This is a genomic window from Xanthomonas hortorum, assembly GCF_011305375.1.
Lineage (GTDB): Bacteria > Pseudomonadota > Gammaproteobacteria > Xanthomonadales > Xanthomonadaceae > Xanthomonas > Xanthomonas hortorum_E.
Genome location: NZ_VCME01000020.1, coordinates 58,001 through 115,493, shown reverse-complemented (window position 1 = coordinate 115,493; position 57,493 = coordinate 58,001). Strand labels below are relative to the sequence as shown.

The 57,493-nt window shown below is 63.8% G+C and carries 49 protein-coding genes and 2 pseudogenes (2 of these 51 cut by a window edge); 19 read left to right on the top strand and 32 right to left on the bottom strand.

Translation table 11 applies throughout. The features are described from left to right. The 3 genes from FFY45_RS17305 to FFY45_RS17295 form a co-directional block, all read left to right on the top strand. Positions 1-715, top strand: partial view of an indolepyruvate ferredoxin oxidoreductase family protein gene (locus FFY45_RS17305; RefSeq protein WP_176341359.1) — the 3' end only. It extends 2,993 nt beyond the left edge of the window; the window shows 715 of its 3,708 coding nt (coding positions 2,994-3,708); the start codon falls outside the window, past its left edge; it ends in the stop codon at positions 713-715. A 124-nt stretch (positions 716-839) separates the two neighbouring features. Beyond that, on the top strand, positions 840-1,394 hold the full coding sequence (locus tag FFY45_RS17300; RefSeq protein WP_255172031.1) for a type II toxin-antitoxin system Y4mF family antitoxin: 555 nt from the start codon (positions 840-842) through the stop codon (positions 1,392-1,394). Further along, positions 1,391-2,668: a HipA domain-containing protein gene (locus tag FFY45_RS17295; RefSeq protein ID WP_176341358.1), complete on the top strand. Its 1,278-nt coding sequence runs from the start codon at positions 1,391-1,393 to the stop codon at positions 2,666-2,668. The genes FFY45_RS17300 and FFY45_RS17295 overlap by 4 nt, the downstream gene beginning before the upstream one ends. 57 nt (positions 2,669-2,725) lie before the next feature. Here the strand turns inward: FFY45_RS17295 and egtD are convergent, their stop codons facing one another. Beyond that, entirely contained in the window at positions 2,726-3,712 is a 987-nt protein-coding gene (egtD, locus tag FFY45_RS17290; protein WP_176341357.1) for an L-histidine N(alpha)-methyltransferase, read from the bottom strand. Beyond that, on the bottom strand, positions 3,709-4,998 hold the full coding sequence (egtB, locus tag FFY45_RS17285) for an ergothioneine biosynthesis protein EgtB (RefSeq protein ID WP_176341356.1): 1,290 nt from the start codon (positions 4,996-4,998) through the stop codon (positions 3,709-3,711). The genes egtD and egtB overlap by 4 nt, the downstream gene beginning before the upstream one ends. A 65-nt stretch (positions 4,999-5,063) precedes the next feature. Between egtB and FFY45_RS17280 the strand changes: the two genes are divergently transcribed. Beyond that, positions 5,064-6,245 carry an aminotransferase class V-fold PLP-dependent enzyme gene (locus FFY45_RS17280; RefSeq protein ID WP_176341355.1) on the top strand — a complete coding sequence of 394 codons (1,182 nt, stop codon included), beginning with the start codon at positions 5,064-5,066 and terminating at the stop codon, positions 6,243-6,245. Positions 6,246-6,337: 92 nt separating this feature from the next. Here the strand turns inward: FFY45_RS17280 and FFY45_RS17275 are convergent, their stop codons facing one another. The 4 genes from FFY45_RS17275 to FFY45_RS17260 form a co-directional block, all read right to left on the bottom strand. Then, on the bottom strand, positions 6,338-7,810 hold the full coding sequence (locus FFY45_RS17275) for an ABC transporter permease/substrate-binding protein (RefSeq protein WP_176341354.1): 1,473 nt from the start codon (positions 7,808-7,810) through the stop codon (positions 6,338-6,340). Next, positions 7,807-8,544 (bottom strand): ATP-binding cassette domain-containing protein, encoded by a 738-nt coding sequence (locus FFY45_RS17270; protein ID WP_176341353.1) that lies wholly within the window; start codon positions 8,542-8,544, stop codon positions 7,807-7,809. The genes FFY45_RS17275 and FFY45_RS17270 overlap by 4 nt, the downstream gene beginning before the upstream one ends. 60 nt (positions 8,545-8,604) lie before the next feature. After that, complete coding sequence (locus FFY45_RS17265; protein WP_217902630.1) at positions 8,605-8,928, bottom strand: EF-hand domain-containing protein; 324 nt, start codon at positions 8,926-8,928, stop codon at positions 8,605-8,607. Between the two features lie 61 nt (positions 8,929-8,989). Beyond that, the gene (locus tag FFY45_RS17260; protein WP_176341351.1) at positions 8,990-10,195 is read right to left on the bottom strand and encodes a DesA family fatty acid desaturase; all 1,206 of its coding nucleotides are present in this window, start codon (positions 10,193-10,195) and stop codon (positions 8,990-8,992) included. Between the two features lie 151 nt (positions 10,196-10,346). Between FFY45_RS17260 and FFY45_RS17255 the strand changes: the two genes are divergently transcribed. Further along, on the top strand, positions 10,347-11,180 hold the full coding sequence (locus tag FFY45_RS17255) for an ABC transporter ATP-binding protein (RefSeq protein ID WP_176341350.1): 834 nt from the start codon (positions 10,347-10,349) through the stop codon (positions 11,178-11,180). 202 nt (positions 11,181-11,382) lie between these two features. After that, a complete protein-coding gene (locus FFY45_RS17250) occupies positions 11,383-12,420 on the top strand; it encodes a patatin-like phospholipase family protein (RefSeq protein WP_176341349.1) in 1,038 nt (345 codons plus the stop codon). 79 nt (positions 12,421-12,499) lie between these two features. Here FFY45_RS17250 and FFY45_RS17245 read toward each other — a convergent pair whose 3' ends face one another. Both FFY45_RS17245 and FFY45_RS17240 read right to left on the bottom strand, forming a co-directional pair. After that, on the bottom strand, positions 12,500-14,704 hold the full coding sequence (locus tag FFY45_RS17245; RefSeq protein ID WP_176341348.1) for a TonB-dependent siderophore receptor: 2,205 nt from the start codon (positions 14,702-14,704) through the stop codon (positions 12,500-12,502). A 221-nt stretch (positions 14,705-14,925) separates the two neighbouring features. Beyond that, a complete protein-coding gene (locus tag FFY45_RS17240) occupies positions 14,926-15,408 on the bottom strand; it encodes an Lrp/AsnC family transcriptional regulator (protein WP_176341347.1) in 483 nt (160 codons plus the stop codon). A gap of 127 nt (positions 15,409-15,535) precedes the next feature. On the opposite strand from FFY45_RS17240, the gene phhA reads away from it, so the two are divergent. Next, positions 15,536-16,426 (top strand): phenylalanine 4-monooxygenase, encoded by an 891-nt coding sequence (gene phhA / locus FFY45_RS17235; RefSeq protein ID WP_176341346.1) that lies wholly within the window; start codon positions 15,536-15,538, stop codon positions 16,424-16,426. A 91-nt stretch (positions 16,427-16,517) separates the two neighbouring features. Next, on the top strand, positions 16,518-17,162 hold the full coding sequence (locus FFY45_RS17230; RefSeq protein ID WP_176341345.1) for a DMP19 family protein: 645 nt from the start codon (positions 16,518-16,520) through the stop codon (positions 17,160-17,162). A gap of 51 nt (positions 17,163-17,213) precedes the next feature. Here FFY45_RS17230 and FFY45_RS17225 read toward each other — a convergent pair whose 3' ends face one another. Next, positions 17,214-18,950: a M61 metallopeptidase family protein gene (locus FFY45_RS17225; protein WP_176341344.1), complete on the bottom strand. Its 1,737-nt coding sequence runs from the start codon at positions 18,948-18,950 to the stop codon at positions 17,214-17,216. Positions 18,951-19,209: 259 nt separating this feature from the next. On the opposite strand from FFY45_RS17225, the gene FFY45_RS17220 reads away from it, so the two are divergent. After that, complete coding sequence (locus tag FFY45_RS17220; protein WP_176341343.1) at positions 19,210-19,362, top strand: hypothetical protein; 153 nt, start codon at positions 19,210-19,212, stop codon at positions 19,360-19,362. 8 nt (positions 19,363-19,370) lie between these two features. Here the strand turns inward: FFY45_RS17220 and FFY45_RS17215 are convergent, their stop codons facing one another. The 10 genes from FFY45_RS17215 to FFY45_RS17170 all read right to left on the bottom strand — a co-directional run bounded on the left by FFY45_RS17215 (position 19,371) and on the right by FFY45_RS17170 (position 30,489). Next, positions 19,371-20,492: a GDSL-type esterase/lipase family protein gene (locus tag FFY45_RS17215; protein WP_176341342.1), complete on the bottom strand. Its 1,122-nt coding sequence runs from the start codon at positions 20,490-20,492 to the stop codon at positions 19,371-19,373. A gap of 225 nt (positions 20,493-20,717) precedes the next feature. Beyond that, the gene (locus tag FFY45_RS17210; protein ID WP_176341341.1) at positions 20,718-21,383 is read right to left on the bottom strand and encodes an RpiB/LacA/LacB family sugar-phosphate isomerase; all 666 of its coding nucleotides are present in this window, start codon (positions 21,381-21,383) and stop codon (positions 20,718-20,720) included. Between the two features lie 250 nt (positions 21,384-21,633). After that, positions 21,634-22,389, bottom strand: a complete 756-nt coding sequence (gene kduD / locus FFY45_RS17205; protein WP_023902094.1) for a 2-dehydro-3-deoxy-D-gluconate 5-dehydrogenase KduD — start codon at positions 22,387-22,389, stop codon at positions 21,634-21,636. Positions 22,390-22,548: 159 nt separating this feature from the next. Continuing rightward, a complete protein-coding gene (gene kduI / locus FFY45_RS17200; protein WP_176341340.1) occupies positions 22,549-23,403 on the bottom strand; it encodes a 5-dehydro-4-deoxy-D-glucuronate isomerase in 855 nt (284 codons plus the stop codon). 394 nt (positions 23,404-23,797) lie between these two features. Then, positions 23,798-24,856: a LacI family DNA-binding transcriptional regulator gene (locus FFY45_RS17195; protein ID WP_006452150.1), complete on the bottom strand. Its 1,059-nt coding sequence runs from the start codon at positions 24,854-24,856 to the stop codon at positions 23,798-23,800. A gap of 140 nt (positions 24,857-24,996) precedes the next feature. Next, entirely contained in the window at positions 24,997-26,580 is a 1,584-nt protein-coding gene (locus FFY45_RS17190; RefSeq protein WP_176341339.1) for a family 43 glycosylhydrolase, read from the bottom strand. Positions 26,581-26,817: 237 nt separating this feature from the next. After that, positions 26,818-28,101: a TRAP transporter large permease gene (locus tag FFY45_RS17185; RefSeq protein WP_006452152.1), complete on the bottom strand. Its 1,284-nt coding sequence runs from the start codon at positions 28,099-28,101 to the stop codon at positions 26,818-26,820. Further along, positions 28,101-28,622: a TRAP transporter small permease gene (locus tag FFY45_RS17180; protein ID WP_176341338.1), complete on the bottom strand. Its 522-nt coding sequence runs from the start codon at positions 28,620-28,622 to the stop codon at positions 28,101-28,103. Before FFY45_RS17180 ends, FFY45_RS17185 begins: the two co-directional genes overlap by 1 nt. Positions 28,623-28,632: 10 nt before the next feature. Next, positions 28,633-29,631 (bottom strand): TRAP transporter substrate-binding protein, encoded by a 999-nt coding sequence (locus tag FFY45_RS17175; protein ID WP_023902090.1) that lies wholly within the window; start codon positions 29,629-29,631, stop codon positions 28,633-28,635. Between the two features lie 36 nt (positions 29,632-29,667). Then, a complete protein-coding gene (locus FFY45_RS17170) occupies positions 29,668-30,489 on the bottom strand; it encodes a 2-keto-4-pentenoate hydratase (RefSeq protein ID WP_023902089.1) in 822 nt (273 codons plus the stop codon). 139 nt (positions 30,490-30,628) lie between these two features. Between FFY45_RS17170 and FFY45_RS17165 the strand changes: the two genes are divergently transcribed. From FFY45_RS17165 to FFY45_RS17155, 3 genes are all read left to right on the top strand, one after another. Beyond that, positions 30,629-31,738 (top strand): alpha/beta hydrolase, encoded by a 1,110-nt coding sequence (locus FFY45_RS17165; protein ID WP_176341337.1) that lies wholly within the window; start codon positions 30,629-30,631, stop codon positions 31,736-31,738. Beyond that, positions 31,735-33,357: a carboxylesterase/lipase family protein gene (locus tag FFY45_RS17160; protein WP_176341336.1), complete on the top strand. Its 1,623-nt coding sequence runs from the start codon at positions 31,735-31,737 to the stop codon at positions 33,355-33,357. The genes FFY45_RS17165 and FFY45_RS17160 overlap by 4 nt, the downstream gene beginning before the upstream one ends. Before the next feature lie 192 nt (positions 33,358-33,549). Then, on the top strand, positions 33,550-34,497 hold the full coding sequence (locus FFY45_RS17155) for a rhamnogalacturonan acetylesterase (protein WP_176341335.1): 948 nt from the start codon (positions 33,550-33,552) through the stop codon (positions 34,495-34,497). Positions 34,498-35,040: 543 nt separating this feature from the next. Here the strand turns inward: FFY45_RS17155 and FFY45_RS17150 are convergent. From FFY45_RS17150 to FFY45_RS17115, 8 genes are all read right to left on the bottom strand, one after another. Next, on the bottom strand, positions 35,041-36,189 hold the full coding sequence (locus FFY45_RS17150) for an aldo/keto reductase (protein ID WP_176341334.1): 1,149 nt from the start codon (positions 36,187-36,189) through the stop codon (positions 35,041-35,043). Positions 36,190-36,461: 272 nt separating this feature from the next. Next, positions 36,462-36,926 (bottom strand): metallophosphoesterase family protein, encoded by a 465-nt coding sequence (locus tag FFY45_RS17145; protein WP_115036992.1) that lies wholly within the window; start codon positions 36,924-36,926, stop codon positions 36,462-36,464. A 169-nt stretch (positions 36,927-37,095) separates the two neighbouring features. Continuing rightward, entirely contained in the window at positions 37,096-38,649 is a 1,554-nt protein-coding gene (locus tag FFY45_RS17140) for a PepSY-associated TM helix domain-containing protein (RefSeq protein WP_176341333.1), read from the bottom strand. Further along, the gene (locus FFY45_RS17135; RefSeq protein ID WP_176341332.1) at positions 38,646-38,918 is read right to left on the bottom strand and encodes a hypothetical protein; all 273 of its coding nucleotides are present in this window, start codon (positions 38,916-38,918) and stop codon (positions 38,646-38,648) included. The genes FFY45_RS17140 and FFY45_RS17135 overlap by 4 nt, the downstream gene beginning before the upstream one ends. Continuing rightward, positions 38,908-39,207, bottom strand: a complete 300-nt coding sequence (locus tag FFY45_RS17130) for a hypothetical protein (protein WP_176341331.1) — start codon at positions 39,205-39,207, stop codon at positions 38,908-38,910. Before FFY45_RS17130 ends, FFY45_RS17135 begins: the two co-directional genes overlap by 11 nt. A 391-nt stretch (positions 39,208-39,598) precedes the next feature. Then, positions 39,599-41,782: a 1,4-alpha-glucan branching protein GlgB gene (glgB, locus tag FFY45_RS17125; protein WP_217902628.1), complete on the bottom strand. Its 2,184-nt coding sequence runs from the start codon at positions 41,780-41,782 to the stop codon at positions 39,599-39,601. An 11-nt stretch (positions 41,783-41,793) separates the two neighbouring features. Then, positions 41,794-45,144, bottom strand: a complete 3,351-nt coding sequence (treS, locus tag FFY45_RS17120; protein ID WP_176341329.1) for a maltose alpha-D-glucosyltransferase — start codon at positions 45,142-45,144, stop codon at positions 41,794-41,796. Then, complete coding sequence (locus tag FFY45_RS17115) at positions 45,141-48,257, bottom strand: maltotransferase domain-containing protein (RefSeq protein ID WP_176341328.1); 3,117 nt, start codon at positions 48,255-48,257, stop codon at positions 45,141-45,143. Before FFY45_RS17115 ends, treS begins: the two co-directional genes overlap by 4 nt. A 551-nt stretch (positions 48,258-48,808) precedes the next feature. Here FFY45_RS17115 and FFY45_RS17110 point away from each other — a divergent pair. Both FFY45_RS17110 and FFY45_RS17105 read left to right on the top strand, forming a co-directional pair. After that, positions 48,809-49,696, top strand: coding sequence for a hypothetical protein (locus FFY45_RS17110; protein ID WP_176341327.1), 888 nt, complete (start codon positions 48,809-48,811; stop codon positions 49,694-49,696). 80 nt (positions 49,697-49,776) lie between these two features. Next, on the top strand, positions 49,777-50,460 hold the full coding sequence (locus FFY45_RS17105; protein ID WP_176341326.1) for a hypothetical protein: 684 nt from the start codon (positions 49,777-49,779) through the stop codon (positions 50,458-50,460). Between the two features lie 19 nt (positions 50,461-50,479). Here the strand turns inward: FFY45_RS17105 and FFY45_RS17100 are convergent, their stop codons facing one another. Both FFY45_RS17100 and FFY45_RS22465 read right to left on the bottom strand, forming a co-directional pair. Continuing rightward, complete coding sequence (locus tag FFY45_RS17100; protein ID WP_176341325.1) at positions 50,480-50,887, bottom strand: MAPEG family protein; 408 nt, start codon at positions 50,885-50,887, stop codon at positions 50,480-50,482. A gap of 946 nt (positions 50,888-51,833) precedes the next feature. Continuing rightward, the gene (locus tag FFY45_RS22465; RefSeq protein ID WP_500692578.1) at positions 51,834-52,046 is read right to left on the bottom strand and encodes a DUF6959 family protein; all 213 of its coding nucleotides are present in this window, start codon (positions 52,044-52,046) and stop codon (positions 51,834-51,836) included. 120 nt (positions 52,047-52,166) lie between these two features. Between FFY45_RS22465 and FFY45_RS17095 the strand changes: the two genes are divergently transcribed. Further along, positions 52,167-52,466: a hypothetical protein gene (locus tag FFY45_RS17095; RefSeq protein WP_176341324.1), complete on the top strand. Its 300-nt coding sequence runs from the start codon at positions 52,167-52,169 to the stop codon at positions 52,464-52,466. 78 nt (positions 52,467-52,544) lie between these two features. Here FFY45_RS17095 and FFY45_RS17090 read toward each other — a convergent pair whose 3' ends face one another. Beyond that, complete coding sequence (locus FFY45_RS17090; protein WP_255172019.1) at positions 52,545-53,198, bottom strand: DUF4142 domain-containing protein; 654 nt, start codon at positions 53,196-53,198, stop codon at positions 52,545-52,547. A 126-nt stretch (positions 53,199-53,324) separates the two neighbouring features. Here FFY45_RS17090 and FFY45_RS17085 point away from each other — a divergent pair. The 3 genes and pseudogenes from FFY45_RS17085 to FFY45_RS17075 form a co-directional block, all read left to right on the top strand. After that, positions 53,325-53,633, top strand: a pseudogene (locus FFY45_RS17085) (hypothetical protein); the annotation flags it as partial. Between the two features lie 84 nt (positions 53,634-53,717). Further along, positions 53,718-55,091: a hypothetical protein gene (locus FFY45_RS17080; protein ID WP_255172018.1), complete on the top strand. Its 1,374-nt coding sequence runs from the start codon at positions 53,718-53,720 to the stop codon at positions 55,089-55,091. Between the two features lie 103 nt (positions 55,092-55,194). Further along, positions 55,195-55,974 carry a carbon-nitrogen hydrolase family protein gene (locus tag FFY45_RS17075; RefSeq protein ID WP_343204112.1) on the top strand — a complete coding sequence of 260 codons (780 nt, stop codon included), beginning with the start codon at positions 55,195-55,197 and terminating at the stop codon, positions 55,972-55,974. Positions 55,975-56,098: 124 nt separating this feature from the next. On the opposite strand, the gene FFY45_RS17070 is transcribed toward FFY45_RS17075, so the two are convergent. After that, a complete protein-coding gene (locus FFY45_RS17070) occupies positions 56,099-56,566 on the bottom strand; it encodes a hypothetical protein (RefSeq protein WP_255172017.1) in 468 nt (155 codons plus the stop codon). 125 nt (positions 56,567-56,691) lie between these two features. Continuing rightward, entirely contained in the window at positions 56,692-57,150 is a 459-nt protein-coding gene (locus FFY45_RS17065) for a hypothetical protein (protein ID WP_176341323.1), read from the bottom strand. Between the two features lie 180 nt (positions 57,151-57,330). On the opposite strand from FFY45_RS17065, the pseudogene FFY45_RS17060 reads away from it, so the two are divergent. Then, positions 57,331-57,493: pseudogene (locus FFY45_RS17060) on the top strand (XVIPCD domain-containing protein); its annotated part runs 137 nt beyond the window's last position; the annotation flags it as partial.

The window sequence follows — 57,493 nt, the reverse complement described above, 5'->3', positions numbered from 1 at the left end:
GCATGGCGATGTCGATGCGCCGACGCATCCGCTTGACGACGAGCAGCTGGCGCAGTCGCTGGATGAAGCAATCGCGCGCCGCGTCGGCTTTCTGACCGATTATCAGGATGCCGCCTACGCGCAGCGCTATCGCGCCCTGGTCGAACGCGTACGCACGCACGAGGCGCAACATGCGCCCGGCAGCAGCGCATTGAGCGAAGCGGTCGCGCGTTATGCCTTCAAGCTGATGGCCTACAAGGACGAATACGAAGTGGCGCGGCTATACACGCGCGGCGACTTCCAGCGCCGGCTGCAACAACAATTCGAAGGCGACTACACGCTGCGCTTCCATCTGGCGCCGCCGTTGCTGGCAAAGAAGGATGCGCACGGCAACCTGATCAAGCGCGAGTACGGGCCGTGGATGTTCAACGCCTTCAAGCTGCTGGCGCGGTTGAAGTTCCTGCGTGGCGGCACGCTCGATGTGTTCGGCTATAGCGCCGAGCGGCGTGGCGAACGCCAACTGATCACTGATTACGTTGCAACGGTGGAAACGCTGCTGGAGCGCCTGGATGCCGACAACGTCGGCCTGGCCGCGCAGATCGCCAGCATTCCCGAACACATCCGCGGCTATGGTCATATCAAGCACGCGCATCTGCACGAAGCCAAGGCACGCGAGGCCGCGCTGCTGGTGCAGTGGCGCAATCCCAAGGCGTTGCATGTAGTGCAGGCGGCTTGATGTCGCCGAACGGTTACATCGGGGATATGTAACCGAACGAACTCATTCGCCAGCACAGCGCGGTCCAGGGCTTAAGGTGTAGCAAATCCCAAGCGGAATGTAAGCGAACGGCGACATTGAATCCATGTCGCCGATCGCTTACATTCAGACCATGGACACTGTGCGTACCCCTGCCGACATCGGCAATGTTATCCGCGCCACTCGCAAGAGCCGGGGCTGGGATCAGGCACGTCTGGCCAATGAAATCGGCGCGAGCCGGCAGTGGATCGTCGATATCGAGAAAGGCAAGCCACGCGCCGAGCTGCAACTGATCCTGCGCGCGCTGCAGGTGCTGGGCCTTGAGCTGCTGCTTGCCCCGGGTGGCGCCGATGCTCGACATCGTCTTCCACCCGACCGCGCAGCCATGCCATCGATCAACCTGGATGACATCGTCGAACGCAATCGCACCCAGCGTCCGCTCAGTTCGCTTTACGCGTTGAAGAACGTGGGCAAGCCGAGTGCATTCCATGTCCTGGAACCTTCGCAACGCACCGGCCCGCGCAAATCGCAGCAGCCGTCTGCAGAGGCAGCAGAGACTGATGCGGCGAATTCACAAAACGCTCGTGCACCAGACATCGGTAGCAAGACCACACCTGCCACACCAAAAGCGCGATCAATCAGCAAGAAGAAGGCCAAGTGAAGCTGATTGCACTGATGGGCAGCCAAGTGGTCGGCCAGTTGGATGCCGACGCTACTGGCCGTGCGCGATTTGCTTACGACCCTGCCTGGCGAGCGTCGGCGAATGCGATACCGCTTTCGTTGAACATTCCGCTCAGCCGGGAGCATCACCCAACCGATGCGGTCAACGCGGTGGTCTGGGGCTTGCTACCCGACAATGAAACCACCTTGCAACGCTGGGCATCCAGATTTCAGGTCTCGCCACGCAATCCGTTGGCGCTGTTGTCGCATGTCGGCGAGGACTGTGCCGGTGCGGTGCAATTCGTCACTCCAGCCCGGCTTGAGGACGTCATGTCCGGCGCCAACGACAGCATCGAGCCTCTCACCGAGAGCGCGTTGGAAATGCGCCTGCGCAGACTGCGCCAGGACGTCGGTGCAGCACGCCAGATCGACGACGTCGGTCAATTCAGTCTGGCCGGCGCGCAGGCCAAGATTGCCTTGCTGCACGACGGACAGCAGTGGGCCATCCCGGCCGGACGCATTCCAACCACGCATATTCTCAAACCACCCAGCGGCGAATACGACGGCTTCGTCGAGAACGAACTGTTTTGCCTGCGCCTTGCGCGCAAGATCGGCCTGTCGACTGCAGCGGGCCAGGCGCTGAGGTTTGGCGATGAGACGGCCATCTGTGTCGAGCGCTATGACCGCATCGCAACCCAGGGCACGCTGCTGCGCATCCATCAGGAAGACTTCTGCCAGGCATTGGGAGTGATGCCGCAGATCAAGTATCAACACCAGGGTGGCCCGGGACCAACCGAGATCGCGCAGCTGCTGTGGATGCACTCCTCGCACGCGCGGCAAGACGTTGAAAGCCTGTTTCAGGCCTTGGTCTTCAATTACCTGATCGGCGGCACCGATGCGCATGCGAAGAACTATTCGTTGTTGCTTGGCCAGGCGGGACAAGTGCGACTGGCGCCGCTGTACGACATCTCCAGCGCCCTGCCTTATCCGCATCTGCAACAGCGCAAGATCAAGCTGGCGATGAAGATCGGCAGCCACTATCGCTGGTGGGATGTCCGTTCAAGCGATTGGCAACAGCTTGCGCTGCAGATGCGCCTGGAGGCATCGGCTTGTCTCGCGTGGATGCGCCTGGCTGCCAATCAGCTGCCGGACCAAGCGCAGGATCTTGCTATCGAACTTCGAAGCGAAGGCATCGAGCATCCAATCCTGGACGCGCTGGTGGACGCAATCCACGCCGCATGTCAGCGGGCGCTCAAACTACTGCAATCAGTTTGAGGCACCGACACGACCACCACGTCGCCAAGCACCGATAACATTCGAAAAAGCAGCTGGTTACAGCGGGCGCAGCAAGCGCAGCCCAAACCAGTCCTTGGCATCGTTCCAGCCGTGCGTGACTTTTAGCCCGGCGGCGGCGGCAAGCTCCGCGAAGCGGGCGTCGGTGTATTTGTAGCTGTATTCGACTTGCATCGCCTCGCCTTCGGCAAAGTTGAAGTCCTTGCCGCCTACGTGCACGTGCTGGGCGCGTTGACTGATCAGAAACGTCTCGATGCGGCCGCGTTCGCGTGCATACACCGCATGGTGACGGAAGCCCTCCAGATCGAAATCGCTGCCAATCTCGCGGTTGAGCCGCGCCAGCAGATTCAAGGTGAATTCGGCAGTGACGCCAGCGGCATCGTTATAGGCGGCCTCGATCAGCGCGGCATCTTTGTCGAGATCGATCCCGATCAATGCGCAACCATCGCTGCCCATGGTCTGGCGCATCGCATCCATCAACTCGATGGCGGCGGCGTCGGTGAAATTGCCCAGCGTGGAACCGGGGAAGAACACCAGATGCCGACGCGCCGGGCGCTGCGCATCGGGCAACCGCAATGGCTTGGTGAAGTCGGTGCACACTGGCAGCATCTGGATCTGCGGAAATTGCTGGGCCAGCCGCGCTGTGCTGTCGAGCAAGGCGCTGCGCGAGATTTCCAGCGGGGTATAGGCCACCACATCGCGCAGGCCCTGCAGCAGCAACTCGGTCTTGCGGCCACTGCCGCTGCCGTACTCAACCACATGCACCTCGGGGCCGATCGCCTGCGCGATCGCCGGCATGCTGGCTTCCAGCAGACGCAATTCGGTGCCGGTGAGGTAATACTCCGGCTGCTGGGTGATGGCTTCGAACAACTGCGAACCGCGCGCGTCATAAAAATACTTGGACGGCAGCGTCTTGGGCGTCTGCGCCAAACCCGCCAGCGCATCGGCGGTGATGTCGTCCGGTTGCGGTTGCAGATCGGTCAGCGCGGCGTGAGCGCGTTGGGTGGCATGGGCGGCGGCGTTCAAGGCAGATCCTTGGCAAGGCGCACGCCGGCAAACTGCCAACGCGCATCGGATGGGAAAAAGTTGCGGTAACTGGCGCGGATATGGCTGGCCGGTGTGGCACAACTGCCACCGCGCAGCACCCATTGCGCATTCATGAATTTGCCGTTGTATTCGCCCAGCGATCCGTGCCACGGCGCGAAACCCGGATACGGCAGATACGCACTGCCGGTCCACTCCCAGACATCGCCGAACAACTGCTGCAGGCCGGTATCCACCGCTTCGGCGCCGCGTGGATGCAGCGCGTCGGCATCGACGAAGTTGCCTTGCACCGGCACACCGGTCGCGGCTTGCTCCCACTCGGTTTCGGTGGGCAAACGCGCGCCGGCCCAACGTGCGAAGGCATCGGCTTCGAAGAGACTCAGATGGCACACCGGTGCATGCGCATCGCGCGCACGCCAGCCATCAAGCGTGAACTCGCGTCCATCTGCATCCCAATACAACGGACGCTGCCAGCCCTGCGCCTGCACCATCGCCCAGCCATCGCTGAGCCAGGCGCCGGCGCTGCGGTAACCACCAGCGTCGATGAATTCCTGGAATTCGGCATTGCTGACCACGCGATGCGCCAGCGCATGCGCGCCGACCAGAACACGGTGACGCGGCGATTCGTTGTCGTAGGCAAACGCTTCGGATTGCGGCCACGCGGCTGCACCGATCTCCACGATCTGCTCGTCGCGCGCATGCCAGCGCAGCGTGCTGGCAATGGCGGCGGGCGGTGCGGGCGCATCGCGATAGGCCGGCTGCAACGGATTGCTCCACAGCGCATGCTTGATGTCGGTGAGCAGCAACTCCTGGTGCTGCTGCTCATGCTGGATCCCGAGTTGCACGATGGTGCAGGCCTGGGCGTCTAATTGCCCATCGCGCAAGCGCTGCTGCATCTGTGCATCGACCGCAGCGCGGTAATCGCGCACCTGCTGCAACGAGGGCCGCGATAGCACACCGCGGCGTGCGCGCGCATGCATCGGGCCGACGCTTTGGTAGTAGCTGTTGAACAAGAAATCCCAGGCCGGATCGAACACGCGGTACGCAGGATCTGTCTGCAACACGAAGCGTTCGAAGAACCAGGTGGTATGCGCCAGATGCCATTTGCTGGGGCTGGCGTCGGGCATGCTCTGCACCATCGCGTCTTCGGCGCTCAGCGGTGCGGCGAGGCGATCGCTCAACGCGCGGGTCTGCGCGAAGCGTTCCAGCAGGGTCAGCTGCTGTTGCTGGTGGTCGACCAGCACGGGGGAGATTGCAGACATGGGCATATGCTTGAGGAGCGGCCGTGAACGCGCCGTGTCGGCAGCGTGGCAGCCAGCGGTAAGCTGTGGTCATGTCCACGTCTTCCCTGTCCAGCCTGCTCTCCGCCCCCATCGACTGGGCACATCGGCAGCAGGCATTCGCGTTACCTATCGACATCACGTATCTGGATGCCGCCTCGCGCGGGCCGCTGTTGCGCGCCGTGCAAACGGTGGCGCGTCAGGCTATCGACGCGATGGCCACGCCCTGGCAGCTGCCATTCGATGCATGGCTGCACGACATCGAATGTTTGCGTGCGCTTGCCGCTGGCTTGTTCGACCACGACACCGATGGCGTGGCGATGCTGCCCTCGGCCGCGCATGGGTTGGCCACTGCCGCACGCAACCTGCCGCTGCAACGCGGCGAGGCGGTGTTGCTGCTGGAGGGACAATTCCCGTCCAACTTGCTGATCTGGCAACGGCGCTGTGTGGAAGTCGGTGCGCATATCGTGGCGGTGCCGACGGCCGGCGGCGACGCACTCACCGATGCGGTATTGCAGGCGATTGCCGACACTCCTGCGTTACGCATCGTGACGCTGCCGCACGCGTACTGGCTGGATGGGCGGCAACTGGACCTGGACCGGATCAGCACAGCGGTGCACGCGCGCGGCGCGGCATTGGTGCTGGATCTGAGCCAGAGTCTGGGCGTGCTGCCGACCGATCTGCCGCGCTGGCAACCGGATTTTGTGGTCAGTGTCGGCCACAAATGGCTGCTCGGGCCGATGGGACTGGCTTGGCTGTGGGTGGCACCGCAGTGGCGTGCGCACGGCGTGCCGATCGAAGAACACTGGATCGGCCGCGATGCCGGCAGCAGTTGGGACTTTCCGGTCGCCAAAGCGCCGCCGTACCGCAGCGGTGCACGACGGTTCGATGCCGGCGGCGTTGCCGATCCCTTGCGGATCGCGATGGCGACGGTGGCATTGCAGCAAGTCACCGCATGGCAACCGGCACGCATTGGACAGGCGCTTGGTGCGCTCACCGCGCAGTGGGACGCGGCCTTGCACGCACGTGGTCTGGGCGGCTGGTCCACGCCTGGGCATGCACCGCATCTCACGGCCTTGCAGCCGCCAGCAGATCAGCTGGATGCAGTGGCGGCAACGTTCGGCAAATTTGGTGCGATCTGCACACGGCGGCACGGGCGTTTGCGTATCGCACCGCACATGAGCGTTACCGAGCAGGCACTCTTACGTTTGATTGCGGCGCTGCCAGACGGATGAGGCGGTAAGCCAGCGCTTGTAGGAGCGGACCTGGCCGCGAAGGGGCGTTACCGGGGTAATGCCTCATCGCGGCCAGGTCCGCTCCTACGCGCTCAACCACGCTGGCTGAGCCGCAACCCACGCGGCGTCACCCAGCGCTCCAGTCCTTCGAACGCCGCCTGCACCAGCAGTGCAAGCACCGCCGCGGGAATCGCGCCTTCCAGAATCAAGCCGATGTCGTCCAGACGAATGCCGGTGAGGATCGGTTGACCATAGCCCCCTGCGCCGATCAACGCGCCCAGCGTGGCGGTGCCTACATTGATCACCGCTGCGGTCTGGATGCCGGCCACGATCGTGCGACGCGCCAACGGCAACTCCACGCGCCACAAGCGCGTCCACGCCGGCAGCCCGATCGCCTGAGCGGTCTGGCGCAGCTCGCGCGGGATCGAGGTGAGCCCGGCATGTGTGTTGCGCACGATCGGCAGTAGGCTATAGAGAAACAATGCGGCAATCGCAGGTTTGGCGCCGATGCCGAACAGCGGAATCATGAAGACGAACACCGCCAGCGAAGGCAAGGTCTGCAGCACGCCGGTCAACGACAGCACCACTTGCCCGAGCCGTGGCCGCCGCGCCGCAAGCACGCCCAGCGGTAACGCGATCACCAACGCAAACCCCAACGAGATGCCGACCAGGGCCAGATGTTCGCGCGTGTGCCGCAGCAGGCGCGTGATACGCGAATCAGCTTCGGATGCGGGCGTGACGCCCAGCCATTGCGCCGCCACCGCCGCCTCGGACTGACGCTCCAGCTTCACCTGCGCGTTGAGCCGCTGCATGGTCGCCTCGTCGATGCGGCCTTGCAGCCCCTGCAATGTCTTCAGCATCGCTGGTGCACGTTGTGCCAGGTCCTTGCGATACAAAAACACGGCCTGGTACTCGGGGAAATACCGGCGGTCGTCGCGCAGCACCTGCAAGTGGTAATACGGAATTTCCGCATCGGTGCTGTAGAGATCGGTGACTTCGATCGCCCCGGTCTGCAGCGCGCGATAGGCCAGATCGTGATCGAGCCCGGTCGCAGTCTGCGGCAATGCATACGCCGCGCGTACGCCAGGCCAGCCATCGGCGCGTTGCATGAATTCGTTGCTAAGGCCGATGGTGAGCGTTGGATGCCGTGCAAGATCCGACATCGTCGCGATACCGAGCGCCTGTGCGCGTTCGGCACGCATGCCGAAGGCATAGGTGTTCTGGAAGCCGAGCGAGTCGGTCATCGCCAGTCCGCGCGCGTCCAGTGCGGCGCGCAGTTCGGCCTGGCTGGCCTTGGGCAGCTGCAGCAGTTCCTGCGCCAGCGTGCCGGTGTATTCGGCATAGGCATCGATCTGCCCGGTCTCCAGCGCGCGCCACAGGATGCGCGTGCCACCGAGCTGCGCGCGATGCTGCACCTCCACACCATCGCGCTGGCCGGCGGCGGTGGCGATCTCGCCCAGCAAAACCGCTTCGGTGAAGTTCTTCGAGCCGATCGTCACCTGCGCGGCCTGCGCGCCGGCACTGCAGATCAGCACACACAGTGCGAGCAGCACGCGCGCGATCATGCGGCGTCGCCGATGCTGCGCTGCGCAGTGAGAAAGCGCTGCACGAACGGATCGGCCGGATGTTCGAGCAAGCTGCGTGCACTGCCCTGCTGCACCACGCGGCCGGCGCGCATCAGCACCAAGGTGTCGGCCAGATACGCGGCTTCGGCCACGTCATGCGTCACCAGCACCACGGTCTTGCCGAGCTGGGCGAACAGTGCGCGCATCTGCGCTTGCAGGTCGTAGCGCACGATGGGGTCCAGCGCTCCCAGCGGTTCGTCCAGCAGCAAGGCCGGTGGATCCAGCATCAAGGCGCGGATCAAGCCCACACGCTGGCGCTGCCCGCCCGATAGCTCGGCCGGGTAGCGCCTCAACAATTCCGGCGGCAACTGACACAGCGTGCACAAAGTCTCCAGACGCTCATCGATGCGTTGCCGCGTCCAGCCCAGCGTCTGCGCCAGCAAGACGACATTGCTGCGCGCATCCAGATGCGGAAACAGCCCACCTTCCTGGATCACGTAACCGATGCGTTGCCGCTGCGCCTGCAGGCTGGCGCGTTGCAGCGACGTGCCGTCGAAGGCGACCGTGCCGCTGTCAGGCCATTCCAGCCCCACCAGCATGCGCAGCACGGTGGACTTGCCGGCGCCACTGGGGCCGATCAAGGCGGTAGTGATCCCGCTGGCGAATGTCAGCGTGACTGCATCGAGGGCAATGGCCTGGCCGTAGCGACGGCTGACCTGGTCGAGAGTGAACATACGCACGAGCTTGCCGAACGTGGTGTCAGATGAGCGCGAAGGCAGCCGTGCCGGCGCCCATCACCGCGGCGGCGCCAGCAACTCGCGCGCGCTCAGAGAGCCATCGCCGTTGGCATCCTGCCGCGCGAAACGCTCGCTCAGCGTGGCGCGATGGGCCGCGCGGGTGATCGGCTTGCCGCGACGACCCGGCAGCTCATCGCCCTGCAGCACGCCGTCGTGGTCCAGGTCGCGTTGGTCGAAGGCGTAGCTCATCCAGGCCAGATATTCGTCACGGCTGACACGTCCATCGCCGTCGGTATCCATCCGTTGCAGATACTGCTGGCTGTCCTGTACCTGGGCCTGCGCGACAAGCGCAGGACCGCACACACCACACACCATCAGCATGCTACGCACGATCGAGCCATGCGATCCACGCGCGCGCACATCGGCACGCGTGCCACCGCGCTTAAGAGCCACTCAGCGCATAACCCTTGAGCCGCGCCGCATACGCCTGCAAGGCGGCATTGCCGCTGGCTTCGGCCTCATGACACCACTGCTGCAGGTGCTTGAGCCGTTCGGAGGCATCATGGCTACGCGCTTCCAGCACGGCGGTCAAGCGCGCCCGGTACTCGACCAGCGTGCGCATGCGTGGGCGCTCGGCCACCCAGCGCTGCAACTGTTCGCGCGCGTCGGGCTTGAGCCAGCGTCCGTCGTCGACCAGGCCCTTACGCAAGCGGCGCGGCAGCAACTGCCGCAACTTGGCGCCGGTGGCGGCAGCTTCTTCGCGCAGTGCCGGCTTGAGCACATTGCGTTGGTAGTCGGTCATGGCCTGGAAGCGATGCGACAGCAAGGCCTTGAGTGTGTCGGCATCGGGCACGGCGATGTTCGGGCGGATATCCAGCGATGGCGCAACGCGCAGCACCTTGGCCAGACCCAGGGCCTGCAAACCGCGAATCGCGACCCAGCCGATATCCAGCTCCCAGCGCCGCATCGAAAACCGCGCCGAGCTCGGGAACGCGTGATGGTTGTTGTGCAGTTCTTCGCCACCGATCCACAGCGCCCACGGCGTGAGGTTGGTGGAAGTGTCGGCGGATTCGAAATTGCGATAGCCCCACCAGTGGCCCAGGCCGTTGACCACGCCGGCGGCCCAGAACGGAATCCACGCCATCTGGATCGCCCACAACGCAATGCCCGGCAGGCCGAACAGCACCGCGTTGATGACCAGCAACGCGATCGGGCCGGCGTTGGCATGCGGGGTATATAGGTGACGCTCGATCCAGTCGGTCGGTGCGCCCTTGCCGTACTGCTCGATATCGGCACGCTGCGCGCGCGCTTCGCGGTACAGCTCCACGCCGCGCCAGAACACCTGGCCGATGCCCTTGGTCTGCGGGCTGTGCGGGTCTTCCTCGGTCTCGACCTTGGCGTGATGCTTGCGATGGATCGCCACCCATTCACGGGTGATCATCGAGGTGGTGAGCCAGGTCCAGAAGCGGAAGACGTGCGCAACGACCGGATGAAAATCCACACCCCGGTGCGCCTGGCTGCGATGCAGGTACAAGGTCACCGCGAAGATGGTGAGCTGGGTGAACACCAGCAGCACCGCCAGCATGCTCCAGACGCCCAGCCCGGCCACGCCGGAGGTCAGCAAGTCGATGATCGGATCGGACAACATCGGCAGTTCCACAGCGGCGCCATCTCTTTGGTCGATGCAGACATGATGGGGGCGATGACGGCAAACTTCACCCTTCGGATGCGTAGGGTGAGCCCTGCATTCCTAAAGCGGTTCACACGTCTCCTTTCCTCACTTGGTTGATGTCATCCGTATGACTGTTGCTGCCGATTCTGCTGTCGAAAATGCCGTCCCGTTGATCGAACTCGACCAGGCCAGCGTGATGCGTGGGCAGGTGCGCGTGCTGCACGCCTTGAGCCTGCGCATTGCACTGGGGCAACACACCGCCATCCTGGGGCCCAATGGCTGCGGCAAATCCTCCTTCATCAAACTGATCACGCGCGAGCTGTATCCGCTGGTGCGTGCCGACGGCCAGCCGGCGGTGAAAGTGCTGGGCCAGACGCGCTGGCAAGTGGATCGTTTGCGCTCGCAGCTGGGCATCGTCACCGGCGATCTAAGCGTCAACCTGGCCGACATGCCGGGGCTGGATGTGGAGAGCGCGGTGCTGTCCGGGTTCTTCGCCAGCTACGTAGTGCCGCCGCATCGCGACGTCAGCGACGACATGCGCGCGCGGGCACGTGAGGCGCTTGCATTGGCGCGCGCACTGCCGCTGCTGGATCGGCAATTTGCCGAGTTGTCGGCCGGCGAAACCCGCCGCGTGCTGATTGCGCGGGCGTTGGTGAACCGGCCGCAGGCACTGCTGCTGGACGAGCCGTCCACCGGTCTGGATCTGCTCGCGCGGCAACACCTGCTCGACAGCATGCGTCACCTCGCCCAGCAAGGCATCACGCTGGTACTGGTGACCCACCACATCGAAGAGATCGTGCCGGAGATCGCGCGGGTGATCCTGCTACGCGCCGGCAGCGTGGTGGCCGATGGCACGCGCGATGCGCTGCTCACCGACGCCAGCCTCTCGGCAGTGTTCGACGGCCCGGTGCGGGTGCAGCGCGATGGCGAGCGTTATTGGGCGACGGTTGGGGAAGGCTGAGTTGCTTGCGGGCGACGGGGCGCGGAGCGGGGGGCTGGGGTAAGGGTACGGGGTGAAGCCACACGTGGAATCAGATGACACCAGGCTTCGCTCGTACCCTCACCCGCCCCTGTGGGGCACCTTCTCCCGTGGGGAGAAGGAACAGCGGTTGATCGCGCGACGCGTGTATTCTCCCTCGCCATCCATCCAACATCCCGTCGCCATGACCGCGCTCCGCCGCCCACGCTTTCTCGCCCTGATGTCGTTGCTCGGCCTGCTCTCGGCCTGCGGCGGTGAACCGCGTCCTGCCATGCCGGCACCTGTCGTGCAGGCGCCCTCCGCCAGCACGCCCAAGCCGGTGAAGATCGGCGTGGCGCTCGGGGGCGGCGCGGCCAAGGGCTTTGCGCATATCGGCGTGATCAAGATGCTCGAAGCCAACGGCTTTGCGCCGGTGGTGGTGTCGGGCACCAGCGCCGGCAGCGTGGTCGGCGCGTTGTATGCCAGCGGCATGGACGCGTTCCAGATGCAGGAAAAAGCCGTTGCACTCGACCAGACCAGCATCCGCGATGTGCGGATCTTCTCCGGCGGGCTGGTGCAGGGCCAGAAGTTGCAGGACTACGTCAACGAGCAGCTCGGCGGCAAACCGATCGACAAATTGCGCAAGCCGTTCGCTGCAGTGGCCACGCGGCTGGAAGACGGCGAGCGCACCGTGTTCGTACGCGGTAATGCCGGTCAGGCGGTACGCGCATCCAGCAGTATTCCCGGCGTGTTCGAGCCGGTGACCATCGGCCAGTACCACTACGTCGACGGCGGCGTGGTCAGCCCGGTGCCGGTGGATGCCGCGCGTCAGCTCGGCGCCGAGTTCGTGGTGGCGGTGGATATTTCCAGCAAGGCCAGCGGCAAGAATCCTGGCGACCTGCTCGGCACGGTCAACCAATCGATCTCGATCATGGGCCAGCGCCTGGGCGAGGCCGAACTCAAGCGTGCCGATGTGGTGATCCGCCCCAAGGTCAGCGACATCGGTTCGGCCGATTTCAACCAGCGTGGCGCGGCCATCCTGGAAGGCGAGCGCGCCGCGATGGCGGCGATGCCGCAAATCCGCGCCAAGATCGCGCAGTTGCAGGCGCAGCGCAGCAGCGCTACCCGCACGGCCGCCGATCAGGCTGCCGCCGCAAAAGCGGAAGCGTATCGGCGCTGTCTGGAAGAGCGCTCGCGCTGGGAGAAATTGCGCGGCAAGGAAGAGGCCTGCGTGGCGCCGTGATGCGGCCAAGACCGCTCTTGTAGGAGCGGCCTTGGCCGCGATGCGTTACCTGTAACGCATCAGCATCATCGGCAACGCCTCAATACCGCCAACGCAACGACACGCTGACAAACCGCGGCTCGCCGTAATTCTGATAATCCAGATTGGCCCAATAGGTCTTGTCGAAGGCGTTGCGCACCGCCAGCGTGGCCGTCCACTGATCGCTGATGCGATAGTTGGCGTTGAAGTGCACCAAGGCGTACGCGTTCTGCACCACGGTCACCGGTGTGGTGGCGCCGGTGCCGTCACCGGTGGGGCGCTCGATATTGAAACCGCGTACCGCGCTCTGCCAGCTGACGCCGCCGCCGATGCTCAGGCGCTCCCAGACGCCAGGCAGGCGCAACTGCGTGGACAGCTGCAGATAATCCTCGGGCAGGTTGGCGTAGATCGCATCGGTGGGCGGGCGCGTCACCTTGACGTGGGTAAAGCCGGCATTGACGGTCCAGCCGGGCAGGATCTCGCCGTTGATATCCATTTCCCAGCCACGGCTCTTGGTGCCGTTGATGCCGATGTAGGCCGAATTGCCGTCCGGCAGCGAGGATTCCGGCTGGGTCATGTCGCGCACGGCGAAGTTGTCCTGCTTGGCCTCGAACACGGCGGCGGTGGCCATCGCATGGCCGTCGAGCAATTGCGCCTTGATGCCGGCTTCCAGGTTGGAGCCTTCCACCGGCGCGAGCAGGTTGTTGTCCTTGTCGCGGTAGTTCTGCGGATTGAAGATTTCGGTGTAGCTGGCGTAGAGCGAGACGTCCGGCACGATGTCGTAGACCAGGCCGACGTACGGGGTGACTTCGTCGCTCACTTCATAGCGGCCGCTGGTGCCGGTGTAGGTGCCGCTGGTGTCGAAGGCCTGGGTGCGGGTTTCCCAGGAACTCAGGCGTGCGCCAGCGATCAACGACAGCGGGTCGGCCAGACGAAACCGTGTGGAGGCATACACGCCGCGCTGGGTGGTGCGCGCTTCGCTGCGTCGGCCGGTGCGCGCATAGGTCACTTCGGACGCATTGCCATCCCAGTTGCGGATATTGGGTATGAAATAGCAGCGCTCGGGCGGACCGAAGTCGTTGGGGCAGGTGGCCCAGTCGTCGGGATAGGTCTGCGCCACGCCGTAGGAGGTCGATTGCAGATCCTGCCAGCTGCCGCCGACCACCACATCGTGCTGGCGCCCGAACAACGAGAACCCACCGGACAGATACACATCCACGCTATCGCGGGTGTCTTCGGTCTCGCCGGCAGCGGTGCGTAGAAACATGCCGCTGCCATCGGCGGCCGGATAGCCGGTGCCGTACACGCGCAGGCTCTGCACATTGCCCTTGGTGTGCGCGGTGTTGACGCGCAACAGCCAGTCCTCGCCGAAGCGTTGTTCCAGGTTGGCGAACGCGGTGCTGGTTTCGCGCTGCCAGCGAGTCCACTCCGGCGCCAGGTTGGTGGAGCGCGACAGGTTGGCCAGCGAGCCATCGGCGGCGAAGAACGGCACCGTGCCCCAGGTCGAGCCGACCGGGCTGTTGTCCTGGCGCTGGTAACCGACGGTGAGCGTGGTGCTGTCGGTCAGATCGCCTTCCAGCACCGCCATGCCCGACATCTTGTTGTCGTGGTAACGGTCGTAGTAGTAATCGCGGTCCTGCCAGGCCGCCACCACGCGGCTGCGCCAGCGCCCGTCTTCGGTCAGCGGTGCGTTGACGTCGGCCTGCATGCGGCGGAAATCCCAGGTGCCCGCGCTCACCGCGAACGAGGCATCGAACTCCTTGCCGGGCCGCTTGCGCAGCAGGTTGACCGTGGCCGAGGGAATGCCCGCGCCGGTGAGCAGGCCATTGGCGCCGCGGATCACTTCGATGCGGTCGTAAAAGACCGTGTCGTATTCCTGGTTGGTGGAACCGCTGTAGGTGGGCAAGCCGTCGACCTGGAAGTCGGTGATCTGGAAGCCGCGCGCGAAATACAACGGACGCTGGGTGTCGTAGAACGACACGTTAACGCCTGTGACGTTGCGCATCACATCGTCGATGCTGAAAAGCGACTCGTCTTCCAGCCGTTGCAGCCCGATCACGCTCACCGACTGCGGCGTTTCCTGCAAGGTCAGCGGCAGCCGCGTGGTGGTGGCCGGCTGCGCGCGGCTGACCGTGCCGTTGACGCTGACCTTGTCGAGCGTCTTGGCGTTACTTGCATCGGCGGCGTGGGCAGCGCAAGGCGTCATCGCCAGCGCGCATAGCAAGGCGGCGGACAGCGTGGCCAGAGGAGCGGAAATCGCGGGCATTGGAGGGGTTCTCATCGATCGGTGCGGACGCTGGGCGTCAGGAAGCTGCAGGCAGGCGTGCGCGTCCCACTCGGGCGACGAGCTGGCTGGCCCTGCGGGGCTGGCGGATCGACGGGGAACGACATGACCGGACGCGGCCAGAAGTTATGCAAATGTAAATCGTTAGCGTTTGAGAGGCAAGTCACACTGTGCCGCCCCGCCCCCATGCAGCGCTGCGGGGGTCAGGCCAGATGCGCCAACGGCAAGCCTTCCGGTGCCTTGACGGTGCGCAGCACGAAGCTGGAATTGACGTCGGACACGCCGGTGGCGTTGAGCAGGCGGTCGAGCAAAAAGCGCGAGAAATGCTCCAGATCGCGCACCTGGACCTGCAGCAGGTAATCCATGTCGCCGGTGAGCGCCCAGCAAGCCACCACCTCGTCCCAGCCGCGCACGCCATCGGCGAAATGCTCGATATCGGCCTGGCCGTGCTGTTCCAACTGCACGCGCACAAACGCCTGCAATCCCAGTCCCAGCGCCCTGGCATCCAGGCGCGCGCCGTAGCCGGCGATGATGCCGGCCGCCTCCAGCCGTTGGGTGCGGCGCAGGCAGGCCGAGGCCGACAGATTGACCTGCACCGCCAACTCCGCATTGCTGCTGCGCCCCTGCGTCTGCAGCAGGGCGAGCAGGCGCAGATCGGTGCGGTCCAGGGCGATGGGCTGATCCATATATTGCGCAGCAGCAGAATATGACGCACGAATCTTGCGCCTTCTGGCGTTTACCGCGCAAGATTCGCAATCCCGTTGCGCGACCATCGGGCTAAGGTGAGCGCTGATCATCGGGAACTGCCGCCGCATGAACATCGCACCGCAACGCGTCGAGAATCAGCTCACCGACAAGGGCTATGTGCCGGTCTACACCACCGCCATGGTCGAGCAGCCGTGGGATGGCTACAGCGCCGACGACCATGCCACCTGGGGCACCTTGTATCGCCGCCAGCGCGCGCTGCTGGTCGGGCGCGCCTGCGACGAATTCCTGCAGGCGCAGGATGCGATGGGCATGGGCGACACCCACATCCCGCGGTTCGATGCGCTCAACGCCGTGCTGCAGGCGGCTACCGGCTGGACCCTGGTCGGCGTGCAGGGCTTGCTGCCGGAGCTGGATTTCTTCGAGCATCTGGCCAACAAGCGCTTCCCGGTGACGTGGTGGATCCGCCGCCCCGAGCAGATCGATTACATCGCCGAGCCGGACCTGTTCCATGACCTGTTCGGGCACGTGCCGCTGCTGATGAACCCGCTGTTTGCCGACTTCATGCAGGCCTACGGCCGTGGCGGAGTCAAGGCGCATGGCATCGGCGCGGACGCGTTGCAGAACCTCACGCGGTTGTATTGGTACACGGTGGAATTCGGCCTGATCGCGACGCCGCAAGGGTTGCGTATCTTTGGGGCCGGCATCGTGTCGTCGAAGGGCGAATCGCTGCATTCGCTTGAATCGCCGGCGCCCAACCGGATCGGCTTCGACCTGCAACGCATCATGCGCACGCGCTACCGCATCGACAGCTTTCAAAAGACCTATTTCGTCATCGACAGCTTCGCGCAGTTGATGGACGCTACCGCGCCGGACTTCACCCCGATCTATGCCGATCTTGCGCAGCAAGCGCAGGTGCCGGCCGGCGATGTGCTGGTCACAGATCGGGTGCTCCAGCGCGGTACCGGCGAAGGCTGGAGTCACGACGGCGATGTGTGAGCGGTGCCAGGGTGTCGCGAGATCGCTGCACCGACTCGACAGCACTGCCCACGCGGACTAAGGTCAAACCTCCCCACACCGCCTTCGCTCAATGGACCTGACGCAGCTACGCATCCGGCGCTTGGAGCTGGACGACACCCGCCTGCTGTTCACCCTGGCCAATGGCATCCGTATTGATGAGCCCATCAAGGCGCATCGGCTGTTGTTCAAGGCGGCGGCGCCGCAGCGCGCGCAGTGGCAGATTACCGAAGACGGTTTTGGGGTGAACTGGCCCGCCGTCGCGCCGCCTACCCCGGAGGGCCTGCTCAACATGCCCGAGCTGTTGTGGCGCCGCCGCAGTGCGCGCGCGCAGACCAAACTGACCACGCTGCGTGGACACCTGGATGCGCTGACACCCGGCGAGCGCGAGCTGGTTGCACTGGCACGGCTGGACGCGGACATGGTCGAAAGCGGCTACGCGCGCTATTTCGACCGCTGGGACGCCAGCACGCGCACTTACGCGCTGCAGGCGCTGGCGGCGATGGGTTCGGCGCAGACACGCCAGGCGATCGAAGGCCTGGGCGCCGTGTTCGAACGCCTGGAAGAAGACCCGAATCTGCTCAGCATCGAAGACATCCTCGACGCCATGAACGAGACCGACCGCCAGCGCGTGGATGGCTGGGAAGAAGTCTATTACCGCCGCTCCGGCGAACTGGCGCGATTGGGGCTGACCCACTATGGGGTGGATAAGGCCTGAGCCGCCGCCACCGCATTGCGGGTGCCGGATGCGTCTTGCCTCAGCCCGGACTCACAGCCGGCACTGCGCATCGTCCACACCGGGCACGCGCTCCCATTGCCAGGTGTCTACCTGCTCGCCGCGCGGCAGATAGTCCACGTCGAACTCCTTGCCATCGCGACGCAGGCGCAGGTGCAGGCGCTCGGTCTGGTTGCCCTGGATGCCGTCCTGCGGCACCGGCCGCACGATTTCATCGCCATTGCGCACGCCAGCGCGCGCGGCCGCCGAATTTGCCATCAGGCCACGCACGATGCGTTTGGGTTCGGCCAGCACCGCCGGCTCGAACCCCAGCACATAGCGCCGCAGCGGTTTGCTGGTTCTGCGAAAGCACGGCCCGAACGCGTCCGATGCGGGCAACGGCGGGGTGCCCGCAAGAAACGCGTGAAACTCCTGCACCGCCGTATCGCCCAGCTCTGCCTTCAGCAAGGACTCCCAGTCTGCCTGGGTCGCATTGCGCTCTTGGGTGATCAGCAACAGTGCACGCAGCAAGTCATCCAGAGAGCGTTGACCGTGCGAGCGCTTGCGCAGCGCATCGTCCACCGTGGCCAGATACAACATGCCGCGGTCATAGGCGAGCGTCCGGATACGGGTGTCTTTCCAGAACCCTTCTTCTATGCGTGCATTGGGTAGAGCGCCCAGCGCATTGGTGTAGTAACGCGCTGCGATAAGGTTGAGAACAGTCAGATACTGCTGCGGCGTGAACAAACCGAAACGCAGCGGCAGGCGGGCCTCGTAAAAGACCGCCGAGCCCTCGCTGAACCAGGTCGTGGACTCGCCACCGTTGCGCGACAGGCGCGGCTGATAGGTGTGGAACATTTCATGCGACAAGGTGACCTTGATCTCGTCCAGATCGGTCTCTGCTGGCGTGCCGTAGGTTGTGATGAAGGACCGGTACAAGGCCGTTCCGCCGCCGGCGTTGACCGGGTTGTAGCGCAGGAAAATCGTATAGGGCCTGGATTCCGGCTGCGGGAACAGTGTTTCGAACTGTTCGTGCAGCTCACCCACCCAGGCGGACAACGCGCTTGCATCGAAGGGCGGTTGCCCCTGCCAGGCAACCGAAAACCCGTCCGCCCGCGGCACGTTCGGCCAACGCCCGACGTCTCCTGCCATGAAGAACAAGCCGGGCAGGCTGCCGGTATCGATGTCCCCGACCTGCACGTTGCCCTCCCCGAACGAGCTCACGCCCCTGGCGCCGGCCGGCAGGTGGCTCAGATCCCAGCCGATGTTCAACGCGTAGATCTGCTCCTCGGGCGGCAGCACCAGAAACATCGCCGAGGTTGCAGAAAACGCATGCGCGTCGTTGCGGAACGAAATCGGCGGGGCCGGGCCGCGCGGCGGCCGCGTTGCGTTGGCCGGTACGCGATAGCGCAGGGTCAGTGGGCCACTGAGCGCACGCGGTGCGGTCCAGACACGCAACTGGCTCTGATCGCCGTTTTCCTGCGCGGTGGCAGCACGTCCAGACAACTGCACCTGGCCGTGCGCATCGGTCGCCTCGATCGAGGCGATGTGCTCGGCGAAGGTGTCCACGTTGTTCACCTGCATCGGCAGCTGCGCCACGATGCCGCCACGCGGGACGGCAAGGTCACCAACACGCAGGCGCACCTCCAACGCGTTCACCTCCCCCTTGTCTGCGTAGGGCGCAAGTTGCAGCTCCAGGGCAACCGGCGCGGGTACCGCCGGCGCCGGGCTGGCCACAGCGCCAGGTGCCACAGTGGTGAGTACGAACAGGAGCAACCAGGAAGTTTTCATACGCGCCGGACGCTGGGGATGGCCGATCATGCCGCCGCTCGAGGCCGCCCACCAGTGTGCCGAAGGTCACGGCGTGCAAGGCAGTGCAATGGCTGCCGTGTCTTGGAATGGGTGATGCGGATGTCTGACGTTTGCGGCGACCGCTCCGTCGCAGTGCCGGGCGGTTGCACTGCGCTTGTGTGGGCGGGCCAAACGGTGACCCCGCAACAAAGACTTGAACTCACAGCCTGCGCACCGCACGACTGCGTCGCGGTCCGAGTTGACCAGTACCTTTCTGGAGTATTTGCCCGATCGCTGGGGCAAACCGCTGATGAAACGCGGAAAAGTGATCATGACGCGCGAACAAGGCCTAAAAGTTCGTGCACTGCGACCTTGGGATTATCTGATCGGCGGCATCGACGCGTATGGGTGACGTGTTGCTTATATCTTCGGTGCCACCGTGTATGCCAACAAGACAACCAACGGTTCTTCCCCGGTTTGCTGCAACGCGTGGGTGCTTCCCGGTCGCGTCAGTAGCGCATCGCCTGCATTGACTTCGTATTGCTTGCCGTCCAGCGCATACAGCCCGCGGCCGCTGACGATGTAATAGATCTCGTCCTTGTCGTGCAGGTGCAGGCCGATGCCGGCGCCTTTGTGCAACACGCGTTTGCGCAGCACGAATTTGAGATCCGGTGCGTCGGCGAAGAATGGGTACGCCGTGGTGGGGCCGGCGCCGCCGTGCGGGCCGGGTTGCGCGCGGGCGAGGTCGCGTTCGTGCACCACCAGCGAGGGATGCGCCTGCGCGGCGCGTTGTGCGGCCGTGTCGGGGGCTGCGCCGCAATCGGCGTCGCGGCGGAGTTGCGGTTTCAGCGCTGGCTGCAGTTGCACCCAGCCATGCACAACCAGGCAGGCGATTGCGGTGGCACCGGCGCGGCTGAAGTGGGTGCCATCGACCTTGCCTTGTTCGGGCACGAACAGGAAGTACGGTTTGGCTGCCTGTTCGCCGAGTGCGCGGATCCAGTCGCTGGAGCTGGCGTTGAGATCGATGAGGGCAACGTGCTCTTGCGCTGCGAGTTGCTGCATGGCCAGCGTATAGCGGCCGTGGGTGTCGAGCAGCGCGCCGAAGTCGTAGAGCAAACGAGCGGCGGGCGTGATCAGGATCGGCGTGGCGCCCTTGTCGCGTGCGGTGGCGATGTAGCGGCGCAGGAACTGCTGATAGTCGCTGTGCGCGTCGGTATAGCGGGTCGGGTCTTCGTGTTTGGCGTCGTTGTGGCCGAACTGGATCAGCAGGATGTCGCCGCGTTGCAGTTGGTTGGCGATGGCGTCCAGGCGTCCTTCTGCGATGAAACTGCGGGTGCTGCGGCCGCCCTTGGCGTGGTTGCGGACCTGCCATTGGGCCGGGTCGAACCAGTCTTGCAGGAGTTGGCCCCAGCCGGCTTGTGGAGCGCGCTCCGGGCCGTACTCGGCGGCGGTGGAATCACCGGCGATGAAGATGCGGTGTGGTTCGGCGCGGGCGAGGTTTGCGGAGAGCAGCAGCAACGATGCGAACAGAAGCAGACGCATGGTGGCTCCGGGGAAGAGTGTTTAGGACAGCGCGGTGTCCCTTCTCCCATCGGGAGAAGGTGCCCGAAGGGCGGATGAGGGTGCGGCGGCATCGGAAATGTTGGACGGCCGTACTGTCGTCTCAAGCCTTTCAAGCCTTTTCCGTTTAGGCCAGCTGTCTTCCGCCGTACCCTCACCCCAACCCCTCTCCCGGCGGGAGAGGGGCTTTAGTGCTTCGGGGGCCGGTTAAGCTGCCGCTGCTGCAGCGGCTTCCGGCTTGCCCAGTACGCCGGCGACGAAGGCGCGGATCTCGGCGTCCTGTGCGTTGTCGAAGAAGCACTGCTGGAAGCGCTCGCCGCCGACGGCCTGCTTGACCAGTTCCGGGTCGATGGCGCGCAGGCCGTCGATGTACGACTTGGCGGTGGCCTGCTTGAGCTGGGTGAGGATGCCGGCGTTGGCGGCCTGCGATTCGCGACGCTCGGCCGGGTAGCCCAGGCCACGCTCGCCGCTGAAGGCCTTTTCGAAGATGTAGCGCACGTTGATTTCCGCGCCCCAGCCGTAGCCCTTGGCGAATGCCAGCGACAGCGCGTTGCCGTTGTTGACCTGGGCAAACAGGTAGGCGTCGGTCGGCTCGATGCAGTAGCCGCAGAACACGCCCGGGTGTGCGTTGAGCGACATCATCGCGCCCTGGCCGGTGCCGCAGCCGGCGACGACGAAGTCCACGGCCTTGGAGTTCAGCAGCAGGCTGGCGACGATGCCCAGGTGGATGTAGGTCAGGCGGTGGTCGTTGTCGCCATCCATGCCGACGTTGAACACGCTGTGGCCCTGCTCGCTGGCGACGTCGTTGAGCTGCTGCAGGATCACCGGGTTCTTGCCGGCCTGACTGAACTCATTCATGAGTGCGATTTTCATGGGATGCTCCGATTGGGTTGGGGAAGTGGTTTGGATGTGGAATGTGTGCGCTTTGGTGCTGTGTCTTGATCCGCTTTTCCGGTGCCTTGTCCGTGCGGGATTAAGGCTCTGAACGAGAACGGAAGAGGTATGCCGGCATGCAGCGCGCGTCTGGTTGATGTACGTGCATGCCGACCCTCATCCGCCCTTCGGGCACCTTCTCCCGACGGGAGAAGGAATGACGCAATGCCCGCGAGAAAGCGCGTTTTTCTCAGCGTGCCAGCCAGCCGCCGTCGACCGGGATGATGGCGCCGTTGACGTAATCCGAGGCGCTGCTGGCCAGGAACACGGCGGTGCCGCCGAGGTCGGCCGGTACGCCCCAGCGCGCGGCCGGGATGCGGTCAAGGATGGACTTGTTGCGCGCTTCGTCAGCACGCAGCTGGGCGGTGTTGTCGGTGGCCATGTAGCCGGGCGCAATGGCGTTGGTGGTCACGCCCTTGCTGCCCCACTCATTGGCCAGCAAGCGGGTGATGCCGGCAATGCCGGACTTGCTGGCGGTGTACGACGGCACGCGGATGCCGCCCTGGAACGACAGCATCGAGGCGATGTTGATGATCTTGCCGCTGCCCTGGGCGATGAAATGGCGGCCGGCGGCCTGGGCCATGAAGAAGGCCGATTTCAGATTGACGTTCATCACGTCGTCCCAATCCTGCTCGCTGAAATCCACCGCGTCGGTGCGGCGGATCAGGCCGGCGTTGTTGACCAGGATGTCCAGGCGGCCCAGGCCGTCCAGGGTTTCCTTGAGGATGCGCTCGACTGGCTCGAGGCTGATCAGGTTGGCCTGGATGGCGATGAAGCGGCGGCCCAGGCCCTTGACCAGTTCTTCGGTCTCGGTCGGCGCCTGGATACCGGCGGCGGCGATGTCGGCGCCCGCCTGTGCCAGTGCCAGCGCGATGCCCTGGCCCAGGCCAGTGTTGGCACCGGTGACCAGTGCGACCTTGCCTTCGAGACTGAACGGATTGCTCATTACCTTATCGCTCCTGCTGGGTGATGCCACGTTGGATGAGTGCGTTGCGTCCGCGCGCTGCGCGGCCACGCATTGATGGAGCTATCGCATTAACTTGGCTGGTGAATCGCATTAACCGAGTTATTGCGCTGATTAAGTATTGCCTTGCAAGCGCCAGCGTCATTTGAGCTGGCAGATGTCCAGCACGTGCATGTCGGTGTAATCCAGGTTTTCGCCGCCCATCGCCCAGATGAAGGCGTAATTGCTGGTGCCGGCACCCATGTGGATCGACCACGGCGGCGACACCACCGCTTCGTTGTTCTGGATCACGATGTGGCGCTGCGCGTCCGGCTCGCCCATGAAGTGATAGACGCGGTCGTTGGCGCCAAGATCGAAGTAGAAATACACCTCGCTGCGGCGGTCGTGCAGATGCGGCGGCATGGTGTTCCAGACGCTGCCCGGCTTGAGCACGGTCAGGCCCAGCAGCAACTGCGAGGACTGGCAGGTGGCCGGCACGATGTACTGGTAGATGGTGCGCTCGTTGCTGGTTTCCAGCGCGCCACGCTCCAGTGCCACCGCATCCTTGATCGAGAGTTGTTTGGTCTCGAAGCGCGCGTGCGCCGGCGTGGAGGCCAGGTAGAACTTGGCCGGGTTGGCAGCGTCTGCGGAGGCGAAGGTGACCTCGTTGCTGCCCATCGCCACGTACAGGCCGTCCTTTGGCCCGAGCGTATAGGCGGTGCCGTCCACGGTCACGGTGCCAGGACCGGCGCCGACGTTGAGGATGCCCAGCTCACGGCGCTCCAGGAACGGATGGCCGGCAGCGGACGCGGGTTCGGTCTGCTTGGGCAGCTCCAGCGTTTTACCGAGCGGTGCCGCGCCACCGAGCACGAAGCGCTCGTAGTGGGTGTATTTGAGGGTCACCGCATTGTCGATAAACAAGCCATCGAGCAGGTAAAGCTCGCGCAGGTCGTCGTTGCTGGCGCCCTTGATGGCATCGGGATGGGTGGCGTAGTGGGTCTTGCAGTACAGGGACATGCGCGATCTCCGGTGGCAAGCAAGGGGGATATTGGCTTGCACGGGCATAGTCTACCGGCTCTGGTTAACCGGTGTCATTGCGCAGTGCACGATAGCGTGGGAATCCCTTCTCCCTGCGGGAGAAGGTGGCGCGCAGCACCGGATGAGGGTACGAGGCTGCGCGCGGTGTTGGAGGGCGCGATCGGGTTGGTCGAGTAGAGGCCTGTGCGCCCATCTCACTTCAGCGCATGTCCGAGCTTTCTTAGATGGCTGTCTGCCGCCGTACCCTCACCCCAACCCCTCTCCCGCAGGGAGAGGGGCTCACTCCCTTCTCCCCTCGGGAGAAGGTGGCGCGTAGCGCCGGATGAGGGTACGAGGCCGCGCGCGCTCCCAAGGGGCGAGGGGCTTTACGTGCTCAATCTTCCGGCGGTTGGCAGGAATCGCGCACGATCAGGTGCGGGCGCACGCTGGCGGTGGGGAGTTGCGGGGCGTTGTCGGGCTGGATCAGCATCGCGGCGGCGGTGCGGCCGGTGTCGCGGGTGTGGCGGCGCACCGAGGTCAGCGGCGGCCATAGCCGCGAGGCCAGCGAGCTGTCGTCGTAGCCGATCACCGAGAGCTGGCGCGGGATGTTGATGCCGGCGCGCAGGGCGACCTTGTAGATACCGGCGGCCATTTCGTCGTTACCGGTGAAGATGGCGGTGGGGCGCTTCTTGCCCAGCAGCAGCTTTTCGGCCGCGGCCACGCCGGATTCGAAGGTATAGCCGGCTTCGACGATGCGCTCGGGCGGCAGTTCGATGCCGCGCCGGGTCAGCGCGTCGGCAAAGCCCGAGGTGCGCTCCACCGAGGAGCGGTAGGCGCTGGGGCCGGTGACCAGGGCGATGTCGCGGTGGCCGAGCGAGAGCAGGTAGTCGGCGGCCTCGGCGGCGCCGTCGCGGTCGTGGGTGATCACCGTCTGCGAAGTGGCGTCCAGCGCGACCGAGGCGATGCGGGTGTAGCGGCAGCCGATCTCGGCCAGCATGTCGGCCAGCGCCTGGTCCTCGGAGGCGCGTGGCACCAGGATCACCCCGTGCAGCTTCTGCGCCTGGGCAAAGCGGCGCACGCCTTCGATATAGCCGGGGCTGCGGCTGTCGCAGGGGTGCACCACCAGTTCGAAACTGGAGCCGCGCAGCGCGTCCAGCGCGCCGTACTGCATGTCCACGATGTACTGCGCGGTGGGGTTGTCGTAGACCATGCCGATCAGGAACGAACGCCGGAACGCCAGCCCGCGCGCGAGCGGGTCGGGCGAGTAGCCGACCTCGCGCATCAGCGCTTCGACCTTCTCGCGGGTGTCCTGGCGGACCAGCGGCGAATTGTTGATGATCCGCGAGACAGTCTTCTTGGACACCCCGGACATCCGGGCGATGTCGTTGATCGTGGCTACCTTGCCCTTCGGCAGGCCGGGCATTCCCTCTTCAGGCATCTTGCGGGCGGGCATAGCGGTCAACCATTGAAGTTGATTGGATTCTACCGGCCAGCGGGCCGGCAAGCCTTCGCAGGCGTGCCGATGTCCCGAATCCGCCATGACCAGGGCGCCGTGGCGTGATGCGCCACAGCATGCCTAGCAGTGCAGAACGGTCAGTCCAGGGCGCGGTAGCGGAAGTTGCGGAACTCCACCTGGCCTTGGCCGGACGCGTACAGCGCCGGTTTCAGTGCCAGGAACTTGCCGGCCACGTTGTGGTGGTAGCCGGACACTTCCATCTGCACCGGGTACTTGGTCCAGGTAGTGCCGTCGGTGCTGCTGTGGATGGTGACGATGTGGCGGTTGTTGGTGACGCGCAGCCACAGCGCGCCGCCCTTGCCGCTGGGCGCCAGCTTGGCCGGGCGTTCTTCGCCATAGCGGTGCATGACGAAGTTCTCGCCGTTGCTCCCTACCCCGGCGTAGAGCTTGTCGCTGTAGAACAGCAGCGCCCCGCCCTGCCCGCCCGGTGCCACGGTCATCTGCACCTCGAACTGATAGGCCTGGTCGGGCGCGATCAGGGTCAGCGGCGAGGCGTCGCGCGGGGCGCTGCCCTTGCCCTGCAGGCGCAACACGCCATCGCCTACTTGCAGACGCTTGGCTTCGTCGGCGGCCGGGTTGAAGAACGACCACTGCGGGCCGAGCGTGTTGGCGCGGAAGTCGTCCGACAACCTCAGGCCATGCGGCAAGGCCTGCCCGCTGGGCTTTTTCAACGGCGTGCCCAGGTCGCCGCCCTTGGCGACGAACCAGCCATCCGCGGTCCACTCGATCGGGTCGAGCAGCGCCTGCCGGCCCAGCGTCCAGTAACCGTGTTCGTAGCCGTGGTAGAGCATCCACCAACGCTGGTCGGTGCCTTCCACCAGGGTGGCATGGCCGCGCGACCACCACGGCTCGTCGGCGCTCTTGGTGCGGGTGATCGGGTTGTTGGGCGCGTTCTGCCAGGGGCCGTGGATCGAGCGCGAGCGCGCGGTGATCACCATATGCCCGGTCGGCGGGCCGGCGGTGCCGCCGACGGCGGTGGTCATGTAGTACCAGCCGTTGTGGCGGGTGATCTTGGGGCCCTCCTGAGCGTAGCCTTCCACATCCCAGCTTTCCGGGTACTTCCAGCCGTCGTAGACGTGCTTGGGCGTGCCGACCACCTTGAAGCCGTCGTCGGAGAGTTGCACGTAATCGCCGCCGCTCAGGAACAGATAGCGCTTGCCGTCTTCGCCTACTGCATGGCCGGGGTCGATGTACTTGCCCAGGCCGATGTCGATCGGCTTGCTCCACGGGCCCTTGATGTCGTCGGCCCAGACCACGAAGTTGCTGCGCTCGCCCTGGTCGCCGTGGCGCGCGGGGAAATAGATGTAATAGCGCTTGCCGTGCTTGATCAGATCCGGCGCCCAGATCGCGCCGACGTTCTGCGTGATCGCATGGCCCAGCGGTTGCCAGTTGACCAGATCGCGCGAATGCCAGATCGGCAGGCCCGGATACGCGTCGAACGAGGACAGCGTGAGGTAGTAGTCGTCGCCGTCCTTGAGCACCGACGGGTCGGGGTGATCACCGGCCAGCACCGGGTTGAGGAAGGTGCCGTTGCCCTGATCGGCAATGCGCTGCTGTTCGATGCCGCGCTTCCAGTCGGCTGCCGCGCTTAGCCCGGCACACAGCAGCAATCCGCCGGCCAGCAGCCAACGCAAACGGGGTGAAGTGATACGCACACGCATGCTCTCTCCTTGACCCCCAACCTGCGGGGCGATGCGGCGGCCGACGCCTTAGATCGTCGGCCGCGGGGATGACGGCGGAAACGCCCGCCAGCAGCGGCGCTGAGCACAGCTCATGCAGCGTCGCCAAGCGACTGTCGGATGGGGTGGCCGGGGCGGTGGAATCGCACGTGGTAGATGCCGATTCGTTCGCCCCGACCGCGCCCTGCCGACGGATACGCAGTGGATGGAGTAGCGCCGTTACGCGCGCAGTGCCCTCGGCAACCACAACGACAGTTCGGGGAAAAACGCCACGATCAGCAACACGCATAACGCCGCCAACCAGAATGGCCAGATGGTGCGCATGCTCTGGGCGATGGTGATCTGGCCGATCGAGGTGCCGATAAACAATACCGAGCCGATCGGCGGGGTGATCAAGCCGATGCCGCCAGCCAGCACCATCACCAGACCGAAGTGGATCGGGTCGATGCCGTAGGCCTTGACCACCGGCAGGAAGATCGGCGTGCAGATCAAAATCTTCGGCGCCAGGTCCATGAACATGCCCAGCAACAACAGCATCACCACGATCATCAACAGCACGGTGTTCTTGCTGTCGGCGATGGCCTGCAAGAACTTCACCGCCGCAGCCGGCACCTGCAAGTAAGCAAGCAACCAACCGAACACTGCAGCCGTGGCAATCACGAACAGGATCACGCCAGTGGTGCGCGCGGCATGCGTGACCGCGGCGAAGAACTCGGCCCAACGCAGCTGGCGATACAGCAGCGCGGTGACGATCAACGCGTACACCACTGCAATCGCGGCGCTCTCCACTGCGGTGAAGATGCCGGCGCGAATACCGATGAAGATCAGCGCCACCAACCCCAGGCCCGGCAGTGCGCCGAACAGGCGCAGCGCCACTGCGCGCCAGCCGGGGAACGGCTCGGTGCCGTAGCCGCGATGGCGCGCCACCGCATAGCCGGTGACCATCATTGCCGCAGTCATCAACAGCGCGGGGAAGATGCCGGCGGCGAACAGATCGGCGATCGAGATACCGCCGCCCGCCGCTGCGGAGAACAGGATCAGGTTATGCGAGGGCGGCACCAGCAGCGCCACCAGCGCCGCGGTCATGCTCACGTTGACCGCGTAATCGCGGTCGTAACCGCGCTTGATCATCTGCGGAATCATGGTGCCGCCGACCGCCGAGACGTCGGCAATCGCCGAGCCGGACACGCCACCGAAGAACAGCGACGACAACACGCTGACCTGGCCCAGACCGCCACGCACACGCCCCACCAGCGACGAGGCCAACGCGATCAAGCGTTCGGAAATACCACCGCGCAGCATCAACTCGCCAGCGAAGATAAACAGCGGAATGGCGATCAACGAGGCCGAGCCGCTACCGGCAGAAATCTGCTGCACCAGCACCACCGTGGGCAGGTCCAGATACAGCAGCGTGGCCAGTGCGGCCGCGCCCAGCGCATAGGCCACCGGCACGCCGATCAGCAGCAGCACCACGAAGGTTCCCAACAACATGGCGATGCCCATCAGCGCACTCCTCCGGTGTGGATCGGGCGCAGCACACGCCACAGCTTGTACAAGGCGAACACCACCATCAGCGCACCGCCGATCGACAGCGGCAGGTAGTTGATGCTCTGCGGCATCTGCGCGCCGGCCATCTTGATGTCCAGCCCATCCAGCAGCAGCGCCGCACTCCAGCGCGCCAGCACCGCGCCAATGGCGATGATCATCAGCGGGCGGATCAGATCGAACACCTTGCGCACCAGCGGCGGCACGTGTTCGCCCAGCAGGTAGAAGCCGAAATGGCGGTTGGTGTGCACGCCGGCGGCAGCGCCCAGGCTCAGCGCGGTGCTCAGCAGCAGCAGCGTCACCGGCTCGGTCCAGCTGGGCGAGTCGTTGAGCACGTAGCGGGTGAATACCTGCCAGCCCTGCACGACCACCAGGCCCAGCAAGGCCAGCGATGCCACGCCAATGGCAGTGTCGGAAACGCGGTCCAGCGCGCGCTGCAACGGCGCGACCGGGACGGCGAGAGTCTCGGGTTCGGTCATTGGATTACCTCTATGCGAAATCGCGGATGCGGCGGTACAACGCTTCGATCTCCGGCTGCTTGCGGTATTCGGCCAGCAGCGGGGCGGAGGCGGCGCGGAACGCCGGCATGTCGACCTGGTTGAGCTTGACGCCGTAGTCGATCACCTGTTTGCGCGCGATCACCTCCGAGGCATCCCACAGGTTGCGCATCACCGGCACCGAGGCGCGCGCCAGCTCCACCACTAGGCCGCGGTCGGCCGGGCTCAGCGATTCGAAACTCTTGCGCGACATCACCAGGATATCCGGCGCGTAGGAATGCTCGCTCTGCGACCAGTAATGCGCGGCTTCGAAATGGCGGCTGGACTGGAAGCTGCGCATGTTGTTTTCCGCACCGTCGATCATGTGCGTTTCCATCGCCGAGAACGTCTCGCCCAGCGACATCGGGGTGGGATTGGCGCCCAGCATGCGCATCAGCTTGAGGAAGATGTCCGACGAGGCCACACGCAATTTCAGGCCCTTGAGATCTTCCGGGCGGTGCAGCGGATGCTTGGTGTTGTAGAAGCAACGCGCACCCGAATCGTAGATCGCCAGGCCCACCAGGTCGCGCTGCTCGAAGCTACGCAGCACGCTGTCGCCGACATGCCCGTCGATGGCGCGGCGCAGATGCGGCACCGAGTCGAACACGTACGGCAGGCACAGCGCCTGAGTCAGCGGAAAAGTGTTGTTCAACGCGCCCGAATACACCCGGGTGATGTCGATGGCACCGAAGCGCGCCATGTCGATCGCCTCCGACTCGCGGCCCAGCTGGCCGGAGTGGTACTGGCGCAGCTTGAGCCGGCCATTGGTGCGTGCTTCGAGCTGCTTGCCGAACCACCGCACCGCTTCCACGGTGGGGTAGTCGCCGATATGCACATCGGTGGCGGTCAACAACTGCCCGCCGGGGATCGGCGTGGTGGCACCGGCGCCCAACCAGGGGCTAGCCGCGGCGGCACCGAGCCCGGCACCGAGGAAATGTCTGCGTGTGATCATTGGCGCCCTCCCAAGCGTCTGGTCACTGAGTCCGCATCAGGTAGCGGACACAGCCGTGCAGGAAATGTCGCCGATGCCGGCGAAGCGAATCAGGGCACGCTGTCCCACTTCGATGTCATGGATACCGGTGGCATTGCCCGTGGCAATGAGATCACCGCGCTTGAGCGGACGCCCGCGCTGGGCCGAACGACTGAGCGCAAACGCGTAGGCGGCGCGCAATCCACCCGGCAACGTGGTGGCTCCACCGGTACCGACAACCTGGTCGTCGATCAGCGTTTCGGCAGTCAGCGCGGACTCGTCGCGCGCCAGCCAATCGGTCACTTCCGGGCCTAAAATCAGGCCGTTATTGTTGCCGAAGTCGGAAATCACCACGCGCGGGCCCAGCTTGTTGATGGTCGCCAACGGGCTGCTGGCGATCTCCACGCCGATGAACAACGTGGCCGGCAGCTGCGCCGCCTGCTCCGGGGTGAAATGGGTCTGCTCGGCGGGAGCGTCCGCTTCCAGGCGCAGCACATACTCGGCCTCTACCGCACCGAAGCCGCCCTGGTAGATCGGGAACTGGGTTGTTCCACCGGTAGCATTCCAGAGTTTGTGCGAGAAGATCGGACCCAGCAGGCGGTCGTCGCCGGAGGCGTCGCGGCGCTCGGCGGCGATATAACCCACCTTCCAGCCGACCACTTGGTCGTCCCACTGGCTGATGGCGATGTCCTGCACCTGATAGGCAGTGACCAGATCCTCAGGGATTTGCCCGGGAAAGTCGGGCAGCGATGCCCCTGCACGGCGTGCCTCCACAAACTGCTGGGCGATCTGCGACAGCATGGATGTGGACGATGGCGGGGTGGCGGCGTCGTTGCTCAAGGGTGTCTCCCTGCTAGTGTTTTTGTTGCACTGCCAATCGACAGTGGCACGGTGTGCTGTATATGGTAAACCGGTGTCATTGGCAATGTGCAGTGCGGCAAAGTTAGCCTTCAAAGCGAAGCAACCCTGGGAGGGGTGGATGGAACAGACAAGCCAAACGCGTGTTTTTACTGCGTTTTCAGGTGCTATGCGGCGGTGCCTGCCGCTGGTGTTGCTGGCGACCTCACTATTGATCGAGCCGGTGGTTGCGGCCGAGGTGCCCAGTGCCGATACCACGGCCGAGCAGGCCAGCCGGATCGAGCTATGGCCCAGCGGGATGGCACCGGAAGACAAAGCGCTGAAGCAGCCGCAGCGCATCATCGAGCGCAGCAGCGACCCTGCCCTGCCCGATCGCTACATCCAGCAGATCAGCACGCCTTACCTGGTGGTCTACCGGCCCAAGCAGCCCAATGGCACTGCCCTGCTGGTCACCCCCGGCGGCGGCTATCAGCGCATCGTGCTGGACAACGAAGGCAGCGCGCTGGTGCCCAGCTTCGTCGACCAGGCCGGGATCACGCTGTTCGTGCTGCGCTACCGCCTGCCCGGCGAAGGCCATCCGCACGGGGCCGACGTGCCGCTGGCCGATGCACAGCGCGCGCTGCGGCTGATCCGCGCCAACGCCGCCCGCTACGGCATCGACGCGCAGCGGGTCGGGGTGATGGGGTTCTCGGCCGGCGGTCACGTCGCCGCCAGCCTGGGCACCCGCTATGCCGCGCAGGTGTACCAGAAGCTGGATGCGGCCGATGCGCTGAGCGCGCGGCCGGATTTCGAGCTGCTGATCTATCCGGTGATCGACATGGACAGCGCAAACGCACACGCGGGCTCGCGCGAGCGCCTGCTCGGCAGCACTCCGAGCGATGCGCAGGTGCGCGCGTACTCGCCGCACCTGCATGTGGATGCACGCACGCCGCCGACCTTTCTGCTGCATGCGCAGGACGACACGGTGGTGTCGGTGCGCAACAGCCTGTTGATGCATGACGCGTTGCTGCGTGCCGGCGTGCCCAGCGAGCTGCATGTGTTTCCGCAGGGCGGTCATGGCTTCGGTACCGCCAGCGGCACCGGGCTGACCGTGGCCGCGTGGCCGCAGCTGGCGCAGGCCTGGATCGCGCATGTCAGCAAGGCGCAAACGCCCTCGACTGCGACGACTGCGAATGCATCTGTCGCTGCACCTGCACCCACATCTGTACCGGCGCAGGACGCCGCGCGATGACGTCACCATCCACGCCCGACGCGCGGCGGCGCACACTGCTGCGTGGTGGCTTGCTTGCCACCGCTGCAGCTGCGCTGCCGGGTTTCGCAGGCGCGGTCGCAACAGCGCCTGCGCGCGACGACAGTACGCCGCTGGCACACGTGCGTGGCGGCGCACTGCGTGGTTATCGCGATCAAGGTATCTGCGTGTTCAAGGGCATCCCCTACGGCGGCGACACCGCAGCGCGGCGCTTTCAGGCGCCCGTGCCGGAAACGCCCTGGCAGGGCGTGCGCGACGCCAGCGCCTTCGGTGCCGCCGCGCCGCAACCCAAGGCCAGCGAACCCACCAGCGAGGAGTGCCTGTTCCTCAACGTGTGGACGCCGGGTCTGCGCGATGGCGGCAAGCGGCCGATCCTGTTCTATATCCACGGCGGCGGCTACACCACCGGCTCCGGCAGCGACCCGCTCTACGACGGCGTGCGCCTGTGCAAGCGCGGCGATGTGGTGGTGATCACCGTCAACCACCGGCTCAACCTGTTCGGCTATCTGTCGCTGGCGCAGCTGGGCGATACGAGCTTTGCCGACTCCGGCAATGCCGGGCAGCTGGATCTGATCCAGGCACTGCAGTGGGTGCGCCAGCACGCGGCCGAATTCGGCGGCGATGCCGGCAATGTCACCGTGTTCGGCCAGTCCGGTGGCGGCGCCAAGATCGCCACCTTGATGGCGATGCCCGCCGCACGCGGCCTGTTCCATCGCGCGTGGACCATGAGCGGGCAGCAGGTCACTGTGGCCGGCCCGCGCGCGGCCACTCAGCGCGCGCAACTGCTGCTGGATGCTTTGAAACTTACGCCCGGCGCGCTTGCGCGTATTCGCACGCTACCAAGTGAGCAGCTGCTGGCTGCCGCGCAAGTGCGCGATCCCTCGCGAGTGGAAAACAGCGCGCTGTATTTCGGCCCGGTGCTGGATGCGCGCAATGTGCCGGTGCATCCGTTCTGGCCGACCGCTCCGCTGCAATCGGCGAAGATTCCGCTGGTGATCGGCAATACCCGCGATGAAACGCGCGCGTTTCTCGGCAACGATGCGAAGAACTTCGCGCTGAGCTGGGACGAGCTGCCGGCCAGACTGGAAACCCAGCAATACGTGGATCTGCTGCCGCAGGTGGTGATTGCCGAATACCGCCGGCTGTATCCGCAGTATTCGCCATCGGAGGTGTTCTTCGCGGCCACCACCGCAGGGCGCTCGTGGCGCGGCGCGGTCGAAGAAGCCGAGGCACGCGCACGTCAAGGCGCACCCACCTGGGTCTATCAACTGGATTGGGGCTCGCCACTGGATGGCGGCAAGTTCGGCGCCTTCCACACGCTGGATATTCCGCTGGTCTTCGACACCATTGCGCAACCGGGTTCGCGCACCGGTGATGGCGCCGATGCGCAGCGCATGGCCGCGCAGATGAGCGAGGCGCTGCTTGCATTCGCGCGCAGCGGCGACCCGAATCATCGTGGTCTGCCGCGCTGGCGGCAGTATTCATTGCAGCAGCGCGAGACGCTGCTGTTCGATACACCTAGCCGGCTCGACTACGATCCGCGCGGTGGCGAACGCAAGATGTATCAACAAGCGCCTTTCATTCAACGCGGTACATTTTGACTGACTTTCGTAGTCAAGGTCGACGTCGAGCGTAGTCGGATTGCACTCCGCGGAGGCACTGCGTGGCGTGCCTGTAGGCGCCCATCAGCGCTCGGCTCGGGTCATCGTGCTTGCGCTCTTCTGCGGTCTTCTGATCACCTTTCGCCTTCTGACCACCTTTCGTTTTCTGATCGCTTTCCTCCCTGGTGATTCATGCGCTTTTCGTCTCTTGTACCGTTGGTTTTGCTGGCAGCAATCGCTGCACCTGTTGCGTACGCTGCAGATGCGTCACCGGTTGATGCATCAACTGCAGGCGTGCCAGCGTCTAACGTAGCCGCTAGCGGCAAGCAATTTGCCGCCAGCAAGATCGTGCTGGTCGGCGACTCCACCACCGCCGTGCAAGGTGGCTGGGGGCCGAGCTTTTGCGCGCAGCATGTGACCTCGTTCCTGAGCTGCCTCAATCTGGCGCGCGGTGGCCGCAGTACGTCCAACTATCGCGCCGAAGGCTCGTGGGAGATCGCACTGAAGGAGCTGCGCAGCGGCGGCTATCGACAGGTGGTTGTGTTGATCCAGTTCGGGCACAACGATCAACCCGGCAAACCGGGGCGCTCCACCGAGTTGGCGAGCGAATTCCCGTCGAATCTTCGCCGTTATGTCGCCGACGCACGTGCCGCCGGTGCGATCCCCATGCTGGTCACGCCATTGACGCGGCGGCAATTCGAACGCGGCCAATTAATCGACGACTTGGCGCCGTGGGCGGAGACAACACGCGCAGTTGCACGCGAGTTACAGGTGCCGTTGATCGACCTGCATGCGCGCAGCCGTGCGCTGGTGCAGGGCATGGGCCCGGTGTTGGCGATGCGGCTGGCGCAGCGGCCTGCCGATCCGGAACAAGTGATTGCCGCGCAATCGGGCACCACGATTGGCAAGACGCCGGCGCAGGCATTGCATGCGCCGGTGTCGGCGTCGTCAAAGATCGCGGCAGCTGGCAGCGTCCCCGCCGCTGCACAGGACAATGCCAGCGCCGAGCCGATGGGCCAGGCCAAACTCGCATTCGACTACACGCATCTTGGTGCGGACGGCGCGGATCTGTTCGCGGCGATTGTCGCTGACGAGTTGGCAAAGCAGGTGCCTGCATTGCGGCCGCTGTTGATTCCTTGATGCGTCACTCTATTTGATCAACTAGAGCGGCTAACAAAACTACTTCACGTCAGGCTACTGCAGGCCGGCTGATCTGCGGCTTGGCTGCAGGGTCCTTGCCCGCCCACCATCGCGGGACACGCCGCAAGTACGTCCCTGTAGGCTCTTACGCGGCATCCATGCCGCGTAAGGTCGGACCAGTCGAGATGGTCGGTGGGCATGGTGGAAGCAATGTCTTACGTGGGTTGTTTAGATAACGGCACGCCTGATTCATTTTCTCAATGCAAGCCGAGCGATGGACAAGCTTTAAGAAAGCAACCGACAAACTCTTTGGTGCGGTGTCCTCACCGCTTGCGGGACCGTGTGGCGGCATGGATGCCGCCACCGAGCCTACATGGACGTACTTGCGGCGTGTCCCGCGAGCGGTGATGGCACCGCGCATTCACCCCCCCTCAGTGTCTGATCTGGACCTCTGACTGCATCCACCAAGATGCGGCCGGCAAAACCACTGCACTCACTGACAGGCGCTCGCTCGCTAGGTTTTGTCAGCCGCTCTTAGCTGCATCAGCTCACAACAGGCACCGGCGCATCCGCTTCGATCACCTGCTCGCGCTTGAGTTCATCCCACACAGCTGCTGGAATCGCCACGCGCATCGACGCCGCATTCGCGTGCGCCTGCTCGGCCGTACGCGCGCCCGGAATCACCGCCGAGACCACTTGCGGTGCGGCGGCAAACTGCAGCGAGACGGTGCGTAGATCCACTCCGTGGCGGTCGCAGATGGCCAGCGCTTTCTGTCGCATGGCCGGCGCCCATTCCGGCACGCTGCCGTCGTAGAGATAACGCTCGCGCCCGGCCAGATAACCCGCCAACAGCGGCGCGCCAACGACGACCGAGGCGCCATGCTTGGCAATCTTCGGGAAGGTGTCGTGCAGTGCACGCGCGTGATCGAGCAGCGAGTACTGGCAGGCCAGCAGGAAGATGTCGGGGTCGGCTTCTTCGATGGCACGCAAGGCCGGTTCCGGACGATTGACGCCAAAACCCCAGGCCTTGATCAGGCCCTCCTTGCGCATCTTGGTCAGCTCGGGCATGGCACCTTTCACCGCTTCGGCAAAGCGCTGTTCCCATGGCATGCCGAGATCTTTTTCGTTCTCCGGCGACAGATCGTGGATGTAGGCGATATCAATCTGCGACACACCCAGGCGCTGCAGGCTGTCTTCGATCGAGCGGCGTACGCCGGAGGCGCTGTAGTCGTAGCGATAGTCGAAGGGCGAGGGCTGCTGCCACATCGTCTTGGGCTGTTTGTCGGTCGCGGTGAGCAGGCGCCCGACCTTGGTCGACAGCACGTATTCGTCTGCGGCGTGGTTGTGCAGATGATGACCGGTGCGACGCTCCGACAACCCCAACCCGTACCACGGCGAGGTATCGAAATAACGCACGCCCGACTCCCACACCGCCGCCAGGGTCGCTTCGCTCTGCGCGTCGCTGGTGGCTGCGAAGCCATTGCCGATCGCCACGCCACCAAAGCCTAGACGGCTCGCAGGACGATACCGCGCACCCTTGGTCGCTGCATTGGTAGGCAGCTTCGATACGGTGGTTTTGCCGCGCGTCGGCATCACGCTGCCAGGCGCGGACGACTGTGCCAACAACGGCGCAGCTGCCAACGCAGCGGTGCCGGCAGCGGCGGCGGAGAGGAATTGGCGACGTGTATTCATGAGGACTCCTTGCGACGACTTGAGGCACAAGGGTGGCCCCGCATGCGTGCAGATAAAGTCAGCGCACGGGTTTCAAGCGTGCACAAGCGTTCAACAGATAGCCCGGGGGCGTGCCTATATGCCGCGTAAAGTCCGCGAACTCATGCGTTGCCAACAGCTTGCGTTCGTACTGTCAGTGCATGCTGGATCGAGCGTATTGAAGTCAGATGCGCGCCGTCGCACCGCGTCACCTGGATCGTGGCTCACCGCTTGTTGCAGTCATCTGTCATGGGTCAACGTAGCTGTAGCAATTGCAGTTCCGCACGCGGCGGGCCATCGCCCAACCACAAGGTGCCCACACTGATCGGCAAGCTGAAGCGACGTGGGCCGGCGCTGCCCGGATTGACGTACAGCACGCCGTCGCGCATGTGCACCAATGGCTTGTGCGAATGACCGCTGACGATCACATCTGCAGCGACCTCGGGCCTAAGCGTTTTCAGATCGTGCAACACATGGAGACGCACGCCTGCGATCAGCAGATCCAGCGTCTCGGGTAGCCCGGCTGCCCATGGCGTGTTGTCGATGTTTCCGGCAATCACGTGCAAGGGTGCCAGCGCCTGCAGCGCGGTGAGAATCTCCGGCTTGCCCACATCGCCGGCGTGGATGATGGCCGCGCAGCCCTGCAACGCGGCGACCGCCTCCGGCCGCAGCAAGCCGTGCGTGTCGGAGATCAGGCCAATGCGCAGTGGTGTGGACATTTCAACGCACCCAAACAAACGTCAGCAGCGACAAGAGGCAAAGAATCGTACGTGACATGCATGTCGTCGCACGTGAGTTGAGCTCAACCGGGCCCAGATCTTCGGTCAGCAACACGCGCGTTGTGCAGGCAGCGCTGCATGCACTACAGCGCGCAGGCACAGCGACCGCTCACGGAGCGGCGCGATCTCCCCACGCCCAGACGCTGTTCGGATCGCCCTGCACTCCGCGCCGTTTGCTCGCGCGTGCCAGCTGCCAGTACGTCCATGCCAATGCCAGCGCAATCAGGTCAACGCCGAGCACCGTTGCGTCCTGCCACGGCAGCACCACACCGCGCGCGGAAAAACAGCTGGCTACCGGAATCAACGCCGTCAGTACGGCGCACGCCAGCAACACCTCGTAGGCGCCGCGTGCAGTGGGACGCAGCAAGGCCCACATCAGCATGAGCGCGAAGACCGCGTAGTAGACATAACGCTCCTGTCCCTGTGGCAGAAACCGCGCCGCGATGAACAAGGCCGAGATGCCGGCGACGCTGCCCAGGCACACACCCACCGTGAGGCGCGCCATGGCATGCGTGCGGCGCGGTTGCTCGACCAGGCGACGCTTGCGGCGTGCCTCGATCCACAACAGGTTGCCGCTGTAGAACAGGAACGCACCGCCCAGCCCCAGCAGGAAGTACAACCACTGCACCGGCGCATGCCCAAAATTGCCGAAATGCAGCCCCTGCAACCCGCGCAGTGCAGCGGTGCCGGCCGACATCGTCTTGGGCTCGAGCACCCGCAAGACATTGCCGGTTGCCGCTTCCAGTGCCACGCCGCCGAGCGTGTTGAGCCGGCGCTGATCGTGGTGGCCATAGACTTCCGCACGCGCATTGGCATCGCCGGCATCGTGAAACCCGATGCTTTCCGGCACAAACCCCGGGCTGGCTGCACGCGCCTTGTCCAGCAACACCGCAACCGGCAATAACGGGGCGGCACGCTTGGCCGGTGCCACATGCGGGGTGAGTTCGAACTCCGGCTCCAGGATCTGCATCAACTTGCCGTCGAACACCAGAAACTGAAACGGCGCCAGCAACAGCACGCCCAGGCACAACACCGCACCGGACCAGGCGAAGATCACATGGAACGGCAGCGACAACATCCCGACCACGTTGTGCGCGTCCTGCCACAGGCGCTTGAGGTTGTGGCCCAGCCGCAGCGCGAACAGATCCTTGAAGAACACCGGCGCGTACAACACTACCCCGCTGACCAGGGCCAGCCCGTAAAGCACGCTGACCACGCCGAACAGATAGGTGCCGAACACGCGCGGCAGTCCGGCGGTGAAATGCAGGTCGTAGAGAAAATCGGCAAAGCCCACGCGCTGCGGCAACTCCTGCAGCGTGCCATCGGCGGCATGTTGGTATTGGCGCATGCCGCCACTGGCATCGGCCTGCGCGCCATACCAATACAGCCGTGGAATCGGCCCGTGTTCGCCGGGCAGCAGCACCAGAAACGATTCGGCCACCTGCGGATGCTTGGCGATCACCGCGTCCAGCAGAGACTGCGCGGCGGCGACCGGATCGGCCGGTGCGTTCTGCGTGGCATGTGGCGTAGCCTGCCAATCGCTCAACGCATGCGTAAACACCGTGATGGCACCGGCATAGAAGGCGATAAACAAGGCCATGCCGGCCAGCAAACCCATCCAGCTATGCACGGAGAGAAACGCGCGCAAGGTCGATGCTTTCATGCGCTCAACTCCGTCCAGCCCAATACCTTGATGCCCGCAAGTGCGATGTAGCACAGCAACGTCAGCCCACCGAGGACCATCCAGGCGCGTAATGCGCTACGAAACACGAACGGCAGCGCCATTGCACCGATCCACACCGGAAACATCAGCAGCAGCCACGCCAGCGTGTAGCTTTGCTGCGGCCCCGGCAGCAACAACGCGCACAAGCCGACCATGCCAACCGCAAGCGGCAGGCCCAGCACCACGGCAGCCAACCATCTAGCCCACATGACGCACCTGCCTGCGTTGCGCACGCGCCTGTTGCCAAGCATCCAGATACGGTAGTGCCACCGCCACCAGCATCAGCGCAGTCAATGCGGCGAAGATGCCGGCCCAGGGTCCCAATGCTTGCATGGCGAAAGCCAGCGACAGCGCCAACAGCACGCTGCCGCCGATGCGCAGGATGCGTGCGGACAGTCGGCGGTGCGGCCACACACGTTGATGCGACGTTGCCAGATAAAACGCAAGAGCCGACACAGCGGCGGTGAGCAGGTAGCACCATGTCATCAGGCTGGTCATGCGTACACCTGCGCAAGCGTGGGCGAAGACCCTGCACCGAGCTGGGCAAGACGCTCGTCTCTGCATCGCACGGCCACGTGCTGAGGCTGTGCCATCCACACGCCGGCCCCTGCGCGGCGATCACTGCGCGCAACGCAGGTAACGGCCTCAACCATCGAAGAAATCATCACAGCAATCAAAACGCCCACGCACAACGCTCCCGCAAAGACGGTCGACGGAAGGCATGGCGGCGGCTGTGCCCGGCAGCCCTCCCCGGGCTACCTAAGAAGCGGCTGACAAAACTGCCGCGCGCCAGTGAAGGCCTTCGCGGTGTTTCGTTTGCCACTCTACGGCGCGCAATCTAACAGGTGCCACACCGCCGGACCAGCAGTCCGGCGGTGTATGCGATGCATCAGCCGTGCGGGGTCAGCACGATGACGCCCAGCGGCGGCAACAGCAGCGGCAGCGATTGTGCCTGGCCATGCATGGACTGCTGCTCTGCAGTGACCACACCGCCATTGCCCAGATTGGCACCGCCATAGATGCCGGCGTCGCTATTGAACACTTCGCGCCACTGACCGCTCTGCGGCACGCCGATGCGATAGCCGTGCTGCACCAGCGGGGTGAAGTTGATCACCACCAGCACCGGTGCATCGCCGCGTTTGCCCTTGCGCAGGAACGCAACCACGCTATTGGCCGCATCATCGCCCACCACCCACGCAAACCCGGACGGGTCGTCGTCGTAGGCGTGCAGCGCGGGGTATTCGACATACAGTCGATTCAGATCGCGCACCAGGGTCTGCACACCACGGTGGCGTGGGTCGTCGAGTAGATGCCAGGGAATGCCGCCGTCGTGGTTCCACTCGGTGGGCTGGCCGAACTCGCAGCCCATGAACAGCAACTTGCGCCCGGGGTGGGTGAACATGAAACCCAGGTACGCACGCAGATTGGCGAAGCGCTGCCAGTCGTCGCCCGGCATGCGGCCCAGCAGCGAGCCCTTGCCGTGCACCACTTCATCATGCGAAATCGGCAGCACGAAGCGCTCCGAATACGCATAGACCATGCTGAAAGTCAGCTCGCCGTGGTGATAACGGCGGTAGATCGGATCCAGCGCGGCGTAGTGCAAGGTGTCGTGCATCCAGCCCATGTTCCACTTGTAGTGGAAGCCCAACCCGCCATGCGCCACATCGGCGGTCACACCGGGGAACGCGGTGGATTCCTCGGCGATCATCACCGCACCAGGCGCATGCTCGCGCACCACCTCGTTGAGCCGGCGCAGGAACGCGATGGTTTCGTAGTTCTCGCGCCCACCGTGGATGTTGGGCACCCACTCGCCGGCATTGCGGCTGTAATCGCGGTACAGCATCGAGGCCACCGCATCCACGCGCAGGCCGTCGACGTGGAAGCGCTGCAGGAACTCCAGCGCGCTGGCGATCAAAAACCCGGACACCTCGCGGCGCCCGTGGTTGTAGATCAAGGTATTCCAGTCGCGGTGGAAGCCTTCGCGCGGGTCGGCATGCTCGTACAGCGCCGTGCCGTCGAAATGCGCCAGGCCGTGTGCGTCGGTGGGGAAATGCGCCGGCACCCAATCGACGATCACACCGATCCCGTCGCGATGGCAGCGCTCGACGAAGCGGGCGAAGCCATCCGGCGAGCCGAAGCGCGCGGTGGGCGCAAACAGCCCCAACGGTTGATAGCCCCACGAACCGCCGAACGGATGTTCGGTCACAGGCATCAGCTCAACGTGCGTGAAGCCCATATCCGCCACATACGGAATCAAGCGATCGGCAAGCCCGTCCCAGTCCAGGTCCACGCCTTCTTCGCGCAGCCAGGAGCCGGCGTGGATCTCGTAGATGCTCATCGGTGCGTCGTGCGCCTGACGGCGTGCGCGTGTGGCCATCCAGCCGTCGTCGTTCCACTGATGCGGCGTGGGGTCGGCCACGATCGAAGCGGTGCCCGGAGCAAGCTCCGCACGCCGCGCCACCGGGTCGGCCTTGGCCGGCAATTCGTTTCCATGCGGGCCGCGCAGCTGGTACTTGTAATGCGCACCAGGGCCGACATCGGGCACGAACAGCTCCCACACGCCGGACTGATGCCGCAGCCGCATCGGATGACGGCGCGCGTCCCAACTATTGAAATCGCCCACCACCGCCACGCGTGCGGCATTGGGCGCCCATACCGCGAAACGCGTGCCGCGCACGCCATCGACCTCGATCGCATTGGCACCGAGCGCATCGGCCAACTGTAGATGATGGCCTTCGCTGATCAGGTGCAGATCGAAGTCGCTGAGTTGCGGCCCGAACGCGAACGGGTCGGCGGTGTCCTGCTCGCCGCCGGGCCAACCGATGCGCAGGCGATAAGCGCCTTGCGCCGGCAACTCGCCAGCGAACAGGCCCAGCTCCGGGCCTGCTTCCAGCGCGATGACCTGCCCGTCGTCGAGCACTGCATTGACGTAGTTGGCGCCCGGTTGGTAGGTGCGCAGCACCCGTCCGCTGTCGGTCGGGTGCGCGCCCAGGATGGCGAATGCATCGCCATGGCGTGCCTCGGCCAGGGCGCGGGTCGCGCCGGGGTCCCATCGATTGGTCACTGCTGTCATCACTCCACTCATCATGTGTCTCCTGCATCAGCGCGCGCGCGTTGCAGGATGCGTCGCAAGCCTTCCACCGGCACCATCAACCAGCCCGGCCGGTTGGCGGCTTCGTAGCGCACTTCGTAGCAGGCCTTTTCCACCAGGAACAACAAGGTTGCTGCATTGAACGCTGCCGGTGCGATCCACGGATGCGTACTGGCATCGAGCACGGCATGGTACGCGTCCAGAAATGCCTGCGTGGAGCGGCGACGGAACTGCACCAGGAATTCATCCAGATGCGTATCCACCCCCACGCCCGCACGTGCGGCAGTGCCTTCTTCGCCACGTGCCGAGACTTCGCTGGCGTAATCGAGCGAGCGCAGGAAACCGGCTACATCGCGTAGCGGGCTGGCCTTGGCGCGGCGCTCGGACAGCGGTTTGGCCGGCTCGCCTTCGAAGTCGATCAGGATCACATCGTCGAACGCCACCAGGATCTGGCCCAGGTGGAAGTCGCCGTGCACGCGGGTCAACAACGACTCGGCGAGCACGCTTGGTGCCTTGGCCAGCAAGGCCTCCAGCTGCGAGCGTTCGGCCAGCACCGCTTCCAGTGCGTCGCGTTCGATCGCATCGTCGCTGCTGGTCAGGCGCGCGTTGACCGTCTCCCACATCTGTTCGACCTGGCGCGCAACGCCGGCCACCACATCGTTGGCGGCGGGCAGATCGATGCGCTGCGGCACGAAGTCCGCATCGTCGGTATCGCACGACAAGGCTTCGTGCAGCTCGGCAAGACGCTTGCCGACCACGGCAGCGAACGCGTCGTAACCGGCTACGGCTTCGGCGCGCGATTCGTCGGTCTGCGCAGTGGCGTACTCGTCGAAACTGCGTGCCAGATGGTCCAGCGTCCAACGCCAGGCATCGCCCTGATTGCGGATGAAGCCCTGCAGCAACGCAATGGTGGTGATGGTGCCCTGCGCGTCGATGCGGCTGACGCTTCCCAGCAAGGGCGCGGCGTTGGCATAGCCCATCTCGGTCAGGCGACGGCCGATTTCGATCTCCGGATTGGCGCCATTGGCCACATGCCGCAGCAGCTTGAACACCGCCTTGTCGGCGACCACCAGCGAGCTGTTGCTCTGTTCGGCCGACAACCAACGGATGTCCGGATCCTGCGGAATATCCAGCTTGGCCAACGCCGGCGTCGCTTCGAAACGCACCTGTCCCTGCTGCGAGGCATCGTCGCCGTCGCGAAACTCCAACGTGGAATTCTCGCGCAGCGCATCGATCACTCCGCGCACCATCGGCTTGAGGGCGAACGCATCGGTGAGGTAACCCACCTCGCGGCCCTGACGCACACGCGCCAGCGCCAGCTGCTCGGCCAGGGTGCTGGGGTGGTCGCGCTCCCACACGATGCCAATCGGCAACATGTAGCTCTCGTGGCGGCCATCTTCCAGCTCCACTTCCAGCTCCAGCAGGCTGATCGGCTCATCGCCGGGCAACGGCGTGCGACGCGAGATACGCACGTGTTTCAGCACCTGATCCTTGGCCGAGAACCAGCGCCGCGCCGACAGCCAGGCCGGCAGGATTTCGCTTTCCAGCGTGGACAGATGCGGCAGCAGCGCGTTGCCTTCGTCGGTATCGCTACGCAACACCAGCGTGCGGTAATCCGGCAGCGGCACCGGGGTGGGCACATGCCAATCCGGCAAGGTCCCTTCGCTGACCAGCTGGAACGCGTAGAAGCCGAACGGCGGCACAGTGAGCAGATAGGTCAAGCGGCCGACCGGCGGGAAGCTGCCGCCGCCGATGATGTCCACCGGCACGCGGCCTTCGAACTCGGACAGATCCAGTTCCACCGCCTGCAGCGTATGCGACAGATTGGCCACGCACAGCACCGTCTCGTCCTGATAGCAACGCAGGTAGGCCAGCATGCGGCGATTGCCCGGATACAAAAAGCGCAAGGTGCCGCGGCCGAAGGCCTGGTAGCGCTTGCGCACGCTGAGCACGCGGCGGGTCCAGGTCAGCAGCGAATGCTGGTCGCGGATCTGCGCTTCCACATTCACCGCCTGGAAGCCGTACAGCGGGTCCATCACCGGCGGCAACACCAGTTGCGCCGGGTCGGCACGCGAGAAGCCGCCATTGCGGTCGATCGACCACTGCATCGGCGTACGCACACCATCGCGGTCGCCCAGATGGATGTTGTCGCCCATGCCGATCTCATCGCCGTAGTACAGCACCGGCGTGCCGGGCATGGTCAGCAACAAGGAGGTCATCAATTCGATACGGCGGCGGTCGCGCTCCAGCAGCGGCGCGAGACGGCGACGGATGCCTAAGTTGATACGCGCGCGGCGATCGGAGGCGTAGGTCTGCCATAGATAATCGCGCTCCGAATCGGTGACCATTTCCAGCGTCAACTCATCGTGGTTACGCAGGAAGATCGCCCACTGGCAGCTCTCCGGAATCTCCGGGGTCTGGCGCATGATGTCGGTGATGGGGAAGCGGTCTTCGCGCGCGATCGCCATGTACATGCGCGGCATCAGCGGGAAGTGGAACGCCATATGGCATTCGTCGGCGTTCTGGCCGAAATATTGCTGGGTGTCTTCCGGCCACATGTTGGCCTCGGCCAGCAGCATGCGGTCCGGATATTCGGCATCCAGCGTGGCGCGGATCTTGCGCAGGATCGCGTGGGTTTCCGGCAGATTTTCGTTGGAGGTGCCCGAGCGCTCGATCAGGTACGGCACCGCATCCAGACGCAAACCGTCCACGCCGCGATCCAGCCAGAAGCGCATCACTTCCAGCACTGCTTCCAGCACGGCGGGATTGTCGAAATTCAGGTCCGGCTGATGCGAATAGAACCGGTGCCAGAAGTACTGCCCGGCTACCGGATCCCAGGTCCAGTTGGATTTTTCGGTATCGCAGAAGATGATCCGCGTGCCTTCGTACTCCTGATCGGTGTCCGACCATACGTAGAAGTCGCGCTCCGGCGAGCCGGCCGGCGCATTGCGTGCACGCTGGAACCAGGAATGCTGATCGGAGGTGTGGTTGATCACCAGCTCGGTCACGACGCGGATGCCGCGTGCATGCGCCTGCGCCACCAATTGCTCGAAGTCGGCAATGGTGCCGTAGTCCGGGTGCACCGCCATGTATTCGGCGATGTCGTAGCCGTCGTCGCGGCGCGGGCTGGGGTAGAACGGCAGCAACCAGATGGTGTCCACGCCGAGTTCGGCGATGTAATCCAGTTTGGAAATCAGGCCGGGAAAATCGCCGATGCCATCGTCGTTGGAATCGAAGAACGACTTGACGTGCACCTGATAAATGATCGCGTCTTTGTACCAAAGCTGATCTGCAACCACCGCAGACTGTTCTGCGTCGGCTTGTAACGATGGGACTGCATTCATGCGACCTCTCCTGCGCGGATGCGCCATAACGCGAACGGCCGCGTCGCCTCTAACCGGATGTGTTGTTGCTTGCCTTGCCATGTGAAGCGATGGCCGTCCCACAGATCGTCCACCGCCACGCTGGCGTGATCGGGCAGGCCCAACTCCCACAATGGAATTTCGATATCGGCGTCCTGCGCGGCATTGGGGTCCAGATTGATTGCCACCAACACCATGCTGCGGCTGCGCGAGAGGTAACCGGCATCCAGGAACTTGCCGAAGTACAGCACCTGCTCGTTGTGCGCCTGATAGAACCGCGTGCCCAGGTGCGATTGCAGCTCGGGATGCATGCGACGCAGCTGGTTGAAGCGGGTGATCTCATCGACGATGTCGCCGGGCGCACGTTCGGGCCAGGCGCGCAGCTGGAATTTCTCCGAGTCCAGATACTCTTCCTTGCCCGGCGCCAGCGGCGTGGCTTCGCACAGCTCGAAGCCCTGATACATGCCCCACAAGCCCGACAAGGTCGTGGCTAGCGCAGTGCGGATCAAATGCCCGTTGCGCCCGCTGGTCTGCAGGAACTGCGGATTGATGTCCGGCGTATTGACGAAGAAATGCGGGCGGAAGCATTCGCGCGGCACGCCTTCGTTCAATTCTTCCACGTACTCCTGCAGCTCGTGCTTGTGGTTGCGCCAGGTGAAGTAGGTGTAGGACTGCGAGAAGCCGCACTTGGCCAGGCGATACATCATCTTCGGCCGAGTGAAGGCCTCGGACAGGAACACCACATCCGGGCGGCGCCCACGCACATCGGCAATCAACCACTCCCAGAACGGGAACGGCTTGGTGTGCGGGTTGTCCACGCGGAACAGCGTCACGCCCTCGTTGATCCAGAACAGCACCGCATCGCGCAGCGTATTCCACAGATCCGGCACCGCACCGCTGGCGTAGAAATCGACGTTGACGATGTCCTGGTACTTCTTCGGCGGGTTCTCCGCATACGGAATCGAGCCATCCGCACGCCAGGTGAACCAGTCCTTGTGATCGCGCAGCCATGGGTGATCCGGCGCGCACTGGATGGCGAAGTCCAGCGCCACTTCCAGCCCATGCGCACGTGCGGCCTGGATCAGGCGGCGGAAGCCATCGAGCCCGCCGAGTTCGGCGTGCACTTCGGTGTGCCCGCCATCGCTGGCGCCGATCGCATACGGGCTGCCCGGCTCGCCTTCGACCGCAGTGACCGTGTTGTTGCGGCCCTTGCGGTTCTTCGCACCGATCGGGTGGATCGGCGGCATGTACAACACGTCGAAGTTCATCGCACGGATATGCGCCAGCCGTTCGATCACATCGTCGAAGGTGCCGTGGCGCTGCGCATCGCCGCTCTGCGAGCGCGGGAACAATTCGTACCAACTGGCAAAGTGCGCCGCGCGGCGCTCCGACTCCACCCGGAACGTCACCGGCGTCTCGGAGCGGAACGGCTTGTCGTCAGCCAACGCCATCGCCTGTGCGGTGTCCGGCTCCAGCACGATGGCCAGCTGCTGCAACGGCTCGCTCTGCGCACCGATGCGGGTGAGGACGGCCTGCAAGCGCTCGGCCAATGCACCTTTGCTGCGTGCATGCGCGGCCTGCACCACGGCCACGGCCTCCTGCACATCCACCGGCAGCACCGTGTTGGCGGCGCGCTTCTTTTCCAGATCCGCATGCAAGGTGGCGAACACATCGCGCCAGCCTTCCACACGGAACTCATAGGTACCGATACGCTCCAGCGGAAACTCCGCACGCCAACGGTCGTTGCCCAAGGCGCGCATCGGCGCGCTGGCCCAGGTCTTGGCATCGGCCGGACGCCACAGCACGGCGACTGCAATGCGGTCGTGCCCATCGCAGAACGCATCGGCCTCCACGCAGATGCGGTCGCCCACCGTGCGCTTGACCGGGAAGCGACCGTGATCGACCGAGGGCGTCACCGATTCGATACACACGCGTGGCCACGCGGCCGCCGTCTGCGCACGCGGGCGCATCCGCGGCACCGCCAGCACATGCCGCGCCGGCACACTGCGATACACACGCACCTCGCCCGGCTCCAGCGCTTCCAGCGTCCCACCAGACAAGGTGCCGCCGTCTTCGCCCACCAAGGCCTCGGCATCGCCCAGCAGACGCAGCAGATCCGGTGCAGGCACCGGCACTACATGTGCGGCATCGCCGTTGATCAACAACAGGGAGGGCAGGCCGCCAAGCGGTTCGATTGCCACGGCCGTCAGCCCGGTGGCTTCGCGCAATAGCGGGCGCAGCCGCAGGCCGGCATTGCTTGCCGGCACGCTGTCAGTGGCACGGATACTCGACGGCACTGCATCCAGCTGCGCAGCGTTCAACAACCACGCCCCGCCCAGTGCCTGCGCCAGCTGCCAGTGCTGCGCAGGCGCCGCCGCACGCTTGCCATCGGGCGCATCCAGCACCGCAACCACCTGGGCGGCGAGTGCGCGCAATGCGGTGTCTTCATCGAAGAACCAACTGCTGCGCCCATCCCACCACGCGAGCGAGGAGAACGCCGCATCGAACCCGGCACCGGCCAACTGCTGCAAGACCTCAGTGCCCAGGCCTGGCGTCCACGCTGCAAACACCACTTCCGGCGCCTGCGCATGGACGCGGGCGATCAACTCGCGCCAGCGCTGCGCCGGCACCTGTTGCGGCTGCAGCAGGCGGAAGCCGGCCACACCGTGCGCCGCCCAGTCCAGCAAGCGCGCGCTCCACCACTCCACCAGCGCCGCGCCCTCCTGCGCATAGGCAAAACGCGCCTCCGCCACTTCCGGCGTGGTACGCGGCTGACGCGGGTCTGGCACCGCCGTACTGCGTGCGCGGAACCACTGCGGATTCTCGCGCACCACCGCACTGGCGCCGCCTACTTCGTCCAGGCGCACATCGAGCAGCAGCTTCACGCCAGCGCGTTGCGCCGCCTGCACAAGCTCACGCAGACGCGCTGCGTCGGCCTCGCGGCCATTGGCGACTTCGCTCAGCCGGCCTTCTGCATCGCGCTCGAACGGCGGCGGCGCCACCACGTAGTCGCAGCCCGCCTCGCGCGCCAATACGCAGCGCTGCTCCAGCCCGGCTTGCTCGTTGGGTGTTTCGTTGAGTACACAAATCCGCATGGCGCCTCCTCAGCAGGACGCGGCGCAAACACGCGCCGTGACGACAATGGGAGCAACGCGGCGCGAACCACCCAGCAGATCCACGGGCGCTCGCTCACGACGCACCAGTCCAACTCCCGTCCAGATCGCCCCTTGGCTAACCGCCTGGCCGACCTTTCCACCTGTGACTGCACTCATGCGCAACTCCGCAACGATTCTTGACCCATGCAGTCAAGCACCCTCACTGCGAATTTCATGTGTCGGTCGAATTGACGAAAATCAAACAAGCGCGGCTGTGGTGACGAATTCACGCACTACAGACCGCATCTTTACGAGCGCACCGTGTGCATGGGTGCCCATACGGCAAGTGGCGCCATGGAGCGCGCGACCAGGCACTGGATTGGTGCATCGAACAGGAGACCTCATGGCGAACACGCTAGCAAGCATGTCTTGGACATCTGGGATCCGCGTGCAATGGCAACAACGCCCTGCAGTCCAGTGGATCCGGCCAGTGCACTCGGCAAGTTGCGAGGAGTTGTAAGCTGTATCTTCAACCTGCAAGGAGAGCAAGGATGCGGATCTATGTCATGGCGGCGCTGCTTGCCATCGCCACAGTTGCGACAGCCAAGGATCAGAAGCTGAACTCCAGCCGCGCCGAAGAGATCGTTAGGCTATGGCAGGACTTCAGCGTCAACGACGACATCGTCGTCGAGGATTATGCGGGTTTCGTGCGCGCTATCGATCTGGATAAGGATGGCGTCGATGAGATCGTCTATCTCGGCTCCTCGTATTGCACCGACTCCACGTCCGATTGTCCCAACGCGATCAACGTGCTGAGCAAACTCATTCCGAAAAAGACACCGAGCCTCAGCGTGCCGATTGATCCATGGGAAACCAGAGCACGCAGGACCGGCTACACGCCAGATGCAAGCGAACAAATTCCGGGCGAGGTCATGGACTTAGCGGTCCAGGGCAATCGCATCGAGGTCGTCTTTGTCGTGCAAAAGAAATCGCACATCTGCAAACGGGAGCAATCCAATCCCGATGGCTCGAACCGATGCCCCGCTCCAGGACGTTACACGCGGGCCTACACTTGGCAGCGAGGCGCTTTGACACCCGTCGCTGGCGTCGAAAGCTACCAGCGCAACGTCCCCAAGACCAACTTTCCGAGCAACCTGCAAGGCACATGGGTCACTGCAGGCATTGCATGTGACCGTGATGCAGCAGACCCAAAGCACGCCATCAGATTCGAATGGGAGCGAATGACCGGCAAGGGCGAAGACATCTGGCCCAATGCGGTGATCTTGCTCGCACGCACGCCCTGGACATGGCGCATCATCACCGCGTCGGCAAACAAGTCCAATAAGGAAGTTCCTGCGGTGTTTATCCTGAGCCAGATGGAAGACCGCTTGATTATTGCGGAAGAAACACGCGTCAGAACCTTTGATCGGTGCCGGTGAGCGCGGCTCATGGATCTCATCCGGGAAGAAGAAGATGACTGGTTTAGACTCCGTTCTTTTCCAACCCTGGATTGATACACATGCATGGATTCTGGCTAGCGGCCCTGTTACTGGTATCGGCGGCAGCCGACGCGGCACCAGGCGATGACGAAGCGACCACGTGTCGCAATGGCTTGTTCACCAGCAGCACAGCTGGGTTCTCGATCGCCAAGGTCGCGGTGCCGCGGTTGTATCTGCTCAACGACAGCGACGGCTGTCCGGACAAAGGCGATGCTGCCTGCAGGCGAGGCACGTATGTGGTCAAAGGCGATGCGCTGGTGTTGGCACAGCGGCACGGCGCATATGTCTGCGCGTTGTATCCCAGCAAGGGCGCCGGCAGCGCCGGCTGGGTGGCGCAGGCCGGTCTGCAGCCGCTGCCGAGTGCGAGTACGCCAACATCGCAGGCATGGAATGGCCGCTGGCACAATGGCGACAACCAACTGCAGTTGACCGCGAATGGCGACGGCAGCGTCACCGTCAATGGCGATGCGTATTGGCCCAGTGCAAACCCCACCCCGGAGCAAGTGCCCGGCGGCCCGCATTTGGGCGCCGTTACTGCACGCGGTACTCCCGAGGGCAACCGCGTGGACGTCAACGAAGACGACTGCAATGTACGTCTGCAACTGCTTGGCGACCTGTTGGTCGTTGCGGACAATCTGCAATGCGGCGGTGCGAACGTCAGCTTTGGTGGAGTCTATCGCCGGGAGCCGGCGGCGCGGCGCTGAGGGTTTCCTAGACGAACTCTTAGACCACCGGTGACCACGCCGCCCGAACCACCAGCGCCCAGAGTCCTAGCACGGCCAGGAAATTGATGGTGAACACAGCCCCTCTTAGCCGGACATTGCGGGTAAGGATCTGGATGCCGCTATGCAGCGCCCGGCCGGCAATGAAGATCCACGCCAGCAGTAGGCCGTCGTAGCCATGCCCCAGATACATCAGCAGAATGCACGCGACATGGAAGAACAGCGGCCACTCGAATTGGTTCGACAGGTTGGCGCTGATCCGCGGCTCGAAATCCGTCCAAGGATTCGCGCCGCTCTTCGGTCTGCCGATGCCCCACACCGCAGGAGCCCGGACAACGGTGAGAAGCACGTAGAGAAAGGCGGCGAGGGCAACGTGCGCTGCCATGGCAAGAATCAAGGGTTGTGACATATCAGCTTCCGGCCGACGCCTGAAATAAAGGCACCTTCAAGGTGGGTGTGTGTGAGCGGAGTGCCAGCGGTCTAGTCAACGATAGTCAACTTGATTGCGCGCCATCCAGAAGATCACCGAGAAGCGTGAGGTAGGTCTCGGCATTGACTTCGCAGTCACTAAAACCAATCAGATGGAACCCGTCGTCGACGGGAGCCACCACTACGCTTTTTGCTGCAAATTCAAACGAGCTTGTATTGATATCTAAGGCCTCACTGCCATACTCACCTCGCCGTCTCGACAACCATATATTGGAATCCGACTGCGACGTACGCCAAGAACGCTGCCACTAAACCGAGCCATGCGTGCCAACGCGATCCCTTCTTCAAGCCCATTACGCTTATGCAGATCGACAGAACAAGCATGACGATGGACTTCAGCAAGTATGCGGATGAGGGCAGCAAGAAGGCCAGCGGCAGCCCGATGGCCAAGCTTCCAAGTCCGAAGTGCTTGAAGAAGCATCCCTTATGACCCCGGAGATGTCGATTCGAAATCAACATCCCAATTGCGACTGCAATGAACCAGACGGCAATCGCACACTGGCCTGCAATGATGTCGGATGGAGGTGCAATCACTGAGCGGCGTCGGGTCGAAAGAAGTGTTAAGTCACTCGCACAAGCCGTCGCGAGCAAGCGTGGCGGCTATCTGCTCGGCAGACCAATGCCGAGCAATCCAGATGGTAAGCGCGACTCCAGAGATATGCCACCAAAGCTTGTTCCCGACCGGATGGGACGCGTTGTGAGTGCTGGCAATACGCCAGGCCGCACGTTCGCCCGGTGTTGTGCGATGGGGATCGCCGAACAGGAAAATGCCCGTCACTCCCAAGGGTTCGTCGCTTTTACTACGACAGGCGGTGTCTCGCGACATTGCGCCCTACCCGCCAAGCAGAGTCTGCCTGGATGAATTTTCAGGCATCAGCAGACCGGGAGAACGTAATGTGCAACTGATGTTCGCAAAGCACTGATGTGTAGTGGGCAAGCAGCACGAGCAGCTTGCTGTGTACATCTTGTAGCTCATCAGAAGAGCAGGGACCATCGGCTAGCGCGTCGGCGACCTGGGCACATAGCGCATGGAGTGTATCTCCTTGCAGCAAAACTCCCGGAGACTTTCGCCCAGTCATTGCAACGTTGCGATGACACTTGGTACTGAAGCAATCACGTTCGATGGATGCGTAAGAGGAGATCACGTTGATAAAGCACCCCAGCTGGGGCAACATTCCAGATCGTAGCGATGTCAAGGTATGAGCATTCAAACAAGATCCAATAATGCATTCGCAATCCGCTCTTTCCTATCGCTTGTTGGTGGAGTGGTCTTGTTTCAAGCCGGAAATGCGCTGGGCAAGGGCTCCTCCTATCAGATCAACTGGTACTTCATTGCCCTTTGTGCTGTCTATGCATTAGTTCCGATCGCCATTCTTCGAGCCATTCAGCGTCGCCCCAGTTTTTCCAGGCGTCTGTATTCGATAATTCTTAGCGTGTTGGCGTTGTTGGCAGTTGTGGGAGGAATCGCCTTTTCCCTGATCCCCCTTCCAGGTCCCTAAACTCGAAAACGACGACGTCGCGCTCACTCGCCGCTTGCAGACCAGGCGTGGCAGACCGGCGATCTGCCACACCCACGCTCACATCGCCTTCTTGATCTCTTCCGCCTTCGCCAGGTGCTGCTCGACGTGCGTCTTGGTCTCGGTCAGGTGCTGCTTGACCGGCTCGGTCGATGCCACCGTCATCATCTGCGTCTCGATCAGCTGCAGCGCGTCCTTGTGCCCGGCGATCATTGCATCGATGTAGGCCGCCGCGTAGTCGTTGCCGGACTTCTGCCCCAGCGTGGACAGGTCCTGCTCGCCCTTGCTCTCCAGCTTCTTGACGTCCGGGGTTTCGGCCAGCGTCCCCAGCGCCTTGGTCTTTTCCAGGTTCTCGGTGTGCTCTTTTTCCATCATCTTCGCGTACTCCAGCACCGCGCCGGTGACTTTCTTGTCCTGCGCCTGCTTCGCTGCGGCGATCTCGTGGTTGTTCACTGCCCCGAGCAGGCCCAGGGCGATGTCGTCTCCGGAACTCGCGCGCGCCGCGCCTTCCGGCGCCGGGCTGGCTTCGCCGACGGGCGGTGTGGTCGGGGTCGCCGCGCCACCGGTCGGCGTCGGCTCGGTGGGCGCGGCAGGCGCTGCGACCTCCTTCTCGGCATCCGGCTTGCAGCCAGCGAGCGCCAGCGCCGCGACGATGGACAGGACCAACAGTGATTGTTTCATGCTCCACTCCCTCTCGATTGGAGACAGCAGCATCGCCCTCCCCAGGTGAAGAGAGCTCATACACTTCCACTGAGTTAATCAGACACAAGCATGGGCTGCGGGGCGAAGATACAACGCCGCACCATGCACGCACCGCACGCGGCGGCGCGCGCTTGCACGCGGGCGTGGAACGGCCACTGGCACTACGGCGACAACACGCTGCAATTGACCCCCAATGCAGACGGCAGCATCACCGTCAACGGCGATGCATACTGGCCCAGCGCCTATCCCGACCCAGAACAGACGCCGGGCGGTCCGCACACCGGCTCGGTCACCGCTCGCGGCTATCCAGAAGGCAACCGCGTCGAGGTCAACGAGAACACGTGCAAGGTGCGCCTGCAATTGCTGGGCGACACGCTGCTGGTCGACGACAACCTGGAATGCGGCGGAATGAACGTTTCCTTCGGCGGGGTATACCGAAAGAAGTAATCGCAAGCCTAGCCAGCCCGGTGCGCCGCACTCCTGCAGTGGCAGGCGCAACGGAGGCAGGCACGCCATCAACCACCGCGCGGCATGAAAGCCGATGCGAAGCGGCGCAATGCGGTTTCCGGTGGCCGGGCCATGGGTGACGCACCACGTGGACCGGCGTCATTTATCATGGCCGATTGCTGTTTTGAAGGAATTGCGTTGATACGTTCCGCCCCACGCCCGATGCGCGCACTACTGTGGTTTTCCGTGGCGTTGCTTGCCGCTTGCAGCACCACCAACACCACTCACAAGCCGCTGCCGCCATCGGCAGACACTACTGGCAACACAAGTTACTGCATCGGGCGGCTTGCCGTGACGTCCAACATACCCCTGCATTTCCTGGGAAGTTCCGCGCAGTTTTATTGGGGCGACATCGACACCTACCGTGAAGACGCGGCCAGCTATGCGCAGCGCCTGCTGACCGCGCAAGCATCGGCCAGTGATGGCCGGGTACGCCAACTGATCAAGCCCGTAGAAACGCTGGCGCAGGACGATGGCAGGGTGATCGTCGCACGCGAGGAAGAAGCATTGCCGCTCGATCCAAATGTGGTACAGGTCACCGGCTTCGTCCATCGCGATGGCACGACCTTTCGCTTTCAGAAGAGTGCCATCAGCCGCCTGCAGGACATCACCGAGCGGCGCACCAAGGAAATCCTGGCCTCTATCACCAGCAGCGCATCGCCCTTCCCGCCAGCGACGCAGTCGCAGCAGGGGTTTTGCGTCATGCACGGCACTGTCAATTTGGCAGCCGGACATGACTGGCACGAAGCATCAAGGGTCGAGGGAGAATTCACCCTGCAGGAAAAGCGCTACCGTTTCAGTCTGCGTTCGCGCTACCTGCGCTCGCTGTCGTTGAACGCGCAGGAGGTGACAAATCAGCGCGATCTGCTGCTGGCACTGGCGGGCGCCATACCGGATTCCCGCCTGGTGCCGATCAGTGAACTGCCGGTCGCCGCCAGCAACCCATCGCAAGGCAGTGCCAGCCTGCTCGAGATGACGACAGCCGACGGCAAGCAGCAGGTCTATGAGTGGCACATGCCAGCTGCCAGTACAGCGCCCGGTACGCCGGCAACTTTTTTGTATATCTGGCCAGCATCCGGGCAAGCCTCAGCCCAGGACCAAGCCAATTTCACGCGCTGGATTGTTGCCCATCCGCAGCAGGCGACACCGCTGTTGCAGATAAAGCACATGGCCAGCGGCGGCGGACAGCAACAGGCAACGCCTGCAGCGGAGGAGAGCAGGCTCGTCTACCGGATGCAGCTGCATTACCCGGGCAACCAGTCTGCCGGCGGGCGCCATTATGTGATCTACAAGGATGGCCAGAAAGTCGATGAGGGATTCAGCGATGCCCATGGATTTACCAAGGCGCACAATGCCGATTACGACCAGATTTGGGGAACCACGGTGCTCAACAAATGAACACCTGCCTCAGCGCGGCGTACCTCTTTTTTACAGAATTCAGGCTGGAGAAGTTCGGTAAGCATCCAGGCAATCTATCTTCCTGAGGCCGTTGCTGAGGTAAGTGCCCAGCCAAGATGCACGGCCTCAACACGTTCACACGAGACAGGCACTGAAGTTAATCGCTGCGCAAATTTCTTCTATACCTGGCGAGATCGGAAAAAACATCAGTAAGCACCTCGATGTCATCCGCCTGGCTGCGAGCAAAGATGCCGACGTACTGGTCTTTCCCGAGCTTTCCCTCACTGGTTATAAACCGCGGCTGGCGGGGGCCCTAGCGGCGCACCCGACCGATCGGTGCTTTGATGAGTTTCAGGTATTAAGCAACCGACATGGCATGCTCATCGCCGTTGGCGCGCCGACGAAGGGGACGAAAGGTACCGAAATCAGCATGATTTGCTTCCAGCCGGGGTTGGAGCGCACCATCTACTCCAAGCAGCAGCTACATCTCGACGAATTGCCCTTTTTCACCCCCGCTACCGAGCAGCGTGTGCTCAGACACGCAGATCAGGTGCTGGCGCCTGCCATTTGCTACGAGTCACTGCAGGCAAGCCATGCAGAACAAGCTGCAGCGTCAGGTGCTGGCGTGTATCTGGCAAGCGTGGCCAAATCCGAGAGAGGCGTGACATCAGCCTACAGCCATTATCCGAAGATTGCAGAAAAGCATTCCATGACTGTCTTGATGGCGAACTGTGTAGGCCCCGCCGACACCTTCATAGGAGCGGGCCGGTCTGCCATCTGGAGCAGTGACGGTGACCTCGTTTGCAGCGCTGACGCCTTTCAGGAGGCATTGGTGGCGTACGACACGAGGGATGGAGAAGCGAGCGTCTTCAGATTGCCTTGAGGTCGGGCCAAGACCAACGAGAGGCGACCCTGTCTGTGCGGTGACACTCGGCAATCCCACTTGCCCGCTGCGTCAGCAGCTGCGCGAGGACATCCGCGGCGGCAGGTTCGGCTTGAACGCATTATCAGGAAGAAACGACCTGGGGGTATAAGCCCTTTGCGCTGTTGAGCTCAACGGCCAACTTCCCTACCTTGGACAGTAGCTTGCCGATATCCTGCTCAGGATCAGCGTAAAAATAATCGATGCAAAAGCGAAGTGACGCGCCAAACTGATCGCCGATGGGTGGAAGCGCGACGCTCCTGATCTGCATCGGCTCGCCCGCTCGCGCCGAATCGCGTACCCACCAGGAAATGAACTCGAGTGCCTTGAGGCCTTTCGGATCGCGCGTGATACCAAAGTTGACGGAGATGACAAGCTCGTTGTCCAAGCCTCCCTTTGTGCGCTTCAACGCGCCGAGCGGCAGATCGGCATACGGAAGAAGACCGAAGTCGCTTTCCGTGACATCAGAAAGATCCACCTTGTCCACCGCTGCATCGGTAATGCCGGGAATGGACGCAATGGCGTCTTGCAGTTCTTGTACTTCGGGCGGCATTGCAGCTCCAGACGAATTGACTCGAATGATCGTCGTCGAATCGCTGTTTGTCGTCAATTGCTCATGCTCTTGGGCCCACCAAAACGGGGACAGGCTGACTTTAATTTGATCTGACTCCGTTACGCTCAGCTGGCGGTCGCATCTGAGAAGTAGCCAACGCAACCAATGCCCACTGTTGAGAAGTATTTACCCTGCGGCTCTTCCATATCCGGACGCCACATAGCAAGCTCAAGCGCTGGGAACACATAGCTGTAACCCAACTCTTTGTCAAATGGATCGAAAGGAGTAACTGCAAGGAATTGCTCGACAAGTTTTGAAGCTGGCGTGCTAAATACATACTGGCCGAGGCAGAGAACCTCAAAGCCGCAATTCCGGGACAGTTCTATGAACTCTACGCTCGGCTCGATGCCCCCGTAAAACACCTGAAACCCATTGTGATGCCACGCGTCTGTGGGACAGGGAGACGTAGGAACTTTTCGAAAGCTAGTTGAAGGCGCCCCCATGACAGCATGAACTTCGGCGCGCGACATACCGAGTTTTACAAAGCCAGCACCAGCCAAGGGAAATATTTCAAGAACTTTCATAACACCGCACGTGTGAATTCAGCCAATTTGCAAAGCAATATTTGGCTTGAATGGATTGTTAGGAAGTGAGTCGCCGCAAAGATTACGGTATTGCAACCATGCTCTCAGCACTGCCGCCTGCACTGAGTGTGCCACAGCTTACAACACGTAGCTTGCCCCACAACGCACCGGCACCGAGGCGCCCGATTGGCAGCGACCAGCGCATATCTGGCCAATGAGAACGGGCTATCAAAGATCGATCACATCGTGCTGAGTACAGAGACAAGTTCTGTGCGGCAGGGCGAAAGCATATTTGTTATTCAAGGGGCGCTCGACAACCCTGCTTACCTGATGGCGCACATGA

What these genes read in the sequence shown, in the direction of transcription:
- FFY45_RS17180 (WP_176341338.1), bottom strand. Translation starts at nt 28,622, where the DNA reads ATGACCGAACCCGAGACTCTCGCCGTCCCGGTCGCGCCGTTGCAGCGC.
- FFY45_RS17185 (WP_006452152.1), bottom strand. Translation starts at nt 28,101, where the DNA reads ATGGGCATCGCCATGTTGTTGGGAACCTTCGTGGTGCTGCTGCTGATC.
- FFY45_RS17160 (WP_176341336.1), top strand. Translation starts at nt 31,735, where the DNA reads ATGACGTCACCATCCACGCCCGACGCGCGGCGGCGCACACTGCTGCGT.
- FFY45_RS17165 (WP_176341337.1), top strand. Translation starts at nt 30,629, where the DNA reads ATGGAACAGACAAGCCAAACGCGTGTTTTTACTGCGTTTTCAGGTGCT.
- FFY45_RS17275 (WP_176341354.1), bottom strand. Translation starts at nt 7,810, where the DNA reads ATGATCGCGCGCGTGCTGCTCGCACTGTGTGTGCTGATCTGCAGTGCC.
- FFY45_RS17090 (WP_255172019.1), bottom strand. Translation starts at nt 53,198, where the DNA reads ATGCTGCTGTCTCCAATCGAGAGGGAGTGGAGCATGAAACAATCACTG.
- FFY45_RS17280 (WP_176341355.1), top strand. Translation starts at nt 5,064, where the DNA reads ATGTCCACGTCTTCCCTGTCCAGCCTGCTCTCCGCCCCCATCGACTGG.
- FFY45_RS17065 (WP_176341323.1), bottom strand. Translation starts at nt 57,150, where the DNA reads ATGAAAGTTCTTGAAATATTTCCCTTGGCTGGTGCTGGCTTTGTAAAA.
- FFY45_RS17130 (WP_176341331.1), bottom strand. Translation starts at nt 39,207, where the DNA reads ATGACCAGCCTGATGACATGGTGCTACCTGCTCACCGCCGCTGTGTCG.
- FFY45_RS17215 (WP_176341342.1), bottom strand. Translation starts at nt 20,492, where the DNA reads ATGCGTCTGCTTCTGTTCGCATCGTTGCTGCTGCTCTCCGCAAACCTC.
- FFY45_RS17270 (WP_176341353.1), bottom strand. Translation starts at nt 8,544, where the DNA reads ATGTTCACTCTCGACCAGGTCAGCCGTCGCTACGGCCAGGCCATTGCC.
- egtB (WP_176341356.1), bottom strand. Translation starts at nt 4,998, where the DNA reads ATGCCCATGTCTGCAATCTCCCCCGTGCTGGTCGACCACCAGCAACAG.
- FFY45_RS17150 (WP_176341334.1), bottom strand. Translation starts at nt 36,189, where the DNA reads ATGAATACACGTCGCCAATTCCTCTCCGCCGCCGCTGCCGGCACCGCT.
- FFY45_RS17195 (WP_006452150.1), bottom strand. Translation starts at nt 24,856, where the DNA reads ATGCCCGCCCGCAAGATGCCTGAAGAGGGAATGCCCGGCCTGCCGAAG.
- FFY45_RS17110 (WP_176341327.1), top strand. Translation starts at nt 48,809, where the DNA reads ATGCGGATCTATGTCATGGCGGCGCTGCTTGCCATCGCCACAGTTGCG.
- FFY45_RS17105 (WP_176341326.1), top strand. Translation starts at nt 49,777, where the DNA reads ATGCATGGATTCTGGCTAGCGGCCCTGTTACTGGTATCGGCGGCAGCC.
- FFY45_RS17250 (WP_176341349.1), top strand. Translation starts at nt 11,383, where the DNA reads ATGACCGCGCTCCGCCGCCCACGCTTTCTCGCCCTGATGTCGTTGCTC.
- FFY45_RS17155 (WP_176341335.1), top strand. Translation starts at nt 33,550, where the DNA reads ATGCGCTTTTCGTCTCTTGTACCGTTGGTTTTGCTGGCAGCAATCGCT.
- FFY45_RS17255 (WP_176341350.1), top strand. Translation starts at nt 10,347, where the DNA reads ATGACTGTTGCTGCCGATTCTGCTGTCGAAAATGCCGTCCCGTTGATC.
- treS (WP_176341329.1), bottom strand. Translation starts at nt 45,144, where the DNA reads ATGAATGCAGTCCCATCGTTACAAGCCGACGCAGAACAGTCTGCGGTG.
- FFY45_RS22465 (WP_500692578.1), bottom strand. Translation starts at nt 52,046, where the DNA reads ATGACTGGGCGAAAGTCTCCGGGAGTTTTGCTGCAAGGAGATACACTC.
- FFY45_RS17190 (WP_176341339.1), bottom strand. Translation starts at nt 26,580, where the DNA reads ATGCGTGTGCGTATCACTTCACCCCGTTTGCGTTGGCTGCTGGCCGGC.
- FFY45_RS17095 (WP_176341324.1), top strand. Translation starts at nt 52,167, where the DNA reads ATGAGCATTCAAACAAGATCCAATAATGCATTCGCAATCCGCTCTTTC.
- FFY45_RS17100 (WP_176341325.1), bottom strand. Translation starts at nt 50,887, where the DNA reads ATGTCACAACCCTTGATTCTTGCCATGGCAGCGCACGTTGCCCTCGCC.
- FFY45_RS17135 (WP_176341332.1), bottom strand. Translation starts at nt 38,918, where the DNA reads ATGTGGGCTAGATGGTTGGCTGCCGTGGTGCTGGGCCTGCCGCTTGCG.
- FFY45_RS17265 (WP_217902630.1), bottom strand. Translation starts at nt 8,928, where the DNA reads ATGCTGATGGTGTGTGGTGTGTGCGGTCCTGCGCTTGTCGCGCAGGCC.
- FFY45_RS17230 (WP_176341345.1), top strand. Translation starts at nt 16,518, where the DNA reads ATGGACCTGACGCAGCTACGCATCCGGCGCTTGGAGCTGGACGACACC.
- FFY45_RS17145 (WP_115036992.1), bottom strand. Translation starts at nt 36,926, where the DNA reads ATGTCCACACCACTGCGCATTGGCCTGATCTCCGACACGCACGGCTTG.
- FFY45_RS17300 (WP_255172031.1), top strand. Translation starts at nt 840, where the DNA reads ATGTCGCCGATCGCTTACATTCAGACCATGGACACTGTGCGTACCCCT.
- FFY45_RS17225 (WP_176341344.1), bottom strand. Translation starts at nt 18,950, where the DNA reads ATGAAAACTTCCTGGTTGCTCCTGTTCGTACTCACCACTGTGGCACCT.
- FFY45_RS17115 (WP_176341328.1), bottom strand. Translation starts at nt 48,257, where the DNA reads ATGCGGATTTGTGTACTCAACGAAACACCCAACGAGCAAGCCGGGCTG.
- FFY45_RS17260 (WP_176341351.1), bottom strand. Translation starts at nt 10,195, where the DNA reads ATGTTGTCCGATCCGATCATCGACTTGCTGACCTCCGGCGTGGCCGGG.
- phhA (WP_176341346.1), top strand. Translation starts at nt 15,536, where the DNA reads ATGAACATCGCACCGCAACGCGTCGAGAATCAGCTCACCGACAAGGGC.
- kduD (WP_023902094.1), bottom strand. Translation starts at nt 22,389, where the DNA reads ATGAGCAATCCGTTCAGTCTCGAAGGCAAGGTCGCACTGGTCACCGGT.
- FFY45_RS17175 (WP_023902090.1), bottom strand. Translation starts at nt 29,631, where the DNA reads ATGATCACACGCAGACATTTCCTCGGTGCCGGGCTCGGTGCCGCCGCG.
- kduI (WP_176341340.1), bottom strand. Translation starts at nt 23,403, where the DNA reads ATGTCCCTGTACTGCAAGACCCACTACGCCACCCATCCCGATGCCATC.
- FFY45_RS17240 (WP_176341347.1), bottom strand. Translation starts at nt 15,408, where the DNA reads ATGGATCAGCCCATCGCCCTGGACCGCACCGATCTGCGCCTGCTCGCC.
- FFY45_RS17070 (WP_255172017.1), bottom strand. Translation starts at nt 56,566, where the DNA reads ATGCCGCCCGAAGTACAAGAACTGCAAGACGCCATTGCGTCCATTCCC.
- FFY45_RS17210 (WP_176341341.1), bottom strand. Translation starts at nt 21,383, where the DNA reads ATGAAAATCGCACTCATGAATGAGTTCAGTCAGGCCGGCAAGAACCCG.
- FFY45_RS17080 (WP_255172018.1), top strand. Translation starts at nt 53,718, where the DNA reads ATGAAAGCCGATGCGAAGCGGCGCAATGCGGTTTCCGGTGGCCGGGCC.
- glgB (WP_217902628.1), bottom strand. Translation starts at nt 41,782, where the DNA reads ATGACAGCAGTGACCAATCGATGGGACCCCGGCGCGACCCGCGCCCTG.
- FFY45_RS17245 (WP_176341348.1), bottom strand. Translation starts at nt 14,704, where the DNA reads ATGCCCGCGATTTCCGCTCCTCTGGCCACGCTGTCCGCCGCCTTGCTA.
- FFY45_RS17140 (WP_176341333.1), bottom strand. Translation starts at nt 38,649, where the DNA reads ATGAAAGCATCGACCTTGCGCGCGTTTCTCTCCGTGCATAGCTGGATG.